This window comes from Gemmatimonadota bacterium (assembly GCA_016712265.1).
GTDB lineage: Bacteria > Gemmatimonadota > Gemmatimonadetes > Gemmatimonadales > Gemmatimonadaceae > RBC101.
The window spans coordinates 1,268,772-1,315,482 of the sequence record JADJRJ010000030.1 but is presented as its reverse complement, the minus strand read 5'-3'; the positions used below and the strand labels follow the sequence as shown (position 1 = coordinate 1,315,482).

The 46,711-nt window shown below is 68.2% G+C and carries 40 protein-coding genes and 1 pseudogene (1 of these 41 running past the window's edge); 15 read left to right on the top strand and 26 right to left on the bottom strand.

Going from position 1 to position 46,711, the window contains the following annotated elements; genetic code table 11:
* Positions 1-173 precede the first annotated feature (173 nt).
* Together IPK85_21150 and IPK85_21145 are read right to left on the bottom strand one after the other, a co-directional pair.
* Positions 174-461 (bottom strand): UDP-N-acetylglucosamine 2-epimerase, encoded by a 288-nt coding sequence (locus tag IPK85_21150; GenBank protein MBK8249874.1) that lies wholly within the window; start codon positions 459-461, stop codon positions 174-176.
* Positions 427-948, bottom strand: a complete 522-nt coding sequence (locus IPK85_21145) for a UDP-N-acetylglucosamine 2-epimerase (GenBank protein ID MBK8249873.1) — start codon at positions 946-948, stop codon at positions 427-429. The genes IPK85_21150 and IPK85_21145 overlap by 35 nt, the downstream gene beginning before the upstream one ends.
* 464 nt (positions 949-1,412) lie before the next feature.
* On the opposite strand from IPK85_21145, the pseudogene IPK85_21140 reads away from it, so the two are divergent.
* Together IPK85_21140 and IPK85_21135 are read left to right on the top strand one after the other, a co-directional pair.
* Positions 1,413-1,923, top strand: a pseudogene (locus IPK85_21140) (oxidoreductase).
* A 335-nt stretch (positions 1,924-2,258) separates the two neighbouring features.
* Positions 2,259-2,477, top strand: coding sequence for a hypothetical protein (locus IPK85_21135; GenBank protein MBK8249872.1), 219 nt, complete (start codon positions 2,259-2,261; stop codon positions 2,475-2,477).
* A gap of 56 nt (positions 2,478-2,533) precedes the next feature.
* Here IPK85_21135 and IPK85_21130 read toward each other — a convergent pair whose 3' ends face one another.
* The 6 genes from IPK85_21130 to IPK85_21105 all read right to left on the bottom strand — a co-directional run bounded on the left by IPK85_21130 (position 2,534) and on the right by IPK85_21105 (position 8,326).
* The gene (locus tag IPK85_21130) at positions 2,534-3,277 is read right to left on the bottom strand and encodes a response regulator transcription factor (protein ID MBK8249871.1); all 744 of its coding nucleotides are present in this window, start codon (positions 3,275-3,277) and stop codon (positions 2,534-2,536) included.
* Complete coding sequence (locus IPK85_21125; protein ID MBK8249870.1) at positions 3,270-4,382, bottom strand: histidine kinase; 1,113 nt, start codon at positions 4,380-4,382, stop codon at positions 3,270-3,272. Before IPK85_21125 ends, IPK85_21130 begins: the two co-directional genes overlap by 8 nt.
* Before the next feature lie 3 nt (positions 4,383-4,385).
* Positions 4,386-5,843, bottom strand: a complete 1,458-nt coding sequence (locus IPK85_21120) for a hypothetical protein (GenBank protein MBK8249869.1) — start codon at positions 5,841-5,843, stop codon at positions 4,386-4,388.
* 232 nt (positions 5,844-6,075) lie between these two features.
* Entirely contained in the window at positions 6,076-6,636 is a 561-nt protein-coding gene (locus IPK85_21115) for a gamma-glutamyltransferase (protein MBK8249868.1), read from the bottom strand.
* A complete protein-coding gene (locus IPK85_21110; protein ID MBK8249867.1) occupies positions 6,564-7,823 on the bottom strand; it encodes a gamma-glutamyltransferase in 1,260 nt (419 codons plus the stop codon). Before IPK85_21110 ends, IPK85_21115 begins: the two co-directional genes overlap by 73 nt.
* Before the next feature lie 110 nt (positions 7,824-7,933).
* Complete coding sequence (locus IPK85_21105) at positions 7,934-8,326, bottom strand: hypothetical protein (protein ID MBK8249866.1); 393 nt, start codon at positions 8,324-8,326, stop codon at positions 7,934-7,936.
* Between the two features lie 376 nt (positions 8,327-8,702).
* On the opposite strand from IPK85_21105, the gene murQ reads away from it, so the two are divergent.
* Together murQ and IPK85_21095 are read left to right on the top strand one after the other, a co-directional pair.
* Positions 8,703-9,557: an N-acetylmuramic acid 6-phosphate etherase gene (murQ, locus tag IPK85_21100; protein MBK8249865.1), complete on the top strand. Its 855-nt coding sequence runs from the start codon at positions 8,703-8,705 to the stop codon at positions 9,555-9,557.
* 214 nt (positions 9,558-9,771) lie between these two features.
* Positions 9,772-10,722 (top strand): anhydro-N-acetylmuramic acid kinase, encoded by a 951-nt coding sequence (locus tag IPK85_21095; GenBank protein MBK8249864.1) that lies wholly within the window; start codon positions 9,772-9,774, stop codon positions 10,720-10,722.
* A gap of 112 nt (positions 10,723-10,834) precedes the next feature.
* Here IPK85_21095 and IPK85_21090 read toward each other — a convergent pair whose 3' ends face one another.
* The 7 genes from IPK85_21090 to IPK85_21060 all read right to left on the bottom strand — a co-directional run bounded on the left by IPK85_21090 (position 10,835) and on the right by IPK85_21060 (position 15,595).
* Positions 10,835-11,161 (bottom strand): hypothetical protein, encoded by a 327-nt coding sequence (locus IPK85_21090; protein MBK8249863.1) that lies wholly within the window; start codon positions 11,159-11,161, stop codon positions 10,835-10,837.
* 212 nt (positions 11,162-11,373) lie between these two features.
* Entirely contained in the window at positions 11,374-11,883 is a 510-nt protein-coding gene (locus tag IPK85_21085; protein MBK8249862.1) for a protein phosphatase 2C domain-containing protein, read from the bottom strand.
* Between the two features lie 74 nt (positions 11,884-11,957).
* Positions 11,958-12,416 carry an FHA domain-containing protein gene (locus IPK85_21080; protein MBK8249861.1) on the bottom strand — a complete coding sequence of 153 codons (459 nt, stop codon included), beginning with the start codon at positions 12,414-12,416 and terminating at the stop codon, positions 11,958-11,960.
* Positions 12,383-12,574, bottom strand: coding sequence for a hypothetical protein (locus IPK85_21075; GenBank protein MBK8249860.1), 192 nt, complete (start codon positions 12,572-12,574; stop codon positions 12,383-12,385). The genes IPK85_21080 and IPK85_21075 overlap by 34 nt, the downstream gene beginning before the upstream one ends.
* Positions 12,541-12,948, bottom strand: coding sequence for a zinc ribbon domain-containing protein (locus IPK85_21070; protein MBK8249859.1), 408 nt, complete (start codon positions 12,946-12,948; stop codon positions 12,541-12,543). Before IPK85_21070 ends, IPK85_21075 begins: the two co-directional genes overlap by 34 nt.
* A gap of 221 nt (positions 12,949-13,169) precedes the next feature.
* Entirely contained in the window at positions 13,170-14,444 is a 1,275-nt protein-coding gene (locus IPK85_21065; GenBank protein ID MBK8249858.1) for an endonuclease/exonuclease/phosphatase family protein, read from the bottom strand.
* A gap of 197 nt (positions 14,445-14,641) precedes the next feature.
* Positions 14,642-15,595, bottom strand: coding sequence for an FAD:protein FMN transferase (locus IPK85_21060; protein ID MBK8249857.1), 954 nt, complete (start codon positions 15,593-15,595; stop codon positions 14,642-14,644).
* Between the two features lie 64 nt (positions 15,596-15,659).
* Between IPK85_21060 and IPK85_21055 the strand changes: the two genes are divergently transcribed.
* The 5 genes from IPK85_21055 to IPK85_21035 all read left to right on the top strand — a co-directional run bounded on the left by IPK85_21055 (position 15,660) and on the right by IPK85_21035 (position 20,057).
* Positions 15,660-16,433 (top strand): SUMF1/EgtB/PvdO family nonheme iron enzyme, encoded by a 774-nt coding sequence (locus IPK85_21055; GenBank protein MBK8249856.1) that lies wholly within the window; start codon positions 15,660-15,662, stop codon positions 16,431-16,433.
* 14 nt (positions 16,434-16,447) lie between these two features.
* Complete coding sequence (locus IPK85_21050) at positions 16,448-17,734, top strand: Gfo/Idh/MocA family oxidoreductase (protein ID MBK8249855.1); 1,287 nt, start codon at positions 16,448-16,450, stop codon at positions 17,732-17,734.
* A gap of 2 nt (positions 17,735-17,736) precedes the next feature.
* Complete coding sequence (locus tag IPK85_21045) at positions 17,737-18,645, top strand: TIM barrel protein (protein MBK8249854.1); 909 nt, start codon at positions 17,737-17,739, stop codon at positions 18,643-18,645.
* Positions 18,646-18,647: 2 nt separating this feature from the next.
* Positions 18,648-19,430, top strand: a complete 783-nt coding sequence (locus IPK85_21040; GenBank protein MBK8249853.1) for an AraC family transcriptional regulator — start codon at positions 18,648-18,650, stop codon at positions 19,428-19,430.
* 75 nt (positions 19,431-19,505) lie between these two features.
* Positions 19,506-20,057 carry a hypothetical protein gene (locus tag IPK85_21035; GenBank protein MBK8249852.1) on the top strand — a complete coding sequence of 184 codons (552 nt, stop codon included), beginning with the start codon at positions 19,506-19,508 and terminating at the stop codon, positions 20,055-20,057.
* 43 nt (positions 20,058-20,100) lie between these two features.
* On the opposite strand, the gene IPK85_21030 is transcribed toward IPK85_21035, so the two are convergent.
* Entirely contained in the window at positions 20,101-22,746 is a 2,646-nt protein-coding gene (locus tag IPK85_21030) for a serine/threonine-protein kinase (GenBank protein ID MBK8249851.1), read from the bottom strand.
* Between the two features lie 207 nt (positions 22,747-22,953).
* Between IPK85_21030 and IPK85_21025 the strand changes: the two genes are divergently transcribed.
* Both IPK85_21025 and IPK85_21020 read left to right on the top strand, forming a co-directional pair.
* Positions 22,954-24,486, top strand: coding sequence for an endonuclease/exonuclease/phosphatase family protein (locus IPK85_21025; GenBank protein ID MBK8249850.1), 1,533 nt, complete (start codon positions 22,954-22,956; stop codon positions 24,484-24,486).
* A 40-nt stretch (positions 24,487-24,526) separates the two neighbouring features.
* Positions 24,527-25,669 carry a serine/threonine protein kinase gene (locus IPK85_21020; protein MBK8249849.1) on the top strand — a complete coding sequence of 381 codons (1,143 nt, stop codon included), beginning with the start codon at positions 24,527-24,529 and terminating at the stop codon, positions 25,667-25,669.
* A 1,350-nt stretch (positions 25,670-27,019) separates the two neighbouring features.
* Here IPK85_21020 and IPK85_21015 read toward each other — a convergent pair.
* From IPK85_21015 to IPK85_20995, 5 genes are all read right to left on the bottom strand, one after another.
* The gene (locus tag IPK85_21015) at positions 27,020-29,062 is read right to left on the bottom strand and encodes a PQQ-binding-like beta-propeller repeat protein (GenBank protein ID MBK8249848.1); all 2,043 of its coding nucleotides are present in this window, start codon (positions 29,060-29,062) and stop codon (positions 27,020-27,022) included.
* A 90-nt stretch (positions 29,063-29,152) separates the two neighbouring features.
* Complete coding sequence (locus IPK85_21010; GenBank protein ID MBK8249847.1) at positions 29,153-30,004, bottom strand: PD40 domain-containing protein; 852 nt, start codon at positions 30,002-30,004, stop codon at positions 29,153-29,155.
* A gap of 142 nt (positions 30,005-30,146) precedes the next feature.
* Positions 30,147-30,473, bottom strand: coding sequence for a hypothetical protein (locus IPK85_21005; GenBank protein MBK8249846.1), 327 nt, complete (start codon positions 30,471-30,473; stop codon positions 30,147-30,149).
* Positions 30,473-31,792, bottom strand: coding sequence for a protein kinase (locus IPK85_21000; GenBank protein ID MBK8249845.1), 1,320 nt, complete (start codon positions 31,790-31,792; stop codon positions 30,473-30,475). Before IPK85_21000 ends, IPK85_21005 begins: the two co-directional genes overlap by 1 nt.
* On the bottom strand, positions 31,789-34,524 hold the full coding sequence (locus IPK85_20995) for a serine/threonine protein kinase (protein MBK8249844.1): 2,736 nt from the start codon (positions 34,522-34,524) through the stop codon (positions 31,789-31,791). Before IPK85_20995 ends, IPK85_21000 begins: the two co-directional genes overlap by 4 nt.
* Positions 34,525-34,551: 27 nt before the next feature.
* Here IPK85_20995 and IPK85_20990 point away from each other — a divergent pair, with 27 nt between their 5' ends.
* Positions 34,552-37,014, top strand: a complete 2,463-nt coding sequence (locus IPK85_20990) for a protein kinase (GenBank protein MBK8249843.1) — start codon at positions 34,552-34,554, stop codon at positions 37,012-37,014.
* A 645-nt stretch (positions 37,015-37,659) separates the two neighbouring features.
* On the opposite strand, the gene IPK85_20985 is transcribed toward IPK85_20990, so the two are convergent.
* Positions 37,660-39,129, bottom strand: coding sequence for an MBL fold metallo-hydrolase (locus IPK85_20985; GenBank protein ID MBK8249842.1), 1,470 nt, complete (start codon positions 39,127-39,129; stop codon positions 37,660-37,662).
* 119 nt (positions 39,130-39,248) lie between these two features.
* Positions 39,249-39,755, bottom strand: coding sequence for a hypothetical protein (locus IPK85_20980; GenBank protein ID MBK8249841.1), 507 nt, complete (start codon positions 39,753-39,755; stop codon positions 39,249-39,251).
* A 188-nt stretch (positions 39,756-39,943) separates the two neighbouring features.
* Between IPK85_20980 and IPK85_20975 the strand changes: the two genes are divergently transcribed.
* Positions 39,944-40,504, top strand: coding sequence for a hypothetical protein (locus IPK85_20975; protein MBK8249840.1), 561 nt, complete (start codon positions 39,944-39,946; stop codon positions 40,502-40,504).
* Positions 40,505-40,521: 17 nt separating this feature from the next.
* Here IPK85_20975 and IPK85_20970 read toward each other — a convergent pair whose 3' ends face one another.
* Both IPK85_20970 and IPK85_20965 read right to left on the bottom strand, forming a co-directional pair.
* On the bottom strand, positions 40,522-41,361 hold the full coding sequence (locus IPK85_20970; GenBank protein MBK8249839.1) for a response regulator transcription factor: 840 nt from the start codon (positions 41,359-41,361) through the stop codon (positions 40,522-40,524).
* On the bottom strand, positions 41,351-42,460 hold the full coding sequence (locus IPK85_20965; protein ID MBK8249838.1) for a histidine kinase: 1,110 nt from the start codon (positions 42,458-42,460) through the stop codon (positions 41,351-41,353). The genes IPK85_20970 and IPK85_20965 overlap by 11 nt, the downstream gene beginning before the upstream one ends.
* 192 nt (positions 42,461-42,652) lie before the next feature.
* Between IPK85_20965 and IPK85_20960 the strand changes: the two genes are divergently transcribed.
* Entirely contained in the window at positions 42,653-43,840 is a 1,188-nt protein-coding gene (locus IPK85_20960) for a serine hydrolase (GenBank protein ID MBK8249837.1), read from the top strand.
* Complete coding sequence (locus tag IPK85_20955) at positions 43,837-46,275, top strand: ABC transporter permease (GenBank protein ID MBK8249836.1); 2,439 nt, start codon at positions 43,837-43,839, stop codon at positions 46,273-46,275. Before IPK85_20960 ends, IPK85_20955 begins: the two co-directional genes overlap by 4 nt.
* Positions 46,276-46,314: 39 nt before the next feature.
* Here IPK85_20955 and IPK85_20950 read toward each other — a convergent pair whose 3' ends face one another.
* Positions 46,315-46,711, bottom strand: the final stretch of a protein-coding gene (locus IPK85_20950) for a hypothetical protein (GenBank protein MBK8249835.1). The gene runs 2,606 nt beyond the window's last position; the window shows 397 of its 3,003 coding nt (coding positions 2,607-3,003); its start codon lies beyond the right edge, outside the window; its stop codon occupies positions 46,315-46,317.

Here is a 46,711-nt window from a genome sequence, read left to right as displayed (position 1 = left end):
CGGCGATGCGCAGGCCGGCGTCGCCGCACCCCCATAGGTGTCGCGCGGCCAATCACGCGGCGCGCACCGCGCAGCGTCGACGCCTCGCGGCAGGCGACCGGACGCCTGACGGGGCGATCAGCCGATTGGCTCCAGCTCAACGGTCTCCACCCATTCCGTGATCCCACGCATCGTCACGCACGGCGTCCCGAGCCAGTACGCTTCGCGCTGAACGCCCCGCTGTCAGTCACGACGACGCTGGCGTCGCGGATGGCCGAAAGCATGCGCGTGTAGTCCAGCGGCGGCGTGACGGTCATTCTGCGGCCAGGGGGAAAGGGGCCGGCCGGCGTATCGATCGCGGCGCGGGTGCGGGGGTGCAGGGGAAGCAACACCGGGAGCGCGAGTTGTCCCAGCGCCGTGATCACCTCTTGGAGCCGCTCTGGAGCATCAGTCAACTCGGCGCGATGCAGGGTGCTGAGCACAAACGGCGCTTCGGCCCTGGCCGTGGGCAAGCGCGCGACGGACGCTTCCAACATCGCGCGCGATGTCGCCAGTGAACGACCACCTGTCCGGTGACCCCCTCCGTGCCAGCGTCGCCGCGGCCCGGAGCGACGGTGCACACAGGAGGGCACTGGCATGATCCACAATGCACCGGTTGCGCTCCTCGGCCATGTCCGGGTCGCCCGACCGGAGTCCGGCCTCGACGTGCACGACAGGGATGCCGAGTTGCGAGGCTACCAGCGCGCAGCGAGGGTCGGGTTCATGTCTCCAACGACCACGACCATCCGTGGGCGCATGCGCGAGGAGCACCAGGGTCGTGGCTGCCGACATACGAGCGGCCTGTTCCATCGGATCCCCCGGGCCAACGCCGAGGAACGCGTCGGGTGCCGCGAGCTCCAAATCCCGATAGAGGGCACCGCGCAGGGCGTCATCATAGTGTTGCCCCGTGTCCACGGTGAAGACGCTCAACTCCTGCTGCAGGGCGGGAGGAGTCGGGCAACCTTCACCACCTGTGGCCGCGTGCCATAACACAAGGGCGACGTCGGGCCGCCAGCGGCGGCGGGGGTCGGTCGGGCCGGGAGTGCGGTAGCGTGGCATCAGTGCGCGGCATGATGCATGTGTTGGGCCACCCTCGGTGGGAGGGAGGTAGTGGCCGGTCTGCTCCGGTCGTCCTGACGCGGCGCCGCCCCCGTCGTCGCCCTGGCCGGCGCACGGAATGACGACGAGGAGGAGTCGGATCCGAACGACACTGCTGGCTCGGTCGCGGCACCCCCGTGGGGGTTCGGCGGCGACCGCAGGTGGGTTCGAAACTGCTGCGGAAGCTGACCGAACGGCGACCGCGCGAATGCCGCTGGCACCCTCATGTTCTCAGCGTCTACGGCACTGCCATTGCTGGTGGTGTACTTCCGTCGCATCCTTTGCCTGCCCGTCGCATGAGCGCCCGTGTGAACCGGAACGACAATGCCCACCCGGTCGAACTCCCACTCCCCGTGCCGCGACCTCCGCTCTTCGATGCCCTGGGCGGGATGAACGCCGTGCTTCGCTTGGCCCATGCCTGGCACGAACGCTGTCTTGGCGATGAGGTGGTCGCGCACGCCTTCAGTCATGGCTACCACCCACAGCACACCGAACGGCTTGCTGCGTACTGGGCAGAGGCTTGGGGCGGTCCGGCAACCTACTCGGCGGAGTACGGCACAGAATCGTCAGTCGATGCGAATGCACAGTGGCAATGGGGCACACGAGGAGATGGATGTGCGGGCGACCGCGTGCTTCTCGCTTGCGCTGGACGATCTGGGTAGCCTGGAGCCGGCCTTGAGGCAGGCACTGCTTGACTACTTTGTATGGACGACGACGACGACCATGGCGGCGTATGCGCGTTCACGGCAGGATGTCCCGGAAGGCCTGCGTATGCCTCGTTGGTCATGGAAAGGCCTCGAGGACTAGGTACGTACTGCCTTGCGTTGGCGAACGTTTCGTGTCACCCATGGGATCCATGAATCGGCTTGGCCTGATCCTTCCAACCATCAGCAAGGCGCTGTTGGTGGTTTCCGCGTTTGTTGCTTCGGCATCACTTGGTGCGCAAGGCGCTGCGGCGCGTGACGTGGCGTCGATCGATGCAATCATTCGAGCCTACTACGAGGTCGTTTCCGGGCCTGCCGGTGGGACCGTCGACGCCGAGCGCGACCGCCCTCTGCATCATCCCAATGCCTGGGTCGCGATCGCCAGCAAGGACTCAGCAGGAACCCCCCGGGTGCGGGTGCAGGCGTTGGCGGGGTACCATGGGGAGCAATGCCCCGCGCGGGGAGGGCTTCTGGGAGTGGGAGACCGATCGTGTCGAGAAGCGCTCGGGCAACATGGTGCATGTCTGGAGCAGCTACGCCAGCGCGCGATCCCCGGGCGGCACCCCGTATGCCCGGGGGGTGAACTCGATCACCCTCTTTCACGACGGAACGCGATGGTGGATCATGGGCTGGATGTTTGATGCATCTGCGCCGTAGGCCCGGCGTGCAGCGAGCTGTGCGGCGGCAAGACCGCGCCCGCGCCTGACCCGCCGTCACCCCGTGGCGAGCCGCCCCCGAAAGTGGTCGCGGTAGCCGCGGCTGAGGGTCACGCGGGTGCCCGTCGCCAGGAGGATCACCGATTCTCCGCCAAACAGCGGCTGCACTTCGCGGACGCGCGACAAGTTCACCATGGCCGACCGATGCACGCGGGCAAAGCCCTGAGGCGCAAGCTGTTGCTCGAGGTACCGCATCGCCTCCCGCAACATCCAGGTCCGCCGCGCCGTGTGAAGCTTCACGTAGTTGTCGGCCGCCTCGATCCAATCGACGTCCTCGACCGGGACGATGACAGTGCGCCCCTCTTCCCGGACGAGGAGTCGCCGGCTGCCGGCGCGCGCGTCCGCGACGACCGGCGTCCAGTCCCGTCGGCCGGCACCCACGCGGGCGATCGCCCGTGTCGCCGCCGTGGTGAAGCGCTCCTCGTCGAACGGCTTGAGAAGGTAGTCCACCGCGTGCAGGTCAAATGCGCGAATCGCATAACGCTCGTAGGCCGTGATGAAGACGACCGCGGGTGGTGCGGCGTCGCCTAACGCCTCCAGCACGCCAAAGCCGTCGAGTTCCGGCATCTGTACATCCAGGAGGAGCAGGTCCGGCGTGTGCCGCCGAATCATCGCCACCGCCTCGGCGCCCGCCCGTGCCTCGCCAATCACGGTCAGCCGGCCATCGCGATGACAGCATCCGCGGAGTCCCTCGCGCACGAGCGGCTCGTCGTCGACGATCAACGTGGTGATCTCAGGCATGCGGGTCGTGGCGTTCCAGGGGGAGGGTGATGGTAGCCGTGGTGGTGCCGGACGCATCCACCTGCAGGGTGCAGCGGGCGCGGCTGCCGTAACGGGTCTGCAGGCGTTCGCGGGTGATGCCCAGGCCCAGTCGCTCCGGGCCGTGCGCCGTGGGTATGGAGCCCGTGTTGCGGACCGTCAGGTGGAGCTCGTCGTCGGACGCTGTGGCGGAGATCGTGATGGTTCCCGGGCCAGCGACCGTGGCGATCCCATGCGTAATGGCATTCTCCACCAGCGGTTGGAGGATCAGGTCCGGCACGAAGTACCCCAGCAGCCCGGGCGCGACGTCCCACTGGACGACCAGGCGATCGGCGAAGCGGATATGCTCGATCTCCAGGTACTGCCTGACGAGCGCCAACTCGTCACCCAGTGGGACCTCCGCGTCCCGGGCCCGGGAGAGGGTCGTGCGCAACAAGTCGCCGAGTCGGGTGACCATGCGCGACGCCGCCGCGGGATCGCGCGAGATGAGGACGTTCACGGCCTGGAGCGTGTTGAAGAGGAAATGCGGATGGAGCTGCATCTTCAAGGCGCTCAGCTGGGCGGCCGCGAGCTGTCCCCGGAGCTGCTCAGCGGCTGCTTCTCGGTGGCGCAGCCGGGCGCGTGAATCGAGGGTGGACGCCACGCCCACGATGGCGGCGTAGGTTAACGCGCCCGGGATCAGGCGGCCGAGGAGTGTCAGGCTCACCAGCGCCGCGACGGAGATCTCACGCACGTCCCCGGGGTTCAGGCGTGCAGAGATGGCGAGCGTGATGGGAAGGAACACCGCTTCCATCGCGGTGGACAGGACCAGGGAAAGGACCCCGTGGCGCACGAGGGCCCCCGAGAGCCCGGGGCGTGCCAGGGGCCAGCGGCGCTGGGCGGCGAAGATGAGCGGCGTGGCGGGCGCCCACGCGAGCCAGCGTGGGAGCTGCAGGACGGCGTAGGGCCACTCCCGACCGAGCGCGTCGCGCGTGGCATACGCAGCTGCGGATTGCAGGGCGGCGATCGCGCCGGGCACGAGAAAGGCCAGGAGGAGCCAGCTCCACGCCAGTCGTGCCGTCGGCGTGTCCGACGTGGAGGTGGCCATTGCCTAACGGGCGGGCGGGGGAACGGGGGTCACGATGGCGCGTGCGTGCCCGATGCGCTCCACGACCCAGCCGCGCCGTTGGGCCTCCTCCAGGACGAGGCTGCGTACCAGCGGGGAGACGGCCAGGGCGTGATAGACCCAGCGCAGCGACGGGACATACAGCACCAGGCCTCCGGCCGCTCCCGGTACATCCAGCGGGGCCACCACGAGCGAGTCGCCATCGAACCGCAGCCAGCGCGGCGCGACGACAGGCCGCGGGGCCGGGCGCTTCACCTGCCAGTTGGAGAGGATGGTGCCGAGCGAGCGCTCGGAGCCGCTGCCAAACAGGATCGGCAGTTGTTGTTGGAGGAACCACGTTGCACCGCCAGGGATGGGGCGCCCTGTGGTGATGATCGCCGCCCCGTACCCCTTGCTCGCGTCGCGGCCGCTCAGCCATGCGGACTCCGCTCGTGCGCGATCGGGAACGGCAGTGCCCTCAAGCAGGATCCACTGGTTCCCCACCTTGACGGCGGCGGGTGGGAATCCCATGGCGCCCAGGGTGGCGAAACGCCCATCGATGATCCGCGCCGAGTCGAGGGGGAGGTCCCACATCGGTCGCGACGCTGCTCCGGAATGGTAGGCTGCGCGGGTGTCGTCGGCGATCACGAACGAATCGGGGGGAGCCGGCGCGTCGAAGTTGGCGGAGAGGAGGGTGATACGCTTGTACGGCACTCCGAGACGCGCGATGTCCCACTGCATGGGGTAGGTCACCGGGGAACTCCCCGGCACGGTGATGGGTTGCCACTGGCCGAACCACAGGTCGACTTCCATCGGTCCATACGGAGCGAGGCCGAAGTCGGCGGGGTGCGCGGCGAGGTAGGTCGCCCTGGCGAGCAGGCCGTCGGACACACTGAAGTAGAGCGTGGTGGGAAAACGATCGAGCGTCCCTCGCACCCGGTGGTACGCGCGTCGGTCGATGAGAGTGTCAGCGAGCGGCCTGAGGTCTGTGCTGGCGCGTGCGGCGAGCAGGACACGGTCCGGCGCAAAGGTGAAGAGTTCCCTACGCTCGTCGACGTACGCCATGTTGAGGGCGGTCCACGCGGCGGGGGCATTTGGTGCGGTGGGAGCGAGGCGGGCAGCCACCGAGTCGCGGACGAGGTCGGTCATGGTGAAGGGCGACGCGGCCGCGCTGACCGGGCGGCGCGTGTTTCTCCACGCGGGGAGCGAGTAGTCGCGGAGGTCGGAGACGCGCTCGTAGGAACCCACCACGTCGCTGAACGGGCGTGACTCGAACGTCTGGCGGTGCCAGAGGGTCATTTGTTCGAAACGGACGCGCTGGATGCGTTGGAGGGCTGGGAGGCCGCCCATTCGGGCAATCGCGCGTTCCACAGGCGTCGTCGTGCCTTGGGCACCCAGGGTGGCGAGGGGCAGCAGGCAAGCAACATGTAGCGTGAGCACGCGGCGGAGCATGGGATCGTGCATCGGGGGTCGGGTTAGGAGAATGACCCCAGTGTGTGACCCGGGTGACGCCCACGCCGATGGACAGGTGGTGAGTAGCAAGATCCCGGGGTGGACGCACCGGCCCGTGCCCTGGGAACTCCGCGCTGCCGCTTGCTGGGAGGGGGCTCAGGCCGGCGTGTGGCGCGGGTCGCGGTGCGAGGTCCAAGACCAGGTCACCGGCCGTGTCCCGCGGGACGCTTCGCGGGGGGACCTCCTACCGAGCGCTGGTCCCTCCGGTGCCACCCACTCGCGGTTCGCTCACGCCCTCCCAGCCACCCTTCACGCGCATCACCGCGTTGACGTTCGCGATCCCCGGGATGTACCGCACGGCGTGCCCGATCGCCCGCAGCCCGGACTCGGCCTCCGGCGTGAGGCCACCCGTCTCCACCATCAGGGTGTCCGGCAACGCCTGGTGGTGCAGGCGCGGGGCGCGCATCGCGTCGGCGAGCGACATCCGGTGGTCGATGACGTTGAGGATCACCTGGGAGGTCGCGGTGATGATGCGCGGCCCCCCGGCTGCGCCAACCACCAGGAGCAATTCACCCTGCGGGTCGAGGACGATCGTGGGTGACATCGCGCTGAGCATGCGCTTGCCTGGGGCGATGGCGTTGGCTTCGTACTGCACCAGGCCGAACATGTTGGGCTTGCCGGGCGCCGTGGCGAAGTCGTCCATCTCGTCGTTCATGAAGAACCCGACATTCTTCAGGTAGACCGCGGAGCCGTAGCCGTTGTTGATGGTGGTGGTCGTCGCGACCGCATTGCCGTGGTTGTCCACAACGGAATAGTGCGTGGTGTGCTGGCCTTCGATGATCTGCGCCCCGTTGGGCGGGGTGGGCGTCTTGCGGGCCGGGTCGATCGTCCTGGCCAGCGTACGCGCGTACGCCTTGCTGGTGAGTTGCGCGATGGGGACCTGGACAAAGGCGGGGTCGGCCAGCTTGTTATTGCGGTCGATGAACGCACGCTGGTAGGCCGAGCCCAGGAGGTGGGCGTACTCCGGCGTCCCCAGGCCGGGACCTGTGACCAGGTCTCCAGCATGTTAAGTGCTTCGGTGATGGTGATGCCGCCGGACGAGGCGGGCGGCATGGTGAACAGGCTGTAGCCGCGGTAGCTGCTGCGGATGGGGGCGCGCCATTCGGGGGTGTACCGTCGCAGGTCCTCGCGGGTGATGATGCCGCCGCCGCGCGTCATCGCCGCCACCAGGGAGTCGCCGACCGGTCCGTCGTAAAACGCCTTCGGGCCCGTGCTGGCGATGTACTCCAGGGAGCGGGCCAGGGCCGGTTGCCGGAACAGGCTCCCCACGGCGAGCGGCTGGCCGTTGGGGAAGAAGACGTCCTTGCCGTCAAAACGGGCGAGGTAGTCGCGGCTGGAGGCGAGCGAGAGGTGCAGCGACGAGTCCACGGTGAAGCCGTCCCGCGCGAGCCTGATGGCGGGTTGCATCACCTGCGACAACGTCAGGGTGCCGTACTTGGCCAGCGCTTCTGCCATGCCGGCGACCGCTCCCGGGACGCCTGACGCGCGGTACCCCACAATGCTTTCGTTGGTGGGATTGCCGGCGGCATCGAGGTACATGTTGCGATGGGCGGCGAGCGGGGCGACCTCACGGTAGTCAATGGCCGCGTTGCGCCCGTCGGCCATGCGGATCACCATGAAGCCACCGCCCCCGATGTTGCCCGCGACCGGGTAGGTGACGGCGAGGGCAAATCCCACGGCCACGGCGGCATCGACCGCGTTGCCCCCGGCCCGGATGATCTCATTGCCCGCATCGGACGCCCGGCGCTCATTGCTGGCGATCATGAACTCCTTGCCAAAGGCGGCCGGGCTTCCCGCCGCGAAGCGCCAGCCGGCGGGGAAGGTCGCGGCTTGCCTGGGCGGGACACCGGCGCCTAACGAGTCACCCGGAGTCGGCGTGCGCGAGCAGGCGAGGGCGCCGAGAAGGGCGCAGGCAAGGAGACGGCGGCTCATGTCACGCATGTCTGGAAGGTGTCAGGTGGTCCCGACGTGGTCCGGGACGCGAAAGTACGACAACGTAGGGCTCGGCTTTCACCGGGGTGCGTGGGCCGGCGAGCCACCGGCTAGAACCCCACACGGAGCGACAACCTGGAGTTGAAGTGGCGCGCGAAGCGCCCACCCCCCTGGCCGGATGTGCTCCGCTCGTGCACCGCGTACAAGCCATCCTGCACAAACTGCAACTGCCAGTCAGGGGCGATGGTGTAGCCAAACCCATACCCGGCCCCAAAGGCGAAATCGGTGTTCGAAATGTCCACCTCGCGACCCGTGACAGCGAAGTTGCCATAACGCAGCGCGCCCAGGAACCCTTCGATCACCTGGTGGAAGCCGGGGCCGCCGCCATAACGCACGGTCGCACCATACGAACTGATCGTGGCATCGGCCGCACAACGGCTGCACCCCGAGGTCCCGCCGAAGGTGTTGAAGTTCAGGGGAAGCCGCGCGTAGTTGAACGCCACCCCCACCGCCAGAAACCGCGCGACCTCCCGCTCCAGTGAGCCGCGCAGGAGAACGCCGCATCCAGGTCCCAGGTGCTACCGGTGGCATCGTCCACCACATACGGACCCCAGTGGATCCCGGGGCCGGCGGTGGCGAACCAGCGCGGGGCGTTTCCCACCACGAGCCCTTGGTCCCGTGCGCGTTCGCGGGGACGACGTTGGGCGTCCAGCGGCTCGACTAGTCCAGCGAGCGCAATCAGGAGCGGGCACGAGGCGTTTCAGCATGGGCAGCAGCACGGGGTAAGTTTACGTCGCTCGGCACCTTGCCGCGCGATCCCACTTCCTTCGACACCGCGACGTGCCGTCCCCCTCGCCCAAGCCCCCGCTCGACCCCCGCATCACGGAACACCGCAACCCCCGCACGACCGACATCGACCTCGCGACGACCCTGGAGATCGTCGACGCCATGAATGCCGAGGATCGAACCGTCGCGGATGCGGTCGCGCGTGTACGGGAGCCGGTGGCGCGCGCGATGGGGTTCGTCGAGGACGCGTTCCGGGCGGGAGGGCGACTGTTCTACGTCGGGGCGGGCACCTCCGGTCGCCTCGGGATCCTGGATGCCTCCGAGTGCCCGCCCACGTTCGGGTCGGATCCCGATCTGGTGCAGGGGATCATCGCCGGAGGAGAGCCGGCGGTGTTCCGGTCGCAGGAAGGGGCCGAAGACCACCCGGCGGGCGGCGCGCAGGCCGTGGACGAGCGCGGGGTGCGCCAGGGTGACGTGGTGGTCGGGATCGCGGCCTCAGGCACGACGCCGTTTGTGCGCGGGGCATTGCTGCGTGCGCGGGAGCGCGGTGCCCGCACGGTGATGCTGGCCTGCACGCCGATCGATGCCGAGTTCGAGCAGAGGGTGGACCAGGCGATTGTCGCCGTGACGGGGCCGGAGGTCGTGACCGGATCCACACGCCTCAAGGCGGGGACCGCCACCAAGATGATCCTCAACATGCTCACCACCGGTGCGATGATTCGCACGGGCAAGACGTTCGGCAACTTGATGGTGGACCTGCGCGCCACCAACGTGAAGCTGGCCGATCGGTCAGGAGCGGATCGTCATGGAGGTCTGCGACGTGACGCGCGAGGTGGCGCGCGACCTCCTGCAAGCGGCGGATCGGGCGTGAAGCTGGCGATTGTCATGCACGCGACCGGCGGCTCATTGTCCGACGCGCAGCGGCCCTCGCGTCGCACGACGGGGTGATTCGCAAGGTCCTCGGCGCCAGCGAGGAACGCATGATCGTCGTCGGCCTGATGTCGGGGACCTCGCTCGACGGCATCTCGGCCGCGGTCGTCCGTTTTCGCGACGTCGGGGCACGGGTGGAGGCTGAGTTGCTTGGGTTTGATGTGGCGCCCTATGCGAAGGGTGATCGCGCCCGGCTGGCCCAGGCGCTCGTTGGGGGCACGCCGGAGGAGTATTGTCGACTGGGCTTCGACCTGGAGAATGGCTGGCGGCCGCGGCGATCCGCGTCCTCGCACAGGCGGGTATTGCCCGCGGCGACGTGGCGGCGATTGCCTCGCACGGCCAAACGATCTGGCACGTGCCGGGGCATTCCACCTGGCAGATCGGCGAAGCCGCGGTGATCGCCGAGCGCACGGGCTGTCGGGTCATCAGCGACTTCCGCGTGGCCGACGTGGCCGCGGGGCCAGGAGCTCCGCTGGTCTCGATGGCGGACCGCGTGCTCTTCTCGTCGCCGGACACCTGGCGGGCGCTGCAGAACATCGGTGGGATCGGGAACGTGACAGTGGTCCCGCCGGGTGGCACCGAGCTCGGGCTGCGGGCGTTCGACACTGGCCCCGGCGTTGTCGTGATCGACGGCGTGACCCAGCGCGTAGATCCGTCGCTGACCTACGACGTGGATGGTCGTCTGGCGCGCCAGGGGCAGGTGATCCACGCGGCCGTCGAGGCGACGCTGGATGATCCGTACTTCCTCGCGCCGCCACCCAAGACCACCGGGCGCGAGTTCTTCGATGCGGCATACATCACCGGCTTTATCGAGCGATGCCGCGCCGAACACCCGCAGGCGACGGGGCCGGACCTGGTGGCGTCGGCCGTCGCCTTGACGGCTCGGTCGATCGGGAGCAGCTTGCGACAGTTTGTCCCGGAGCCGGTGGCCGAGTTGGTGGTGTCCGGCGGCGGGGCGCAGAATCCGGTGCTCGTCGAGGCGATTGCCCACGCGGTCGCCCCGATCCCGGTCCGGCGGTTCGACCAGTTGTTCTTTGACGGCGAGGCCAAGGAGGCCGTAGCTTTCGCGTTGTTGGGCTACCTGCACCTTACGGGGCGCCCGGGGAACGTGCCGGCGGCGACGGGCGCGCGCGGGGGGAGGGTGCTGGGGAAGACCTGTGGGGCGGCGGCCCGTAGCCGATAACTGCCACAGCGAGGCACGAGCGGCACGGGCAGTACGCGCAGCACGGGGAGGCGTGCCGCCCGTGCTGCTCAAGTCTCGTGCTTCTCGTGCCGCATCAGTACAGCTGCTCCCGCTAGAGCCACCGCCAGAGCAGGTACAACGACAGCAGCGCCCCGGCCGCCGCGAGCGCCGCACGAATCATCAGTCCCTGACGCCGGCGTTCGGCGACGACCGCAGCAGGGAAGGGTTCGATCGGCGTGCCGCGCATCATGGCGGCGGTGCGTTCGCGGAGTAGCGAATCGAGATCGGTGCCCGGCGCAGCCGGTGGCCCGCTTCGCTCATACAGCTGGTGTCCCACCGCATCGTCAGCCGAGGCGCGCTTGAGGCCAGCGCCGTCGAAGCGCGCGCCAACCACGGTGATGTTGTCGGGCCCGCCCATCTCGTTGGCGAGATCCACCATCCGCTGGCACGCCGTGAGCAGGTCGCGCTCCTCCCGAACACACCGCGCGATGTCCTCCCTCTCACGAGCCCGGAGAGTCCATCGCTGCAGAGGATCAGGACGTCTTCGCGCCGCACGCGCTGGTGGGTGAGGTCGACCTTGATATGCGCTTCCGGGCCGAGGGGCCCGGAGGATGATGTTCTTGCGTTCGGAATGCTCCGCCTGCTCCTCGGTCATCTCACCGGCTTCGACCAGTTTCTGGATAAGCGACTGATCCTTGGTGAGCTGACGGGCGACACCGTCGCGGACGAGGTAGGCCCGGGAGTCGCCGACCTGGGCGAGGAACAGGGTATCGCCAGGAGGCCGGCGATGGTCGCCGTGGTTCCCATCCCGCGGACCTCGGGGTGGTCGGTCGCGTAGCGGTAGATGACGCTGTTGGCTGTTTGGGCCGCACGCTCGATGGCGTCGACGAACAGTTCCGGTGCGCCCGGCGCGGCGGCCGACCAGTCGTCGCGCAACGAACGCAGCACGACATCCACGGCCGTTGCGCTCGCGAGTTCGCCAGCGGCGGCGCCGCCCATGCCGTCGGCGACCATGAACAGGAGGCCCCGAGCGCCGACGCGCTGTTGGACCGAGGCGTCGAAGTCGAGGGCTGCCCGGTCGCTAAGGTCAGAGACGAGGAAGGCGTCCTCGTTATGATCGCGCGTGCGGCCCACATCGGTGACCGCATACACCTCGACCATGATGGAGCCACCGTCCCCGCCGCCCCTGCAGGCGCGCTGCCTTCACCTCAATGGGAGTCTTCATCCCGCGAACGTCAGGCGAGGTCCACGCGCATGACCTTCCCAGCCAGGGACAAACGCTGTCCGCTGGTCATGCGACGCGGCCCACGAACGGAGACCGCCACCCCGTTGCGGCTCCCGACGTCGCGCACGGACAACGTGCCATCGGCGGCACAGGTGATCGACGCATGCCGTGCACTCATGGTGCGGTCGAAGGCAAACACCCAGTCGCCCTCTTCCCGGCCGATGAGGATCGACCGCCCCGGCCACAGGTACATCATGTCCCGAACGCGTCCGTCGCTGCGCAACTGCTCGAGGACCGCGCAGTCGCGACCCGGCAGGATCGATCCCAGCATCGACTGGTCCGCGAAGTAGGTGCCGTCATCCACCCAGCGACGATAACGAATGACCTGCGATCCCAACAGCAGGACATCGCCGTCATTCAGCTGGGTCTCGGTGGTCAGGAAGATGTAGAGGGCCTGGGGATCACCCACGGCTCCACCTCTGCGCCGTCCGATCGCAGGGAGAGGGTGGCGCCGTCACCCCCCGCGTGCCCGTCGCCCACCAGGATTTCGACCCCGTCGGTCGTGATCGTGGCGGAGTCGCTCTCGAGGGCAATCACGCGTGCGGCCGTGCCGGCCGCGTCGAGCACGGTGAGCGACGCACGGGTCGAGACCTGCGGAATACCACGTGGCGCCGTTCCCCGGCACCTGGTGGCCCACCTCCGCCGATCCTGGTCCCGCAGCCCGAACAGAAGCGCGCCGTCTCGTCGGTGCGAATCGTCCCGCAGGTCCGACAGAACGTCAACGTCTCATCGGTCACGATGGCCATCCGAAAGCCGCACCGTGCACAAAAAGGCACGCCAACTCGGTTAGCGTGCCCACATTTGTCGCACCTGCCGAGCATGGGAGGAAACTGGGCGCGCCCAGTCGTCCCGATGATCAGACCTGGCGTGGCCTCGCCACACCCGGTGCAGAATCGCACACCGGGAGAGAGTCGCTGGTTGCACTTGGTGCAAGCTGCCACGTGAAAGCAGGAAAATATGAGGGAATCGGGGCCCCGCAGGACGTCCGAAAATGGCACACACAGGCGTACGGAGCAACTCCAGTGCCGGATTCGGCGGCGCCGGAATCCCATGCGCTGCTTGGAGATGCGTGTGTTTCGCGGGGAAGATCGCCCGAAAGCTGTGGCGACAAAGCTGCGAGCCCACGGCGTGCGCGCATCAGTCGTCGCACTGTTGCAATGCCCTAACGCTCGCTGGTTCGGTCCAGGACTCTGTAGTCGACGATCACCGGCCGATGGTCCGAGCCGACGTCTCCGGCAACCCGCGCCCGGATCGGACGGACGCCAGTACTGCTGAACACATGATCAATCCGAAGCCGGATCCAGCCATTGTAGCGCGTGTAGCCGAAACCGCTCCCCAACCGATCAAACGCGTTCGTCAGGTCTCCAAAGCTGTCCCTGAGGTTGCGGCTTTCCGGGGGGGCGTTGAAGTCCCCAACGATCAGCATGGGGATGACGCCACCGTCGGCAAACGCGCGCGCTCGACGCGCCTCCATCTCCCGGATATCCATGTTGTCCCGAAGCCGCGTCAGGTCCGGGTCACCTTCGGCGACGGATTCGAGCCCCTTCCGGGCTGTTTCGAGATGAAGGTTTGTCACCCCGAGGAGCCCAGCCGGGGTTTCGAGGACATAGCGCGTGACGTACCCAGCACCTCCCGCACCTGTACGCTCGGCGCCCCGCACGCGCTCGAGGTCGTCCCGGTTCATCGACTGTGCGTCCTTGATGGGAAAACGGGACAGCAGGCACAGGGGATTTGCGTCGTGCGAGTGCCAACGGGGGATCGTACGGATCACGGCCTGGAGCGCGGGGCCGCATTCCTGGAACGCCAGGATATCCGGCTTCCATAAGTCCATGAGCGCGACGAGCTCAGGCGCGACAACGCTGCCACCGCCCGCGTTCAGGGTCACAATCCGCAGGGGCTCGCCAGATGGTGCGGGGAACCAGCTGCGGAGGCCGAGCTGGAAGCCCATGATGGGGCCAAGGACGATCCCGACGGAGAGGAGGTTGGGCACCAGCAAGGGGCGCCAGACAGCGAGGGAGAGCAGGCCGAGCCCGACGGCGGGGACCAGGTATGTCCAGCGGCCCGCGTAAAGCAGGACGGTCGCCGGAATCCAGCGGTCCCCAAGTGTTGGAAGCACCACCGCAACGGCGGCCACGCCTGCGAGGAGAAACCAGGAGGCGATAGCGAGATAGAAGACAACCGGGCGTCGTTCGATCCATGGCTGCGCGAAGGGCCAGCTGTGCCGGATGGCCCTCCCTAGTCGCTCGCGGATGGCGGTGACGCGATCGCGGAGTGACAGCGCGCGTTGCGCCACGTGCACGTACTGCGAGGGGGTGCGCACGCGATGCCTCGGCCGCATGGGACGCTTGCACTTCCAGCAGGTGATGACCTGGCCGAGATAGCGTTCGTCGACGTTGAACTGCTCGCCGCACTTGCAGGTGACCGCGATGGAGGGCAAAGGTGGCGGGCCGCTGGTCGAGGGTGGCTGCAGGCTGGAACCGGGGGCTGGGCGCTGGTGCTGCGGGGTGGGATCTTAGTGCGCGCGCGGGGTACGCGTGACCTCTTCCCCGCGCCGCGGGGGATAGGTATGCAACCATCATTCCTGTCGCGACGGCAGGGGTCGCGCCGCGATGGGGAGCTATGATTGCCCCGCCGTTACCGGGGCGGGGACGCCGGCACCGGGTCGTGCAGGGCGCCACGAAGGCCGAACATTGCGAGCAGTCGCCGACCCTCCGCGGGGGGCAGGACGGTGAGGGCGGTGGCGACCGCGTCCGCCACTGCGGCGTCCCTCCCAATGACGGTCGCGACCTGAGGCGCGCGCGTGCCGCGTCCAGTCGCGGGGTCCAGGATGTGCGATTCCCGGTGGCCGTCCACCACGATCTGTTGCTCGGTGGGTCCTGAGGTGGCCAGCGCGGCATTGGCTAACGCGCCAGCCAGCGCTGCCATGGTCGTGTCGGCGAGGGGGGTCGCGATAGTCCATCCCGGCTTTCCTGGCGGTGCCTCGCCAACGACGAGGTCCCCACCGCCCTCGACGAGTGATTGTGGCGCCCCATGTTGCCGGAGCACGTCGAGCGCCCGCTGCAGGATGTACCCCTTTGCGATGCCGCCGAGGTCGAGTTGCATCCCCGCGCGACGCAGTCGCACGCGCCGGCCGAGCGTATCCACATCGAGGTGGGCATGTCCCACGCGCGCGCGCGCCGTGGCGAGCATGCGCGCGTCCGGCGGCGATCCGGTGTGTCGCGCGGCGCGCCACAGACGGGTGAGGGGGCCGATGGTCGGATCGAAGGCGCCGCGGCTTGCCCGTGCGACTTGCATTGCCTTCCCCAGGAGCTGAGCTAGTTCGGGCGAGGTGGCTTGCCACCCCGTGCCGCCCGCCTCGAGGCGTCGCAACTCACTCGTCGGACGCCAATCAGAGAAGATGTCCTCGAGGCGCGCGATCTCCCGGAAGGCCGCGGCCGCCGCCGCCCGTGCGTGTTCCTCGTTAGGCGACCAGAGGGTGATCCGAACGGCGACGTCGAGGTGGATCTCGCGGAAGGTGTAGGCCCGCGGGGTGGTGTCCGGGGCCACCGGTCCGGCAAGGAGCAGGAACCCCAGGAGAGCGGTAGACATTCCGGGCCGAAGGTAATACCGTCGGGGCACCGTGACTGCCCTCGCGCCCTGGCGTGCTGTCGCCGTGTCTGCCTTGCTGCTGGCGCCCTGTGTGTGGGGGCAGGAGATCGTGCGCGACTCCATCCCCGGGACCCTGGTTACCATCGAGCTGGTGCGCGTCCCGGCCGGTGCCGTGACCGTGGCGGGATCGCGCCGCGACGTCCCGGGTTTCCTGCTCGGGCGGACCGAGGTGTCGTGGGACGCCTACGACGCCTTCACGATGAGCCGTGCGCCGTCCCCGAGGTATTCTCCCGCCGGCGCGGATGCGGTGGCGGGGCCGTCGCGGCCGTACGGCAACCCGGACTATGGGTTCGGCCACGCGGGCTACCCCGTCATTTCTGTGACCCGAGATGCCGCGGTGGCGTTCTGCGCGTGGCTCTCGACGGTGACCGGCCATCGGTATCGCCTGCCGACCGAGGCGGAATGGCAGCGTGCGGCGGACCTCGCGGGGAATGGGACGGTAGACGGTGAGCGAGAGTCGGCAGAAGGCAGACGGCAGACGGCAGACTCCACGGCGACTCGCGTGCCCGGATCCGGAACTCGGCCGGTCGCGAGCGGGGCGTTGACCGCACCGGGGGTCTACCACCTGTTTGGGAACGTCGCGGAATGGGTGATCCCTGATGATCGGGCGCTGGTCGTGCGGGGCGGGTCGTGGCAGGATCCTCCTGCGGCCGTGGGACCGTTGGCGCGCGCGCGGCAGGGGGAGAGCTGGAACGAGCGCGATCCACAAATTCCAAAAAGCAGCTGGTGGTTGAGTGATGGGCCCTTTGTCGGCTTTCGCATCGTGCGCGAGCCGTAACCCCAGGAGGCGAGATGTCCGGATATTCGCGACGTGATTTCGTGCAGGCGGGAGCGGGTGTGGCGGCGGGACTCGCCTTCGCGCGTCCGCTGCGGGCCATGCCGTGGGAGTCCGCGGCCACCATCAAGGTGGGGCTCGTCGGGTGCGGTGGTCGCGGGACCGGGGCGGCGCGCGACTGCCTGCGGGGCAGCGAAGGTGTTGAGCTGGTCGCGGTCGGCGACCTCTTCGCGGACCGCGTGGCCAGCTGCCGCGAGAACCTGGCCAAGGCGGCCGCGGAGAATCCGGCGTTCGCCGCGAAGTACAAGGTCGACGACGGCCACGCGTTCAGCGGGCCCGACGCGTACCAGAAGGTCCTCGCCAGCGGGATTGACCTCGTCATCCTTGCGACCCCACCGGGGTTCCGGCCCGTGCACTTTGCCGCGGCGGTCGACGCGGGCAAGCATGTCTTCATGGAGAAGCCGGTCGCGGTGGATCCCACCGGGGTCCGCGCCGTGATCGCGGCCGCGGCTCGTGCCAAGGCGAAGGGACTTGCTGTGGTCGCCGGCACGCAGCGCCGCCACGACCCGTCGTATCGCGCGGTCATTGAACGTGTCCATGGCGGCGCGATCGGCGAGCTCGTTTCCGGGCAGGTGTTCTGGAACCAGGGCGGGTTGTGGCACGCGGCGCGGCAAGCGGGGTGGAGCGACCTCGACTGGCAGGTGCGCAACTGGCTCTACTTCACCTGGCTCTCCGGCGACCATGTGGTGGAACAACACATCCACAACATCGACGTGGCCAATTGGGTCGTGGGGTCACACCCGGTGCGCGCCGTGGGGGTCGGTGGGCGGCAATGGCGCACCGGGGCGGAACACGGGCACATCTTCGATCACTTCGCCGTGGACTTCGAGTATCCGGGCGGCGTGCACGTGACGAGCATGTGCCGCCAGATCGACGGCACGGCCGACCATGTGGGCGAGCAGTTCCGCGGGACGAAGGGAACGACCGACGCGGCCGAGAAGATCGTCGGGGCCAGTGCGTTCAGCTATGCCGGGGTGAAGGTGAACCCCTACGTGCAGGAGCACACCGACCTCGTCGCCAGCATCCGCGATGGCAAGCCGCTCAACGAGGGACAGCAGGTGGCGGAAAGCACCCTGTCGGCGATCATGGCCCGCGAGGCCGCGTATACCGGCCAGGTGATCACCTGGGACCAGCTGATGGCGTCGACGCAGGACCTGACCCCGCCGGCGGGACAAGGGGCATACGCCGTTCCCCCCGTGCCAATGCCCGGGCGCACGAAGGTCGACCGGCGGTGGAGCGAATGACCATGGATCGCCGAGCCTTTGTTGAGTCCGGGTTGGTGGCTGGGCTTGCCGCTGCGGTCCCTGGAGGGGTCGAGGCGCAGGGCGGAGCCCCGCGGACCTTCCGCCTGGCCTACGCGCCGCATTTCGGGATGTTCCGTGCGCATGCGGGCGAGGACGTCGTCGCGCAACTCGAGTTCATGGCCGCGGAAGGGTTCACCGCGCTGGAAGACAACGGGATGCGGGAACGTCCGGTGGCCGAGCAGCAGCGCATCGCCGATGCGATGCGCCGGTTGAAGATGCGTATGGGAGTCTTCGTCGCCCATACCATCGGGTGGACGGCGCCGACCCTGGCCTCGGGGGATCCCGCCGCGCGCACGAAGTTCCTGGAGGAGGTGCGCGGGTCCGTCGATGTCGCGAAGCGGGTCGGGGCGACCTGGATGACCGTCGTCCCCGGGCACATCGACATGCGCCTGGAGATGCAGTACCAGACGGCCCACGTGATCGAGACGCTCAAGCGCGCGAGTGCGATCCTCGAACCGCATGGGCTGGTGATGGTGCTGGAGCCGCTGAACACGCTGCGCGACCATCCCGGCATGTTCCTCACACGCATTCCGCAGGCCTATGCGATCTGCAAGGCGGTGGGGAGCCCGGCCTGCAAGATCCTGTTTGATGCCTACCACCAGCAGATCACCGAAGGGAATCTGATCCCGAACTTCGATGCGGCGTGGGACGAGGTGGCGTACGTGCAGGTGGGGGACAACCCGGGGCGCAAGGAGCCGTACACGGGCGAGGTGAACTACCAGAACGTGTTCTCCCACCTCGTGCGGAAGGGCTATCGCGGCGTCGTGGGGATGGAGCACGGGAATGCGCGGCCTGGTCGTGAGGGAGAGCGCGCCGTGATCGACGCGTACGTGCGCGCCGATACGCCCTAGCGGTGCGCTACGAGGAGTTCCCCGTACCACCGGAGCTCGCCGGCCACCTGTTGTCGATCTGGCGATTCGAGCGACCGGCGGACAGCGACGGCGTCGTCCAGCATTTCGTACCACCGGACGGGTGTGTGAGCCTCGCCGTCGCGGCGCATGCGCGGGGACCGACGGAGATGATCCTGATTGGGGCGCACGACCGGCCGTTGGTCGTGCCCATTTTCCCCGGCGATCGGTATTGGGGGATGCGTTTCTGGCCTGATGCGGGGGCTGCTTGCCTTCGTGTTGAAGCCGCTGCGTGGGTCGGGCGAAGTGAACGGGCGCCTGCCCACCTCTCGGCGGCGGCCGCGGGAGTGGTGCGCGCGCTGGACGACGGGGCGGGGGACGATGGGGTACGGCATGCACTGTCTCGTTGGGCCCTCGGGAGTGACTGGGCCACCGTCCCGCTCGACGCGCCGGTCCGGCTCGCCGTCCTGGCCATCGTCGCGTCGAAGGGGGCGATCCCGGTGGGGGAGTTGCCGGGGACGGTGGGGCTGACCCCACGCACGCTCCTTCGGCGATTCAGGGCAGCGACGGGACTCACGCTCAAGCGTTATGCCAAGGTGCGCCGGTTCCGCGAGGCGGCGGCGCGCCATGTCGAGGCTCCCGCGACGACCTGGAGTTACATCGCGGCGGACGTCGGTTATTCCGACCACGCGCACCTCACGCGCGAGTTTCGGGAGATTCATGGAGCGCCACCCAGTGAGGTGGCGCGACTGATCGGGCGGATCAGTCACGGGAAGATCCGTCCGTGAGGTGGCGGATTCCTTCAAGCCGACCGCGGTGCGCCGCGGCAGCTTTCGGTTGTCATCCCACCCGGAGTGTCGGTCATGTCAGCTGTTGCGCGGGTTCTCGTCGCGGTGTCGATCCTTGCCGCCGTGTCGTCTGACGCGCAGCCGACGGCGTCGGACCCGGTTGCGCGCCGTGAGGCCATGCAGAAGCTCGCGTTCATGGTCGGTGAGTGGAGCGGCGACGCGCGGATGATGATGGGTCCCGGGCGCACGGAGCACGTCCGCCAGGCCGAACATGTCCGATTCGCGCTGAGTGGCCAGGTGCTCGTGATCGATGGCATTGGCCGGATGCTGAAGGACGGAACCGTCGGGGATACGGCGTTCCAGGCGTTTGGCGTGCTGGACTGGCGCCCGGAGCGTGGGTACCAGTTGCGATCGATGACCCATGAGGGTCGCGAGGGGACCTTCGTGGTGACACCGCTGTCGGAGGGACAGGGATTCACCTGGGGCTTCGAGGTGCCGGGGGGGCGAACGCGCTACACGATCCGCCTGACCCCCGAGGGAGAGTGGCACGAACGCGGGGAGTTCAGCCGTGATGGCCAGCAGTGGATTCCGACGATGGAGATGCGGCTGCGGCGCGTGGCGCGTTAGGCAGCCGACGCGCCGGCTTCAGGTCAGGCCCGGCGCGCGTCGGTCATTTGGAAGCCTCGGTGCCGCTCCCCTCATCCGAGAGCGTCTCCACCCACCCACGGACGACGCGCACGTACCCTGCCGTCGTCGGTGTGACGCTGCGAAGGTAGAGCAGGCTTCCGTCCGGCATCGAGACGTTTGATGGACCTGGCGTATTGACGAACTTCTCATCGCAAAACAGCGATGCGGGCGCATCGAGCGGCGGCACGGCACCGGGGCGGGGTCGCAGCCGGTACCAGCACAACCTGTCGCGGTACACGAGACTCCCATCGGGCAGCCAGAGGGGTTCCGATGCCGCATCGATGGACACCTTGTACTGCCGGTTCATGGCAGGAAAGGGCGTCACGAGGAGCTGGATCTTCCCCTTCTCAGCGCCGGCATACGCGATCCAGCGCCCATCCGGCGACGCCACGGGATAGTACTGGGCGTTGGGAAGCTTCAGCGTGTCGGTTCGCACCACGCGGTCGCCCTCGAGTGTCGCGACCGTCACATCCAGTTGCGTCGATCCAACGAGAAAGCGCCGGGAAACGAACGCCAATGGATCCATGGTGAGACCCGGGATGATGGACGGACTCGTTCCGTCGGGGGGCACCAGCATGGTCCACACGCGATCGGCCGACGACGGCTGCGTCGAGTACACCAGCGATCCGTCGGGTGCCCAGACGGGATAGGCCACACCGAAGCCGCTGGCGACTCGATCGCCCTGTCCGGAGGCGACGTCATACACCCAGAGTTCGAACCCCCCAACGCCTCGCGACGACGCGGCGAGCCGACGTCCGTCGTACGACACATTGAAGTTCTGGTGCTCCTTGACCGGGATCGGGAGGATGCGCGTTGTTCCGCCGGGTTGCGTCGCCACAAACTGTCCCATCCCACCGTTCGAGCCTGGGACGTAGACCAGGTCGCCAGCCCGCGTCACATCCAGGTGACCCATCGTACCAAACGATGCACGGCGCAACCCGCGATGCACGACGCGGTTGGCGCCGAACGACCGGGACTTTCGGTCGTAGGCCGCGGCCATGAGGTTCCCCTCCACGTCGACGAAGACCACGTGGTCCCCAACGATCTTCGGGGTCATGCCGGCGAGGGGACGCGCGCTGTCGCCGAGGATCTTCCCGGCCGTGGCTGAGAGCGGCACGGCACCGTCGGCTCCGAGGGTCACAATCCGCGGAGCCCCGCCCACACCGGCCTGGGGTTGGCAGAAGATGTCGTCGGTTTCGGGAACGCGCGTGGGCCACCCACACACGCCTCCGATGCGGCTCTTCACCCCATCGCTCATGCGCACCCACTCCGTGCGTCCGCCAAAGTCGGCCGCGATGAGCAGTTCATCGGGGCCCGACCATTCAATGCCGATGGGCGCCAGGGCCTCGGCGACATCACTGGGAGGCGCTCCTCCATCCACCGCGACCTTGCGCAATACCTTCCCATCGACGAAGGCAACCCATCGGCCATCGGGCGAGATCGCGGGAAGGTATCCACCCCTCGTCCCCGGCAAGGGCCGGGCTTCATCACTGACAAGACTGCGGTACCAGAGTTCGTTCGCAGTGCCGCGATGCGCGACGTAAACGATGAAGTCCCCATCGGGCGACACCGACAGCGCAGGCCACTCGACTCCAAACGGACCATCCATGACGAACGCGAGCTGCGCCGTGTCCGGGAGTCCAACGTCGAATGCGGTTGGTCCACTCCCGACCTGGCGGCCGGCCAGGAAGGTGGCCGTGCCCACCACGAGTGCCGTGGTCGCAATCGGGAGCAGGTCTCTCCATGTGCGCGCCGAGCGTCTCCCTGCTGCGGCGAGCCCGCCCCCGGCCGCGCGGAAGGAGGGATCCCCGAGCGCACCAGCGAAAGCCTGAGCGCTTGCGAAGCGGTCGGCCGGAAGTTTCTCGAGCGCCCTGGCCAGGGCCGCTGCGACGTGCGGGGGCACCGACTTCCGGTACTGCGTCACCAGCGGTGCCGGTTCGGTGATGATCTTCATGATGATCTGCTGCGCGCTGGAACCGCTGTGCGGTGGCTGGCCGGCGAGCATCTCGTACAACACCGAGGCCAGCGAGTACACATCGCTGCGCGCAGAGATCTCCTTCTCGGCGGTGGCCTGCTCGGGACTCATGTAGTGCGGGGTACCTAACGACAACCCCGTCTCGGTCATCCGGCCGCCGGCCGCGGCCGAGACAGCGAGCGCGATCCCGAAGTCCGCCACCATCGGCCGGCCATTCGCCAGCAGGATATTCTCCGGCTTGATATCGCGATGGATCACGCCGTTGGCGTGGGCGTAGTGCAGCGCATCGGCCACCTCTGTGGCGATCTTCACCGCCTCCTCAACGCCCAGCTGCGTCTCGCGGTCGAGCTTCGCGCGCGACGTCTCGCCGTCGATGAACGGCATCACGTAGTACAGGAACCCGTCCGCCTCGCCGGAGTCGAACAGCGGCAGGATGTGCGGATGCTGCAGCGCCGCCGTCGTCGTGATCTCCTGGACGAAACGCTCGGCGCCGAGTACGGCCGCGAGTTCCGGCTTGAGCACCTTGATCGCGACCTGCCGCTTGTGCTTGAGGTCCTCCGCCAGGTAGACCGTAGCCATTCCGCCCTGTCCGAGCTCGCGCTCGAGGCGGTAGCGATCGGTCAGGGAGTGCTGCAATCGCTCACGAATGGGCATGCGCTCAACATACGTTCCGCGCGCGAGGTGGTGCCAGCCTTGGAGCCGCCGGAGGGCTGCGACCAGGGCCACGACGCGGTAGCTTGCTGCATGCTTGCCCGGCAGCCCGCGCGCGCACGATTCGCGATCGCATCCCTTCTGGTACCGTTGGCCTTTTGCCTCGCGGTGACCGTGGCAGGCGCGTGCCGACCCCCCGGCGCGACGACCGTGGTGCCTCGAGTGGACGCGGCACGCGGCAACGCCATCGCGATCGATGGGCATTTCAACGACTGGCAAATGGCGGGCGCTCCGCTCCTCATGCACTTCGAGACCGTGGACGGGAGCGCCGTGCACCTCGACACCGTGTGGGTCGCGGATGACGCGGCGTGGTTCTACCTCTCGTTTGCGGCGCGCGACACGATTACGGCACAGGGACTGCCAGGCACGTTGCATGTGTTGCTCGACGCGGACGACGATCCCACGACCGGCGGGACCGTACACGGCGCAGCGGGGATCGACTCGGTGGTGGACCTGTCGCCGACGAAGCCCGGGCCGCCCGGGACGCGCGGTGCGGGCGCGTCGCTCCGAGTGCCGAATGGTGACGCATCCGCGCAGGGCCCTGGCACGCGCCGGAACGCTCACGACGTGGGCTTGGTCATGATGCCCACATGGAGCGCTCGACGATTTGAGCTGCGCCTCGCGCGCTTTGGCGCGCCGGACGGCTTCGCCCGACTTGGCCAGACCCTGCGGATGCAGTTGGTCTTTGAGGACCAGGGCACGATACTGAGCCGGAGCGACATCGCTCGCCACACCCTTCGCACGAGGCCCGGTCCCGATCCGTTCATTCGTACCTCACCCGGAGTGCCGTCGCGCGCGCCCCGGAGCGCGCGCGTCGCACAGTGGAACGTTGCGGGTGACCGCTTTCGCAGGCCTGCGCGTCACGCTCGACTGCTCGCCGCCGTCCAGCCCGACGTGGTGCTGCTGGACGAGGTGTACGAGGACGTTTCGGACTCCTCTCTCGCCGCATTCTTTGAAGAGCCGATGCTTTCGGCGCTGGGGGCCTGGCGATGGGTGCGCTCGGGGAGTGGCGGGCGGCAGAAGACCATCGTGGCGACCCGGGACCGCCCCATCCGTCCGGCTGAGGCCATGGCGCGCGTGGAGTTCGCGCCCGGGGCGCTCGACAGCCTGCGCGTGATCGTGCCGGCGGACTTCCGCCGCACACTCGATGTGGAGGAGCGGGATCAGATCTCCGCGACTGGGGCGTGGGTGGACGTCGGCGGGATGGACGTCCTGTTCGTGCCGCTGGACCTGCGCAGCGCAGGCTACCACGGCAGCCCGAACGATGCCGTGCGACTGCTGCAGGTGCGTACCCTCCGGGACGCGATCGCCCGGGAGCTCCGGGGGCGTCGTGCGCCGCTGGTGATTGCGGGTGATTTCAACCCGGTCGGCGCCTTCGCTCCGGTGGCGGAGCTGATGCGCGGTCTTGATATCGACGGCGGTGACCTGCGGCTCGCCGATCCCGCGCGCCTGGGCGAGGCGACCTGGGCGACCTGGCGCAATCCGGAGGTCGACCTGTTCGGCCCGGGGCGGCTGGACCTGACGCTCTATTCCGCTGCTGCGCTCGAGCGGACCGGTGGCTTCGTGTTCGCGAGTGAGGACCTCACGGCGACGATGGCGGCGGCGCTGGGCCTGGAGCGTGGGGACTCGCAGATCGCGTCTGACCACCTCATCGTCGTGACCGACCTTCGGCCCCGTCGGTGACCGGGTCGCGCATACCACCCCTGGGCGCCACATTGTCCGGGTGAACCCATCGGATCCCACCTCGCGCCTCGCGGCCGCCCTTACCGACCGCTACCGCATCGAGCGCGAGCTTGGTCAGGGTGGCATGGCCACGGTCTACCTTGCCGAGGATCTGAAGCACCAACGGCGGGTTGCCATCAAGGTGCTCAAGCCCGAACTCGGCGCGGTGCTGGGGGCGGAGCGGTTTCTGAGCGAGATCCGCACGACGGCCAGTTTGCAGCATCCTCACCTGCTGCCTCTGTTCGACAGCGGCGAAGCCGACGGCTTGTTGTACTACGTGATGCCCTTTGTGGAGGGCGAGACGCTGCGCGCGCGGATGCTCGCGCAACCCCAGCTTCCCGTCGATGAAACCGTTCGGCTGATCACGTCGATCGCCAGCGCGCTCGATTTTGCACACGCGCGCGGCATCGTCCATCGCGACCTCAAGCCAGAGAACATCCTGCTGCAGGCTGGCCAGCCGGTGATTGCCGACTTCGGCATTGCCCTGGCCGTGGCGCAGGCCGGCGCCGAGCGGATGACGCAGACTGGGCTGTCGTTGGGGACGCCGCACTACATGAGCCCCGAGCAGGCGGCGGGGATGCAGGGCGTCGACGCGCGTGCAGATCAGTATGCGCTGGGGGTCATCGCGTACGAGTTGCTCAGCGGCGAACCGCCGCACACGGGGCCGACGGTGCAGGCGATCATTGCGCGCCTGATGACCGAGGCCCCGCGGTCGATTCGCACCACGCGGCCGGCCGTGCCAGCGGGGGTGGAGGCAGCCATCCTGCGCGCGCTCGAGAAGGCCCCGGCCGATCGGTTCAGCAGCTGCGGTGCGTTCGCCGATGCCCTGGCCGGCGCGGCGATGGACAGCAACGTTGCGGCGCGAGCGGTGTCCGTGCCGGCAACGAGACGGTGGCAGATGGTCGCCGGACTCCGTGGCAGCAGGCGTTGTTGCGGTCTCGTTGCTCACGGCGCGTGGCGCGGCCACGTCCACGGAGGAGGAGCGCTCCCTCGCCGTGCTCCCGTTCACCTCGATGGGCGGCGACACGGCCAACAACTACTTCGCCGCCGGTATCGCCGAGGAACTCACCGGTGCGCTCAGTCGCATTCCTGGCTTGCGACTCGCCGGGAGGGCGTCGGCGGCGCGCGTCAAGCAACAGGGTGACGGCGCCCGCGAGATCGGCACGGCGTTGAATGTGAATGCCGTGCTCGACGGCACCGTCCGTCGGGCGGGGGAACGCATCCGGGTGTCCGCGGAGTTGACCAATGCGGTCGACGGGCGGGTGATCTGGGCCGAGACGTACGAGCGCGCGCTGGAGGATGTGTTCGCCGTTCAGGACGACATCACGCGATCGATCGTGGGCGCGCTGCAGGTGCGGCTGGCGAGCGGTGACGTGGTGCAAGCGGCGGGCGCCCGCGGCGGCACGGCCAATCTCGCTGCGTACGATCACTACCTGCGGGCACTCGAGCTCTATCGTGGTCGCGGCCCGGGACTACGTGAGGCGGAACGCTCGGCGATGGCGGCGGTCGCTGCCGATCCCGCCTATGCCAAGGCCCACGCACTGCTCGCGTCCGTGCTGATCGTGCAGAGCTCTTACCTGGATGTGAAGTCGCGCGATGTGCTTCCCCGCGGACGAGCCGCCGCGGAGCGCGCGGTCGCGCTTGATGACTCGCTGGCAGACGCGCACACCGCACTGGGCCATGCGAGTATCGAGACCTTCGCCTGGGTTGACGCGGAGCGTGAGCTCAGGCGCGCAATCGCGCTCGATCCGCGAGCAGCGGAGGCACAGTTTCGCCTGGGCGAGCTGCTGGTCAACATTGGGCGCGTGCGGGAAGCACTGGTTTATCTGGAGAACGCGAGTCGCCTTGACCCGCTGTACCCGACCGCCGCGAGTTATCGCGGCTGGGCGTTTGTCATGCTCGGCCGACACGAAGAAGGCGTCAGCGAATCGCGGCGGGCGGTCGCGCTCGGCCCTGATAATACCTCCGTCAGCAGTATCGCCGTGATTGTACTCCTTCAGGCAGGCCGTCTCGAAGAGGCAGCCGTCCAGGCACGACTGCTGCGCGGCGCGACGACAGCGCAGCCGCTCGGATTGGCCGCGTGGGGGCTCGCTCAGTCTGGGGCGCGCGAAGAGGCGACGGCGATCCTTCGCGAATTGGAAGCCACGCCGAGCGGGACGTGGGGGCGATACGTTGGTCTCATGTACATCAGGCTCGGTCTGGGTGACGTGAGCGGTGCGCTGACTGCAATCGAGGCCGCCGCCGAGTCCGAGCCGCAGTTGCTGGTTGCGCAAGCGTTCGTCACGCCGACATTCGACCCACTGCGCGCGGAGCCGCGGTTCGCGGCGGTCCTGCGTCGGTTCAACCTCGATGTGGACCGATTGACGCTACCGGACGGTGGGCGGTCGAAGTGAGAAATCCCCGCCACTTCCTGCCCGACAGCCCCCCGGCTGCTTTGTGCGGGCGCCAACCGCATCCCACGCTCCGAGCGTAAAGGCTCGGGCGCCGAGCGCGCTTATCGCCGCGCCGGCAACCGAAGCGCCACCAGTTCCGCTGGCAGCGACGCGCCACCCACCGGAATGACGATGTACTGTACGCCGCCGAGCATGTAGGTGATGAATGCGCCGGTGGCATTCGCCGGCAGCGGCACCTTCGCGAGTTGGCGGCCGTCGCGCGGATCGAACGCGAGCAGCGCGGGATCGTCGTTGCGCAGGTTGGCCTCCGCGGCGTTCAAGCGGGGAGCGATTCCGTGCCCTTCGTCGGCATCGCCGCCCTGCGCCGCGAAGAGCAGCGACGGCGTGAGCATTACGTGGGCACGCCGATTCCACCCAAGGGGCGGCAGGTTCAGATGACGGATGGCCTCGTGATTGCGCGGCCCTTCACCGACGGTCTGCATCCACCGGTGCTCGCCGGTGTTGAGGTCGATGGCGGTGATACGTCCGTAGGGTGGTTTGGTGATGGGCAGTCCCCGCGGCCCGGGCACGGGAGCTTGCGTACCCCAGAGCTTGTGATAGCCATCGCCGCCTAACGGTGGGGCGGACAACTCGATCAGTGTCGGGCTGGTGTGCGAGGGGACGTACAACATGCCACGCTCTGGATCGACCGCCGCACCGGCCCAGTTGCCACCACCGGCGGTGCCGGGCAGCAGGATGGTGCCGCGCGCACCAATAGGCGTGAACAGCGGCCCGTGGTGATACCGCGCCACGATCGCTTCCGCTTCGGCGCGCAGCTCCGGTGTGAAGTCGATCAGGTCGTCGTTGGTCAGTCCCTGGCGGTCGAACGGGGCCGGCTTGGTCGGGAACGGTTGCGTCGGCGACAGCTTCTCGCCGGCGAGCACCGGCGTCTGCAGCACCGGGCGTTCTTCGATGGGCCAGACCGGCTCGCCTGTCACCCGGTCGAACACGTAGACGAAGCCATGTTTGCTCACCTGCGCCACGGCCTTGATGGGGCGACCGTCCACGGTGATGTCCACCAGGTTCGGCGCCGCCGGGAGATCGTAGTCCCACACGCCGTGGTGTACCATCTGGAAGTGCCATTGCCGCTCGCCCGTGGTGGCGTTCACGGCGACGAGGCTTTCGGAAAAGAGGTTGTCGCCGGGACGGTCGACCGCGTAGTAGTCGTTGCTGGGCGTGCCGAACGGCAGGTACACGAATCCAAGCTCGTTGTCGCAGCTCATCATCGTCCAGACATTGGTATTCCCAGTGTGCTGCCCCGACTTACCCTGCCAGGTCTCCGCGCCGAAGCTGCCGGGCTGCGGGATGGACTCGAAGACCCACTCCTGCTTCCCCGTCACCACGTCGAAGCCGCGCACGTCACCGGGCGGCATGATCTTGTTGCGCGGGTAGTCGGTGATGGACGAGCCGACGATGATGCGATCGCGACAGATGATCGGTGGTGAATTCACGCCGTAGTCAAGCCGGTCGATGGGGCGTCGCAGCCCCTGCGTGAGGTCAATGCGGCCGTCGGTGCCGAAGGTGGGGACCGGCTTTCCGGTGGCTGCGTCAAGCGCGAAGAGCATGGCATCGCCGGTGGCGATGATGACGCGTCGCTCGCCGCCGCGCTCCCAGAAGGCGACGCCTCGGTTGTGATAGTGGTTTGGTGAGGAGCCGACTTTGTGGCTCTCGGGGTCGAACACCCAGCGCGTCTCACCGGTGGCGGCGTCGATCGCCGCGACCTGGCTCATGGAGGTGCTGGTGTAGATCACGCCCCCTACCATGAGTGGGGTCGACTGGTTGAGGTGCGTCCACAGTTCGGGACGTTTGGCGCGGATGGCCTCGTCGGGCGATGTCCACCGCCACGCGACCTCGAGTTGCCCGACGTTCGTTGCATCGACTTGATCGACACGTGCGAAGCGCGAGCTCGCTGCGTCGCTCGCGTACTCGCGCCACTCCACGTCAGGAGGTGCCGCATCGCAGCCCACGACGACGACGAGGAGGAAGAAGCGCAATGCTCGCATACCGGCGGGGGTGAGCCGGGGCGGCGCGATCGTCACCGGAGCGGTGGCGCCGGCAGCGGTCGCTGCACAATGAAGTGTCTCAGTCTCGCTTGAGCGATGCATTGGTGCGGAGGGGTCAGGGTGAGGCACGCTGGAAACCGTCTGTCATCGACGGCGCGACGTTCCGGGGCGTGGGCGCGGGAGCTGGGCGAGTCATCGCTTGGCGCTCGGCGAGGTGCCGCCTTCAAGCCGCGCCGCCCAGTTCTGCATCAGCACGGCGTGGTTGCCCGACCCGTCCATGCGCAGCACGAACTGCTGACCGTCAGGCGTCACGTCGAAGGATGTGCCACGGTCCGCGAGCATCAGGCGCGCGTACGCTGGCGCCAGGAAAAAGGGCGCGGCGACCGCCGCTGCGATGTCGCCGCTCGGCGGCACGGGTACGGCCATGATGAGACCGTCGGAGGTCTGGTAGTAGAACTCGCGCCCATCGGCGCGCCACCTCGGCGACCGCGCGCCGCCACTGGTGAGCCGGATCGCCCGGCCGCTCGCAAGGAACCGGCGTACATAGACCTCCGGCACTCCGGTCTCTGAGCTCATGTAGGCGATCCAGCGGCCATCAGGCGAGACCCGAGCGTCCGCGAGGATCCCCGAAATCTCGAAGAGTCCGACGCTCTCCTTCTTGTCGACATCCCAGGCGGCAACGGTCGCTGTTAACGCCTGGCGCCCCCCCAGTTCGATGATCAGGTATCGCCCATCCTTCGTCCAATCGGTCACCCGTCGGCACTCGTCGACCGGCACGCGATGGATTCCCTTGGGGAGTTCGTCCACTTTCCCGTAGCTGCAGGAACCGAAGGAGAGCGACGCGTCGTCGGGCGACCAAATCGGGTCGAACGCGAATTGCCCCATGTCGTTGGTGAGAACGGGTGTCGACGTGCCGCGGTCGAGATCGTGGAGCCACAGGTCGAAGCCGGCCGCCATCGCGACCCAGCGACGTCTGTTTGCTACGCTGTGGGTATATGCGCCGCGCTGGCGCACGGTATCGAGCACCGTGCCCCGGCGGTCCACCACCACTTCTCGCGGTCGCCCGGACTGGGGAGATACAGCAACGTGCCACCGGCCGAGACCGCATAGGACCACTGCAGGTCAGTGTTTCTCGCGGATTCGGTGAGGGCGATCGGTTCTCCCTCCAGCCGGGTACGGTCGCGGCTCAGGCGTTGCGCGAATATCCCCCAGAGCTGCCCTCTGGCGTGGCCTTGGCGTACAGCACGAGATCGGGGGCGATGAAGGTCGGCGTCCAGGCCCCGGGGATGAGCGTGGAAATCGTACCCGACTCCATGTTGCCCATGGCCAGCGCATATCGATCGCCCCACGATCCCGAGTCCGACTCCGAATAGCGGCCCCGGTCGAACAGGACCAGCGGCCCGTCATCGACTACCGAGGGGTTCGTAAACCGAAACCCGTCCTTCGCAGGGATCGCGACTTCGCACTCGGCCCGGCCCAGGCGGTGCCGCTCGATGCCACGAGCCGTGGCCATCACGATGAGATTGTCGGCACCCCACGCTCCGGACCTTGCGTCAGAGGCGGACACAGCGCGTTTTTCGTCCCGTTCTCCAGGTCGAGGCGTTGAAGGAAACCATTGGCGAAGAAGGCGATGGATCGACCGTCCGGCGACCAGAAGGGCGCACTCGCGCCGAGCGTCCCCTCGATCCGCTCGGCCTGGAACGCGGCGAGATCACGAATCCACAGATAACGCTCGCCCTTCATGGAGAGGGAGACGAACGCGAAGCGCTGCCCATCGGGGGATAACGCACCAAACGAACGACGGTCGCTGAAGTCCTCGCCTTCCGGAGGCACGAGCGCCGACACCACGATGTCGGTCGAACCCGCCGCCGAGCGCACCGTCGCCCGCCCCAGCAGTACTCCCGCCACGACCGCCACGGCTGCAACGACAGCGATCGCCGTGAGGCGACGCGGTGTCCAGGCCGACGACGCCGGGTGGCCTGCGCCGGCTGCCACGCGCCCAAACGCCGGGTCGCTGAGCGCCGAAGCGAAAGCCGCGGCTGTCGGGAATCGATCCGCCGGCAGCTTGGACAGCGCGGTCGACACCGCCGCCTCCACGTTGGCGGGCACCGTACTGCGCTGCACTCCGAGCCCCCGCGGTGCTTCCGTCATCACCCGCGCCACGATCGCTTGCGCCGAGGGGCCCGTGAACGGCGGCTCGCCGGCAAGCATCTCGTACAACACGCAGCCTAACGCGTACACGTCGGTGCGCGCATCGAGCGTGCGTTCGCCCATCGCCTGCTCGGGGCTCATGTAGGTGGGCGTGCCCAACGACATCCCCGTCTCCGTCATGCGTCGGCCGCCAGCCGTCTGGGCGGCGGCAAGCGCGATGCCGAAATCGGCCACGAGCGCGCTGCCGTCGTGCAGCAGGATGTTTTCGGGCTTGATATCCCGGTGGATCACGCCCTGGCGATGCGCGTAGTCGAGCGCGCTCGCTACCTGGCTTGCGATGCGGACCGCGTCGGCGACGGGGAGTTGCTGTTCGCGCTCGAGGCGGTCGCGGAGCGATTCGCCGGCGATGAACGGCATCACGTAGAACACCGTGCCGTCGACGCTGCCCGAGTCGTGCAGCGGCAGGATGTGCGGGTGCTGCAGATTCGCGGTGGTACGGATCTCCGTGAGAAAGCGATCGGCCCCGATCACAGCGGCGAGTTCGGGCTTGAGCACCTTGATCGCGACCTGCCGTTTGTGCTTGAGGTCCTCGGCCAAATGCACGGTGGCCATGCCGCCCTGGCCGAGCTCGCGCGCGATGCGGTAGCGGTCCGCGAGGGCCGCCGCCAAGCGCGTGGTCATCGGTTCGCCTCGTCGACGGCGCGCTTCATCCGCTCGACCCAGTTGGGGACCACCCGCAAGTACGCCCCGGTGGGGCTTTCGGGCCCCTGCACGTAGAGGACGCCGCCGTCCGGCGTGACGGCAAAGGAACGTCCCGGCGTCTCGATGAGGCGGTGGTCGCTGTACCAGTCTCGGATGCTCTGCACGACGGGATCGGCGTTGGGATCGATCGTGACGAGCTGCAATTTGTAGTTGCCCGAGTCGTAGCTCTTCATCACGAACTGTGTCGGCGACAACCACTGCGCATCCTCCTGCGCCACCGCCACCTGATACCGCTTTGTCGGGTCGCTGACCGGACTGAGGAACACCCGTGACAGGTCCTTGGAGCTATACGTCATCCAGCGCCCGTCGGGCGACACGTCCGGGAAGTCCGCCTCACGCGCAAGGCTATCGAGTTGCCGCGAACCCGTCTTGAGGTTGAGCAGACCGACCACATCAAAGCCGCCGACGACCCCGAATACGGTCGAGTCCGACACGAATCGCAGCGGCTCGAAGAAGCCGCGAAAGACCGTGTCGGGCGCCGCGGATGTACTGGGGGACGCGCGCACCGTCACGCGGTTGTCCAGATCCACCATCACGCTGTTCGAGGCCGGATCCCAGACGGGCTGGCCGACGAACGCACTTTGCATCAGGACCGACGTCCGTCCCGTGGAGAGGTCGATGACGTGCAGCTCCTGCGATTGCACCCCTTCGACCACCGCCGCCAGCCAGCGGCCGTTGCCGGACATGGCGAATCGCAGATACGCCGCCGGGGGCGCGTTGAGGGTATCGAGCCCGCGGCCCGCCCGGTATCGCACCAAGTGTCCCACGCCCTCGTTCACCCCTGGTGCGTAGACGAGTGTACCGGTCGCGGAGATGTCGAACTGCCCTTGCCCGGAATACGGTCTCCGATGCACGGAACTCACCAGCGAGACCGAACGACCGGCCTGGCGCCGATCGAGATCGATGGTCGTCGCCCGAAGATCCCCGTCGATCGACATGTAGACCAGATACCTGTCGTCGATGACGCGGAAATCGGAGCCCCGGAGGCCCGCACGGATGGTCCCGATACCCGCTTCGGAGCCGGAGGCCGAAGCCAACGGGATCACCGAATCCGTCCCGGGTCTGATGATGTACGCCGACTTGGTGGCCCCCCCGCCACAAAGCAGCTGGCTGCCGTCTCCCAGCGGTTCGGGCAGGAAACAATAGGACGTCGGCTGGACACCCAGGGATTGTCCCGAAGGATCGAACCACTGGAGGCTGGAGCCGTCTCCGTTCGAAAGCATGATGCGATCGTCAGCAGTCCACTTGATGTTCGCCACCGAGACGTCGGCAAGTGTGGTCGCTGCGCCGCCACCAATCGCCACGACCTGCAGCTTGCTCACGGTCATGAAGGCGACCTGTTCCCCACCAGGCGACACGACCGGGCGGACCACGGCCGTGGTTCCTGGGATGGGTCGGCTGACTGAATCGACGAGGCTTCGGTACCACAATTCGTTGCCCGCACCGCGCCGCGCGACGTAGACGACGAACCGTCCGTCCGGCGACACACTGAGAGCGCCCCAGGCATCAACATCGACTGTGGCGGAATCCGGCAACCCGACGTCGTACGTCGTGAGCGCCGGACCAGCGGCTGGGCGCAGCAGCAGGAACGACGTGAGGACCAGCAGCAACATCGCCGCCCCGCCGGCCGCAAAGAACGCGGTCCTCCAGCGAGACGCCGGTCCGAACGCGGCTTGTCGCGCAGTACTCGTCGTGGCGAAGGCGGTATTGCCGAGCGCCGTAGCAAACTCCCCTGCGCTGGCGAAGCGATCCGCCGGCAGCTTGGCCAGCGCCACCGTCACCGCATCCCCCACGTGCGCCGGTACCGTCTTGCGGTAGGTGGACACGGCTTCGGGCTCGGCCGTCATGACCTTGGCCACGATGGCCTGCGCCGTGGGCCCGGTGAAGGGAGGTTCGCCGGTGAGCATCTCGTACAGCACGCAGCCTAACGCGTACACATCGGTGCGCGCGTCGAGGTTGCGTTCACCCATAGCCTGTTCGGGGCTCATGTAGTGCGGCGTCCCGAGGCTCATCCCGGTTTCGGTCATCCGCGAGTCGGCACTCGTGGCGGCCAGCGCGATGCCAAAGTCGGCCACCAGCGCGCGGCCGTCGTGCAGCAGGATGTTCTCCGGCTTGATGTCGCGGTGGATCACGCCCCTGCGATGCGCGTAGTCGAGCGCGCCGGCCACCTCGGTGGCGATGCGCACGGCATCGGCAATCGGCAACTGCTTCTCGCGCGCCAGGCGGTCGCGTAACGACTCGCCCTCCACGAACGGCATCGCGTAGAACACCGTTCCGTCCACCACGCCCGAGTCGAACAGCGGCAGGATGTGCGGGTGCTGCAGGTTGGCGGTGGTCTTGATCTCGGCGAGAAAGCGGTCGGCCCCGATGACGGCGGCGAGTTCGGGGCGCAGCACCTTGAGCGCGACGTGACGATCGTGCTTGAGGTCTTGAGCCAAATACACGGTGGCCATGCCGCCCTGGCCGAGTTCGCGCTCGAGGCGGTAGCGGTCGGCCACGGCGGCCAGGAGGCGCGATGCAGGTTCACCAAGCGACATGTGGGGAATCTGCCCCCTGAAGCGCTCGTGCGCGAATGCCAGGCCCTGCATGGGTCCAGGCCCGATGCCGCCGGCCCCGATGCGGCCGTGCACCCCCGAAATGGGTGTGGACACGGGCTGCCTCCGGCGTAAGTTGCCCACGTGCCCACATCCGAACGCCTGCAGGCTTCGTTGGCTGACCGCTATCGCATCGAGCGTGAGCTGGGCGAAGGCGGGATGGCCACCGTCTATCTGGCCGAGGATCTCAAGCACAAGCGCCAGGTGGCCCTCAAGGTGCTGAAGCCCGAGCTGGGCGCCGCGCTGGGCGCGGAGCGGTTCATCAACGAGATCCGCACCACCGCCAACCTCCAGCATCCCAACCTCCTGCCCCTGTTCGACTCGGGGGAGGCGGATGGCCTGCTCTTTTATGTGATGCCGTATGTCGAGGGAGAGACGCTGCGGCATCGACTTGAGGCGTTGCGACAGCTCCCGGTTGATGAAACGGTCCGGGTGGTCTCCCTCGTAGCCGGCGCGCTCGACTTCGCGCATGCGCGCGGCGTCGTGCACCGCGACCTGAAGCCGGAGAACATCCTGCTGCAGGCCGGTCAGCCGATCATCGCGGACTTCGGCATCGCCCTGGCCGTCGCCGAGGCAGGCGGCGAGCGGGTGACGCAGACCGGCCTCTCCCTCGGCACCCCGCACTACATGAGCCCGGAGCAGGCAGCCGGTTCGCAAACGGTGGATGCGCGCTCCGACCAGTATGCACTCGCGGCTACGGCGTATGAGATGCTCACGGGGGAGCCGCCGCACACGGGTCCGACCACTCCCGTCATCGTGGCGCGGCTGATGGCCGAAACACCCCGCGACATCCGCGCCACACGCCCCGCCGTGCCTGCCGCGGTCGATGCCGCCATCCAGCGCGCGCTATCAAAGTCTCCTGCCGACCGGTATCTCAGCTGCGGAGCGTTTGCCGCAGCGTTAGGCGCGGGGGCGAGTGGCCCCGGCGCGACGGTGGCCGCCGGTGTCGCGCCGGAACGCGGGGCTGTCACGCCGGCGTCAGGTGGGAGGCGTCATGCTGTGATCGGTGGCGCGCTCGCTGTCGCCGCTGTCGTCATCGCTGCAGCAACCGTGTGGCGTGGCGCGTGGCGCAGTGACGCATCGAGCGCCGCGGGCACGTCGACCTCCGGCGACAGTGCGGCGAGCGCCGAGCGATCCCTCGCGGTGCTTCCGTTCACCTCGGTGGGCGGTGACACCGCCAACAGCTATTTCGCGGCGGGCATCGCGGACGAACTGACCAGTGCGCTCATGCAAATCCCCGGCCTCCGTCTCGCCGGCCGCGCGTCGGCGGCGCGTGTCAAGGAGCAGGGCGGGGGGGCGAACGAGATCGGCAGTGCGCTGAACGTGGCAGCGGTGCTCGACGGTTCTGTACGCCGATCGGGCGACCGCATCCGCGTGTCGGCGGAACTCACGAGCGCGCGCGACGAGCGCGTGCTCTGGAGCAAGACATACGAACGCGCGCTGGCCGATGTGTTCGCCGTGCAGGACGAGATCACCCGGGAGATCGTGTCGGCGCTGCAGGTGCGGCTGAGCGCCTCGAGTGGCGCGGGAGGCATGAGTGCCCGCGGCGGCACGAAGAATCTCGAGGCGTACGACCTGTACCTGCGTGCGCTCCCGCTGTACAAAGGGCGCGGCCCCGGGCTGCTCCAGGCGGAGCGGTACCTCGTGGATGCCATTGCACGAGACCCGGGCTTCGCCCGCGCGCACGCGATGCTCGCCTCGACGCTCCTGGCGCAGCCGTACTTCGCCCCGGTGAGCGCCCGCGACGTCGCAAAGCGGGGCCGGGCCGCCGCGATGCGGGCGATCGCGCTCGAAGATTCGCTCGCCGATGGGCATCGGGCCCTCGCGCACGGGCATTCGGAGGCGGGCGAGTGGAGCGCAGGGCGGCGCGAGTACGAGCGCGCCATCGCCCTCGACCCCCGGTCTGTAGAAGCGCACTACCGCTTCGGAGAGATGCTGTTCCGCATGGGACTCCCCCATGAATCGCTCGACCACTTGGAAGCCGCGAATCGCCTGGATCCGTTATACTCCCAGAACAACGCCTACCGCAGCCTGACGTTGGCGATGCTCGGGCGCTTCGACGAGGCGATCGCCATTGCCGAACGGGGACTGACGCTGGATCCGGAGCATCTCACGCTCAACCAGTGGTACGCCCATGTACTGGAGCTGGCGGGACGTCGCCAGGAAATGGCATCGCAGGCGCGCCGGCTCAGCGCGCTGCCGGAGGCGACCCTTAACCGCATCGGCGTTGCGGCGGGCATCCTTGCACGCGCCGGTGCGCGCGACGAGGCGCGCGCCCTGCTGCGTCGTATCGAGGCGAGCTCCGTCGGGAGCCAGGAGCGCGAACTGGCCATACTCAACGCTCGTCTGGGACTCGGGGATCTTGAGGGCGCGATGACGGCCCTGGAGACCGCGGCAAAGAGCGACCCGCACCGCGTGGTGGCGTATGGCCTGCACAGTCTGGCCTTTGACCCCCTGCGCGCGGACCCGCGCTTTGCCGCCGTGGTGCGCGCGCTCAATCTCGACGTGGATAGATTGACGCTGCCCGACGGCGGTCGTTCGAAATAGGGGCGCGGACCCCAGTTGGCGTGGCGTGGACGCCGCTCGATCAGGCGCGGACGCAACGCGATGGAGCTGAGCCGGCGCCAACGAGAACGTAGACCGCACCAAACGGCGCGTTGTCGCCTCCACCCGGAGCTTCGGCGGCGCCAATCGCAGCTCGGACAACGCCATTCGGGGCGCGGACCACGCCAATCGGAGCTCAGGCAGGGCCAGCAGGCGCGCAGACACCGGCGATCGACGCATTGTCGCCAGTCGCCGCGACGCTGCACGGGTCGATCGGCGCGTTGTCCTCTCCAACGATCGCGCTGCCGCCGGCATTCGGCGCTTCGTCAGGTCCTGCCGCCACGTTGCGCGCGCCACGCGGGGCATTACAGCGGGCCAACGCGACGCAGCATGGGCCATACATGACGTTGCGCACGCCAACGGCGACGCCGTACACGCTCGCCAAGCCGTAGACACTGACTCAATGTGGCGCTGGCGCGACACTTCGGGTCGCTGTCAAGTGTGCGCGGGCCGGCGTCGACTGCACTCGTGACTCGGTCATCGTGCATCGGGCAGTTGCGGGAGTCTTCGACCTCGTGCGCGGCGAATCGCGTCGCGTCGCGGCAGCCAGCGATGTGCCATACTTCTGCAGCGGAGGCGTTCGGTCGTTCATGGCACGAGCCGTCGCGCCGCCTCGTAGCGGGTCGCGGGTTTCCACGTCCCGCCGCCGTCCGTCGATTCGTCTACGTCTAGGCGGAAGAGTTCACCGGCTGTGGGAGTGAACGTCAGGCGCGAATGGATGCGTTCACCGCGCGGATTCACGTAGTAGGTGCCGGCGCGCACGTTGTCGACGACCAAGGCCCCATCGCCGTGCAATGTCCCCTCAAAGACGTCCAGCAGGCCGGAGACATCGTCGAGTGCACCCACGCGATAGCGCTGCTGCGCGGCGTCAAACGACAGGGTGAGCACAAAGCGATATCCAGGGGCCGTCATGCGGCCCTCATAGGCGGCGCCGCCGAGCACGGGGACGAATTCCGACGAAAGCTCAAGAGTGGGGAGAGCCGTGGCTCGCGATGTATCAGCGGGGAACTGGGTGCCCGCCCACCGGCCCAGCAGGAAACGCAACGGCCGCAGCCCAGCGCGCACCTGCTGGTGGATGGGCGGCACGCGAACCGGTGCTGCACCCCGCATCTCGGCGACAATGCCGCTCGCATTCATCTGGGCGACGCCCACAGGCCCCATGCCGTAGGTGTTCCGTTCGCGCAGGAATCCGGCGTAGGTTCGGGTCAGGCGTCGCATGGCGACGGGGGTGAGCGTGCCCGCTGGGGTCAGCGACGCGGAGTCGGCGAATTCCGCAGCGGCTGCGAGGCGGAAGAAGCGCAGCTGCTCGAGATTCTCCTGGACCACCGTCCCCAGCGGCATCGGGGCGAAGTGGCCGGAGTAGGCGGTGATCGGACCCGGGTAGTCGACGAGCAGTTGCGACAACGCGACCATCGCGAGGCGTGAGTGTTGTTCGCCGATGTAATACGCGCCCGCAGCCACCGTGAGGTCGCCCGTGAAGAGCGCGTCCAGCTCGCGCACATGGACCACGGTGTTGTTCTCCGCCTCCGCCGGCCCGTAGTCCCGGAGGGTGACGGTGAGCCCCGCGAGGCGCAGCGTGCTCCCGGACGGGACCAGGGAATCGGGCCGCTGCAGCCGGCGCTCGTAGTCACTGCCTAACGCGGCGAGCCAACCACCAGGCTGCAGCGCCTGGTCGTGGACGCCCTGCATTGCGTCAGCGGTCGGCCGAGTGGCGACGAGCGGGGTGCGCGGAAACGCCTCCTTCAGTTGGCGCAGCCCGCCGAAGTGATCTGCATGGGGATGGGTGATGATCACTGCGGCGAGCGGCTTGCCTGTTGCGCGCAGGCTGGCGATGAGCCGGTCGACATCGCTTCGCAGGCACATGGCGTCGATCAGCACGAGGCCTTCGGCGGACTCGATCCACCAGGAGTTGGTGAAGTAGGACCGTGCGTCGCCGGTCGCGACATGGATCTGCGCGAGCGGCGCCCCCGGTGCTGCGGATTGCGCGCGGAGGGGCGTGAAGGCGCCAAGCAGGAGGGGCGCCGTGGAGAACGCGCGGGCGAGTGTGGTGATACGCACAGGCGAGCTATCGGTGAAGGGGAGCAGGCAGGGTAGCCGCCCGACGCCTGACGGTGAGGCGCGAAGTGATCAAGGTCCGCCGCGATGGTGCGGGCGTTGGTCTTCACGTTGGGAGGAGGTCAGGGATGTTCCACGACGCGCATGCGCTTCATCTCCGAAGCGGGCTGGCCCTTCCACGTCGCGCCACGGTCCGTGGAATGCTCGAAGCGCCAGATCAGGCCCGCTGACGCGGGGGCGAAGGAGACGCGCCAGAAGTGGGGGTTCTGCAGGACCAGCGCGCCGTTGGCATCGAAGTCGCCGTCGTAGATATCAAACGCGCCGGTGCCGGCGTCCAGCAGGCTCATGCGGTACCGCTGGCTCGTGGAGTCATAGCCGACGGTCACGCGGAAGGCGACGCGGAACACTTCATCGAGCTCGAAGTACTTGCCGCCCAGCACGGGCCGAAAGCGCCAGACCGAGGTCGCTGTGTCTCCGGCGACACCGGAGGAAACGCGATAGCTCCCCTCAATGAAGCGCAAACGTTCCCGTGCAGCCTCCGTCCTTCCGGCGGGTGCGCCTTGCGCGGCGACGGGCGGGGCCGCGAGCAGCGCAGCGGCGAACAGGGAGGCAAGGGGCCTTGTGTGCATGAGAGTGAAGGAGGGACGATGGTGGTCGCAGCGTTGCAGCGCTGTCTGCGAGTACGACGGCGCGTCGTGCGTGTTCCTCGCATGGGACGAGCAGCCGTCCGCGCGTGATGAACGCGGGGGACCGTGCCTGCACCCAGGTCGCAAGGCGAGTGATCTTGCTTGTCCCTTGCATCAGGAGCTCAAGCGCCATGCGGCCACTCGTGAGGCCCCTTCTCGTCCTCAGCACCTTGGCCGCCCCATTGCGACCGCAAGCCGTGGAGGCTGATCGTGCGGTAGCCAGCGAAGGGGCCGCGCCGGGCCTCCGGCGACTCGTCTACCTCACCGGGCGTTGGTCCGTGCGAAACTTCGTGAGAAATGCCGGCGGTGCCTTCGTCGAACAGCCCGCCCGCTCCCTCATGCGCGCGCGATACCTGCGCGACGGGCTGAGCCTCCTCGTGGAGTACCACGAGGCAAGGGCTGACGGCTTTCACGGCGTGCACCTGATCACGGCTGATCCGGCCCGCGGTCTGGTGCACCGCTACTCGGACGCTCGGCGCAACCAGCGTGTGGAGTTCAGCGGCCGCTTTGATGGCGACCAGTACGTGATATCGAGGGTCGGCGGGTACGACGACCAGGGCACCTACCTGTATCGCGAGGTCGACGGGGAAATCGGTCCTGACGCCTTCGTCAAGCGGCTGTATCGCTCCGACGATGGTGGCGTGAGCTGGAGCGAGCTGGGCTACTACTATCGATTCGTCCGCGAGCCGTAGTAGTAGTGCGGGATGGGTTACTCCCCCATCGTCGCGCGAACAGCGTCAACGTACCGCTCGCTCACGGGGACCTGGGGGCCGGAGCGCAGCTGCAGGAGGTAGGTGCCATCGCCGGTGACGCGCAGCACGCCAACGTCCGCGCGGCGCACGATGGCGCTCCGATGGACCCGCAGGAAGACGGCAGGATCGGGCCGTCGTTCGAGCGCGCCGATCGTCAAGCGATGCAGCACGACGCGCTTCGCGAGGTGAAGCTCCACGTAGTTGCCCGATGCACCAAACCATCGGACGTCGTCCACGGCGATGGACTCGATACGCCCAACCGAACGCACGCTCAACCGGGTGAGGTACGGCGTGGGTTGCCCGCCGCCGGGCTCGGATGCATCCGTCAGGTAGTCACGGACCGCGATGGCATAGGCGGCCCGCTGGCGCAGGCGGAGCATCTCCTCGATGCGGGCCACCGCTTGGGTGAGCCGTGTGTCCTCCACCGGCTTGAGCAGGTAGTCGAGGGCATGAATCTCGAACGCCTCGATGGCAAAGTCCCCGTGGGCAGTGACGAAGACAATGATCGGAGGCTCGGCGCGGGAGACGAGTTCGCGCGCCAGGACCAATCCACTCTCCCCCGGCATCCGAATGTCGAGGAACACAACGTCCACGGAGGCGTCAGTCGCCTCCACCGCACGTCCCGCGCCCGGAGTCGCGTCGCTCGGGCTCGCGTTGAGGGCCGCGCGGGCCTCCGCCACCCCCGGACATTCCGCGACGACGCGAACCTGCGGATGCGCCGCGAGGGCATGCCGCAGGTTGGTGCGCGCCAGTGGCTCGTCGTCCACGATGAGCACCTGGATCACGTCACGATTCATGCGCTGGTGCCGGGGGAAGGAAGAGGGTCACCACGAAATGTCCGTCCGCCGGCCCGGCCTCCAGGCGCGCCGCGCCCCCATAGAGCAAGGCCAGTCGATCCCGAATGCCGCGGAGGCCGAGCCCAAGCCCCGGATTGGCCGGCGTACCGGGATGTTTGGTGTTGCGGACGGTAATCGTGGTGCCGGCGGCTTCCGGCGAAACGGTCACACCGATCGTCGAGATGCCCTGGTGGCACTCGACGTCGTGGCGGATCGCGTTTTCGACCAATGGCTGGAGGAGGAGGGGCGGGCACGCGAGGGACCCCGCCGCGGCTGGTGCGTCCAGGTTGACGCGCAGTCGATCGGGATACCGCAGCGCCTGCAAGGCGAGATACCCGCGAACGAACTCCAGCTCCTCACCGATGGTGCTCCAGTCCTTCTGGCTCGCCGTGATGGCATGTCGGAGTTGGGCACTGAGCTGGCCGATGGCGTCGATGGCCACGCGCTGGTCGTTGCTGCGCACCAATCCGGCGATGGCACTCAGGGCATTAAACAGGAAGTGCGGTTCGAGTTGGGCGCGGAGACCGCGCAGGCGCTGCTGCTCGAGTTCCAGTTGCAGGGCGAGGCGTTCGGCGTCGGCCGCCTGCTGACGCGCGCGAAGCGCGCGCCCTTCGCGCACCGTCACGATCGCGTAGATCGCCATGAAGCTGCCGGTCATCAGGGCCAGGTCCAGAAGCCACAACTCTGCTGGCCAGCGACGCAAGGCGGGAAGGAAGGCCTTCACCGGATCTGCGGCATTGCGCAGGGTTACCGCCGCGACCTGCCACAAGATCTCCGGAACGAGGAAGATCACGAGACTGCCCACGTACAGGGGCACCACGGTCCGTCGCTCGCTGAGAACGACGGTCCGACGTTCCAGGGTACGGTACAGCAGGGTCGTATAGGCGACCCATGGCACATACGCCACGAGGTACGCGCCCAGGAGTTCCTGCAGTCCCACGGGGGTGCCGCGCCGCAGCATGTCTCGGTAGGCCGCCGCGACGTGTAGAACGAGCACGGTGGCCCACATGCCCAGGCTGGCGCCGAGTATACGAAGCAGGGGGGTGTGGGACGCGGTCATGGGGAAACGTACGATGCGTGCACTCACAGGTGTCGGGGTCGCAGGATACGCACCCTTCAGGGGTGGGCGAGGGGTCCGTCGCTGCCCCGCGGTACGAATCGCCGATCCCGGGGGACGACGTCCGAGAACCGTGGCCGATGAACCTCGTAGGATCCGGTGGGTCGCACCCGTCCTTCCCCCTCGCGCGAGATCATGCCCCTGTCGAATTGTGCTCCGTCCGTTCACGGCGAACCTTGGCGCGGCGAGCGCGTCTCAGAGGGACGCGTTCCGCAGTGCGTCGCTCGGGCGTGGACCATCGCCACGCCGCGCTTCGGTCGACGGCGGAGCATCGCCGCGGCGCTCATCGCGACGAGCGCGTGCGCCACGGATGGCGTCGTCTCTCCGCTGCCCCCCGAGGTCCACCGCGCCGGCCTCGACTCGCTGGTGGCCGAGATGCGCGATGGCGCGATGGGGGATATCCGCAGCTTCCTGCTTCTGGTCGGTGACCACGCCCCGGTCGAGTACTATTTTCGCGGCGCGAAACGGAGCGACGCCGCCCCCGTATACTCTGTCTCCAAGAGCATCACTTCGCTGTTGACCGGGCTGGCCCTCGAGACGCGTGCACTGGACTCTCTCCGTGCCCCGATTCGTCCCATCCTCCGCGCGCATGACTCGTTGTTCGCCGCCAATGCCATGCGCGCGCGGATCACGGTGGAGGACCTGTTGACCATGCGGGCCGGAATCGCGTGGGACGAGCTATCGACGAACTACACGGACCCCACGAACCCGGTGGGACTCATGCTGGCCACGGGCGATTGGATCGGCTACCTGCTCTCGCAACCGATGGCCGCGATCCCGGGAACGCGGTATGCCTACAACACTGGTGCAACCATCGTGCTTGGCGAGGTCGTCGGCCTGGCGTTGCGTCGGCCCATTGCCTCGTTCGCGCAGGAACGCCTCTTCGGCCCGCTTGGGATCCCCTCGCCGACGTGGCACCATGCCGCGAACGGCGTGGCCAACGCCGGCGGTGGACTCTCGCTCCGTCCGCTGGACCTGCTCCGGATCGGGCAACTCGTGCGCGACGGGGGACGATACGGTGGCAAGCAAGTCGTCCCCGCGGCGTGGATCACGGCGTCGCTCACTCCGCACGTCGGCACGACGGCAGTGCGTTACGGCTACCAGTGGTGGATGTGGGGCGCGCGGGGCGCTTGGGACCCGGCGGACCCGGTGTACGTCGCCAGCGGCTGGGGTGGACAGACCATCCTCATCTTTCCCTCGCGTGCGGCCGTCATCGTGGTGACCGCCCTCAACTTTGACCGGAATCCGGTGATGGCGGCGCAAGCGCTCACGCAGCGGCTCGATGGCATCCTGACCAAAGTCCCCAACCCTCAGGCGCAATGACCCTCGCACACGACCTTCGTCTCGCCGGTCGGCTCTTGGTCCGTCGCCCACTCTTCACCACGATGGTGGTGTTGACCATCGCGGTCGCCATCGGGCTGAACAGCACCGTGTTCGCGGCGGTCGACGCCCTACTGCTTCGACCGCTTCCAGGGGTCTTCGCACCGGATCGGGTCGTTGGACTCTACCGGACGGCCCCGGGCATACCGTGGGGGTCCAATTCAGTCCCGCACTTCCAGGACGTCCGGGAGCGGACCACGGACGTCTTCCAGCAGGTGGCCGCATGGACCTTCGCCGGGTTCAACCATGGAGACGGCGACCAGCCCCAGATCCTCTCCGGACAGTTGGTCTCGGCCACCTTCTTCTCCACCCTCGGCGTGCAACCGGCCCACGGGCGCTTCTTCGTCCCGGCGGAAGACAGCGGGCGTGGCGCCCATCCGGTGGTGGTGCTTGGCGAGGGCGCCTGGCGTCGGCGGTTTGGCGGCGACCCGTCCATTGTCGGACGTACGATCCAGCTCAATGGTCAGGCGATGGAGGTGGTCGGCGTGGCCCCACCCGCGTTTCGCGGAACGGTCCCGATGTTGGAGCCCGCGCTGTACGTACCCCTGATGCAGATGGAGGTGCTCGACGCCGACCGCGCGGGGTCGCTCGACAACCGTGGTCGCAACTTCCTTAACGTGGTGGCGCGCCTGCGGCCGGGCGTTACGCGGGAGCAGGCTGCGACGCGTCTCGATGCCGTCAACACCGAGCTCGCGGCGGCCTGGCCAGCGGCCTACAGCAAGAGCGGCACACGCATCATTGCGCTTGCGGACGTCGGGACACATCCGTCGATGCGAACGGCCCAGCTGGGGATCTCAGGGGCCCTCATGGGGGTGGTCTTCCTGCTCCTCCTGCTGGCCTGCGTGAATGTTGCGAGCCTCTTCCTCGCGCGCGCTCGTGACCGGGCGCGCGAGATGGCCGTGCGGCTCGCGATTGGTGCGAGCCGCTGGCACCTCGTGCGACAGCTGATGATCGAAAGCCTGCTCCTCGCGGCCGTGGCGGGGGCGGCGGGGCTTCTCGTTGCGGCGGGCGGGGTCGCGGTGGCCAATGCGATCGAGATCCCGGTCGGAGACCTCGGGGTTCGGCCGGACATCTCGCTGAGTGGGCGTGTGATCGCCTTCACGATGGGCGTTTCGCTGGTCGCGGGGGTGGTGGTCGGGATGCTGCCGGCTTTGCAGGCGACGCGCCCGTCGCTCATCCCGGGGCTCAAGGGAGAGCTGCAGTCCGGCCGCAATCGTTCGCGCATGCGCGATGCCCTGATCCTCGCCCAGGTGGCGCTCTCGATCGTCCTGCTCACCTGCGCTGGAATGTTTGTCTCCAACGTCCAGCGGGCGACGACCGTGGCGGTGGGCTTCGATCCGGATGGGGCGGCGACCGCCACGCTCTCACCTGCGCTGCAGGGATACGACCGCCAGCGCGCGGAGCAGTTCTACCGCACCCTGCAGGAGCGCCTCCGTGCCTTGAACGGGGTGGACGAGGTCGGGTTCGTCGACGTATTGCCCTTGGGGATCGGGAGCTCGGACACACGCGTGGAGATCCCGGGCTACACGCCGGCCGAAGGCGAGGGGATGAACATCCTGCACGCGAGCGTGACGCCCGGGTACTTCCGGGCCATGGGGATTCGCCTGGTCGCCGGGCGCGAGGTCACGGCCCAGGACGACAGTGTGTCCGTACCGGTCGTGGTCGTGAACCAGCGCTTTGCGGAGCGCTTCTGGCCGGGGCAGGATCCCCTTGGGCGCACGGTTCGGCGCGGGACCCGCGACTTCTCGGTCGTCGGTGTGGTGGCGACCGGCAAATATCGATCGCTCGGTGAGGATCCGACCGAATACATGTACTTCTCCCACGCCCAGGCGTGGTCCTCACTGATGCGCGTGGTCGTGCGGCATCGCGACGCCGATGTGGCGACCTTGGCCAGCATCCGCGCCGAGGTGCGTGCACTGGATGCGCAGATGCCCGTGACCGGGTTGCGCACGCTGACCTCGCACATGGGGACGTCCCTGCTCCCCGCCCGCATCGCCGGTGGGGCGCTGGGCTTCTTTGGGGTGATCGGCCTATTGCTGGCGGCCATCGGGATCTACGGCGTGATGACGCAGGCGGTCGCGCAACGCACGCGCGAGATCGGGATCCGCATGGCCTTGGGTTCCACGGAAGGTCGGGTCACCCGTCTGGTGTTCGGCCAGGGGATGCGGTTCGTCGGCCTGGGATGTGTGCTGGGGCTCCTCGGCGCGGGCGGCGCCTTTGTCCTGATGCGCGGGATCCTCTACGGGGTGGGCACACTGACGGTGGTTTCATTTGTGTTGTCCCCGCTGGTGCTTGCTGGGGTGGCTGCGGTGGCGACGCTGCTCCCGGTGCGGCGGACCGTGCGTGGGAGCACGCTGAGCGCGATCCGCCAGGAATGACGGATCGCACTTAAGGAGCCTCGCCGGCGGTTGCCGCGCTCAACGCCTGCCTGGCACGAGGACGGATCGTTCGTCCGGATCCACCGACACCACACGCACCCTTTGCGTGGAGGTGGTCTCGCCGCCGATCAGCACCAGGCGATAGTCACCAGCCGCAACCGGCACGGGACGCGCGGCGTTGAAGCCGCCGCCACCCCCGCCGAATCCCCCGGGGCCACCGCCGGCACCGGGAGTCGGTGAGGTCAGCCGACGCTGCACCGCCTCGGGTGTCCCGCTGCTATCAGGTGCTGCGCGCGACTCGGCCGGGCGCGGATTGAAGCCACGAGGGAATCCCGGATCGGCGATGCCGGAACCGTCGACCGCCGTACCGCGGCCGCCCCCGCCCCCGCCAGGGCCGCCCGCCGGACCAGACAGGAGGTTCCACGTCACAGTGTTC

What these genes read in the sequence shown, in the direction of transcription:
- IPK85_21135 (MBK8249872.1), top strand. Translation starts at nt 2,259, where the DNA reads ATGGGGAGCAATGCCCCGCGCGGGGAGGGCTTCTGGGAGTGGGAGACC.
- IPK85_21130 (MBK8249871.1), bottom strand. Translation starts at nt 3,277, where the DNA reads ATGCCTGAGATCACCACGTTGATCGTCGACGACGAGCCGCTCGTGCGC.
- IPK85_21125 (MBK8249870.1), bottom strand. Translation starts at nt 4,382, where the DNA reads ATGGCCACCTCCACGTCGGACACGCCGACGGCACGACTGGCGTGGAGC.
- IPK85_21120 (MBK8249869.1), bottom strand. Translation starts at nt 5,843, where the DNA reads ATGCACGATCCCATGCTCCGCCGCGTGCTCACGCTACATGTTGCTTGC.
- IPK85_21110 (MBK8249867.1), bottom strand. Translation starts at nt 7,823, where the DNA reads ATGAGCCGCCGTCTCCTTGCCTGCGCCCTTCTCGGCGCCCTCGCCTGC.
- IPK85_21090 (MBK8249863.1), bottom strand. Translation starts at nt 11,161, where the DNA reads ATGGTGGATCTCGCCAACGAGATGGGCGGGCCCGACAACATCACCGTG.
- IPK85_21085 (MBK8249862.1), bottom strand. Translation starts at nt 11,883, where the DNA reads ATGGTCGAGGTGTATGCGGTCACCGATGTGGGCCGCACGCGCGATCAT.
- IPK85_21060 (MBK8249857.1), bottom strand. Translation starts at nt 15,595, where the DNA reads ATGTCTACCGCTCTCCTGGGGTTCCTGCTCCTTGCCGGACCGGTGGCC.
- IPK85_21050 (MBK8249855.1), top strand. Translation starts at nt 16,448, where the DNA reads ATGTCCGGATATTCGCGACGTGATTTCGTGCAGGCGGGAGCGGGTGTG.
- IPK85_21045 (MBK8249854.1), top strand. Translation starts at nt 17,737, where the DNA reads ATGGATCGCCGAGCCTTTGTTGAGTCCGGGTTGGTGGCTGGGCTTGCC.
- IPK85_21035 (MBK8249852.1), top strand. Translation starts at nt 19,506, where the DNA reads ATGTCAGCTGTTGCGCGGGTTCTCGTCGCGGTGTCGATCCTTGCCGCC.
- IPK85_21030 (MBK8249851.1), bottom strand. Translation starts at nt 22,746, where the DNA reads ATGCCCATTCGTGAGCGATTGCAGCACTCCCTGACCGATCGCTACCGC.
- IPK85_21015 (MBK8249848.1), bottom strand. Translation starts at nt 29,062, where the DNA reads ATGCATCGCTCAAGCGAGACTGAGACACTTCATTGTGCAGCGACCGCT.
- IPK85_21005 (MBK8249846.1), bottom strand. Translation starts at nt 30,473, where the DNA reads ATGGCCACGGCTCGTGGCATCGAGCGGCACCGCCTGGGCCGGGCCGAG.
- IPK85_21000 (MBK8249845.1), bottom strand. Translation starts at nt 31,792, where the DNA reads ATGACCACGCGCTTGGCGGCGGCCCTCGCGGACCGCTACCGCATCGCG.
- IPK85_20980 (MBK8249841.1), bottom strand. Translation starts at nt 39,755, where the DNA reads ATGCACACAAGGCCCCTTGCCTCCCTGTTCGCCGCTGCGCTGCTCGCG.
- IPK85_20975 (MBK8249840.1), top strand. Translation starts at nt 39,944, where the DNA reads ATGCGGCCACTCGTGAGGCCCCTTCTCGTCCTCAGCACCTTGGCCGCC.
- IPK85_20970 (MBK8249839.1), bottom strand. Translation starts at nt 41,361, where the DNA reads ATGAATCGTGACGTGATCCAGGTGCTCATCGTGGACGACGAGCCACTG.
- IPK85_20965 (MBK8249838.1), bottom strand. Translation starts at nt 42,460, where the DNA reads ATGACCGCGTCCCACACCCCCCTGCTTCGTATACTCGGCGCCAGCCTG.
- IPK85_20960 (MBK8249837.1), top strand. Translation starts at nt 42,653, where the DNA reads ATGCCCCTGTCGAATTGTGCTCCGTCCGTTCACGGCGAACCTTGGCGC.
- IPK85_20955 (MBK8249836.1), top strand. Translation starts at nt 43,837, where the DNA reads ATGACCCTCGCACACGACCTTCGTCTCGCCGGTCGGCTCTTGGTCCGT.